Origin of the sequence: Umezakia ovalisporum Ak1311 (genome assembly GCF_029891685.1) — a bacterium.
GTDB lineage: Bacteria > Cyanobacteriota > Cyanobacteriia > Cyanobacteriales > Nostocaceae > Umezakia > Umezakia ovalisporum.
In genome coordinates this window covers 57,672-115,342 of sequence record NZ_JANQDJ010000088.1, presented here as the reverse complement: position 1 = coordinate 115,342, position 57,671 = coordinate 57,672, and the positions used below count along the sequence as shown (strand labels likewise).

47 protein-coding genes and 1 pseudogene (1 of these 48 only partly in view) are annotated in these 57,671 nt (G+C 40.5%); 27 read left to right on the top strand and 21 right to left on the bottom strand.

What is annotated here, in order from left to right; genetic code table 11:
• The first annotated feature begins 481 nt into the window (after positions 1-481).
• Positions 482-1,657 (top strand): RNA polymerase sigma factor RpoD, encoded by a 1,176-nt coding sequence (gene rpoD / locus NWP25_RS18470; RefSeq protein WP_280651872.1) that lies wholly within the window; start codon positions 482-484, stop codon positions 1,655-1,657.
• 133 nt (positions 1,658-1,790) lie between these two features.
• On the opposite strand, the gene NWP25_RS18465 is transcribed toward rpoD, so the two are convergent.
• A complete protein-coding gene (locus tag NWP25_RS18465; protein ID WP_280651871.1) occupies positions 1,791-1,970 on the bottom strand; it encodes a chlorophyll a/b-binding protein in 180 nt (59 codons plus the stop codon).
• A 384-nt stretch (positions 1,971-2,354) separates the two neighbouring features.
• Entirely contained in the window at positions 2,355-4,841 is a 2,487-nt protein-coding gene (gyrA, locus tag NWP25_RS18460) for a DNA gyrase subunit A (RefSeq protein ID WP_280686704.1), read from the bottom strand.
• A gap of 225 nt (positions 4,842-5,066) precedes the next feature.
• Here gyrA and NWP25_RS18455 point away from each other — a divergent pair, with 225 nt between their 5' ends.
• Positions 5,067-5,471, top strand: coding sequence for a response regulator (locus tag NWP25_RS18455; RefSeq protein ID WP_280651869.1), 405 nt, complete (start codon positions 5,067-5,069; stop codon positions 5,469-5,471).
• 318 nt (positions 5,472-5,789) lie between these two features.
• Here NWP25_RS18455 and NWP25_RS18450 read toward each other — a convergent pair whose 3' ends face one another.
• Positions 5,790-6,644 carry a tetratricopeptide repeat protein gene (locus NWP25_RS18450; RefSeq protein ID WP_280656373.1) on the bottom strand — a complete coding sequence of 285 codons (855 nt, stop codon included), beginning with the start codon at positions 6,642-6,644 and terminating at the stop codon, positions 5,790-5,792.
• A 331-nt stretch (positions 6,645-6,975) separates the two neighbouring features.
• Here NWP25_RS18450 and NWP25_RS18445 point away from each other — a divergent pair, with 331 nt between their 5' ends.
• The 3 genes from NWP25_RS18445 to NWP25_RS18435 all read left to right on the top strand — a co-directional run bounded on the left by NWP25_RS18445 (position 6,976) and on the right by NWP25_RS18435 (position 10,691).
• Positions 6,976-8,367 carry an efflux RND transporter periplasmic adaptor subunit gene (locus NWP25_RS18445; protein ID WP_280651867.1) on the top strand — a complete coding sequence of 464 codons (1,392 nt, stop codon included), beginning with the start codon at positions 6,976-6,978 and terminating at the stop codon, positions 8,365-8,367.
• Between the two features lie 37 nt (positions 8,368-8,404).
• Positions 8,405-9,622 carry an ABC transporter permease gene (locus NWP25_RS18440; RefSeq protein WP_280651866.1) on the top strand — a complete coding sequence of 406 codons (1,218 nt, stop codon included), beginning with the start codon at positions 8,405-8,407 and terminating at the stop codon, positions 9,620-9,622.
• Positions 9,623-9,914: 292 nt separating this feature from the next.
• Entirely contained in the window at positions 9,915-10,691 is a 777-nt protein-coding gene (locus NWP25_RS18435; RefSeq protein WP_280651904.1) for an ABC transporter ATP-binding protein, read from the top strand.
• Positions 10,692-10,862: 171 nt separating this feature from the next.
• On the opposite strand, the gene NWP25_RS18430 is transcribed toward NWP25_RS18435, so the two are convergent.
• Both NWP25_RS18430 and queG read right to left on the bottom strand, forming a co-directional pair.
• Positions 10,863-11,498, bottom strand: coding sequence for an HAD-IA family hydrolase (locus tag NWP25_RS18430; protein WP_280699955.1), 636 nt, complete (start codon positions 11,496-11,498; stop codon positions 10,863-10,865).
• A pseudogene (gene queG / locus NWP25_RS18425) lies at positions 11,473-12,445 on the bottom strand (tRNA epoxyqueuosine(34) reductase QueG). The gene NWP25_RS18430 and the pseudogene queG overlap by 26 nt, the downstream one beginning before the upstream one ends.
• A gap of 219 nt (positions 12,446-12,664) precedes the next feature.
• Between queG and NWP25_RS18420 the strand changes: the two are divergent.
• Together NWP25_RS18420 and NWP25_RS18415 are read left to right on the top strand one after the other, a co-directional pair.
• Positions 12,665-13,186 carry an orange carotenoid protein N-terminal domain-containing protein gene (locus tag NWP25_RS18420; protein ID WP_280651864.1) on the top strand — a complete coding sequence of 174 codons (522 nt, stop codon included), beginning with the start codon at positions 12,665-12,667 and terminating at the stop codon, positions 13,184-13,186.
• Positions 13,187-13,372: 186 nt separating this feature from the next.
• Complete coding sequence (locus NWP25_RS18415; protein WP_280651863.1) at positions 13,373-13,822, top strand: ketosteroid isomerase family protein; 450 nt, start codon at positions 13,373-13,375, stop codon at positions 13,820-13,822.
• 24 nt (positions 13,823-13,846) lie between these two features.
• Here NWP25_RS18415 and NWP25_RS18410 read toward each other — a convergent pair whose 3' ends face one another.
• Both NWP25_RS18410 and NWP25_RS18405 read right to left on the bottom strand, forming a co-directional pair.
• Positions 13,847-14,287, bottom strand: coding sequence for a hypothetical protein (locus tag NWP25_RS18410; protein ID WP_280651903.1), 441 nt, complete (start codon positions 14,285-14,287; stop codon positions 13,847-13,849).
• Positions 14,288-14,538: 251 nt separating this feature from the next.
• A complete protein-coding gene (locus NWP25_RS18405) occupies positions 14,539-15,261 on the bottom strand; it encodes a response regulator (RefSeq protein WP_280651862.1) in 723 nt (240 codons plus the stop codon).
• 592 nt (positions 15,262-15,853) lie between these two features.
• Between NWP25_RS18405 and NWP25_RS18400 the strand changes: the two genes are divergently transcribed.
• Complete coding sequence (locus tag NWP25_RS18400; RefSeq protein ID WP_280651861.1) at positions 15,854-16,612, top strand: WecB/TagA/CpsF family glycosyltransferase; 759 nt, start codon at positions 15,854-15,856, stop codon at positions 16,610-16,612.
• Between the two features lie 115 nt (positions 16,613-16,727).
• Here the strand turns inward: NWP25_RS18400 and NWP25_RS18395 are convergent, their stop codons facing one another.
• Positions 16,728-17,498 carry an armadillo-type fold-containing protein gene (locus tag NWP25_RS18395; RefSeq protein WP_280651860.1) on the bottom strand — a complete coding sequence of 257 codons (771 nt, stop codon included), beginning with the start codon at positions 17,496-17,498 and terminating at the stop codon, positions 16,728-16,730.
• Positions 17,499-17,703: 205 nt separating this feature from the next.
• Between NWP25_RS18395 and NWP25_RS18390 the strand changes: the two genes are divergently transcribed.
• Positions 17,704-18,600 (top strand): alpha/beta fold hydrolase, encoded by an 897-nt coding sequence (locus NWP25_RS18390; RefSeq protein WP_280651859.1) that lies wholly within the window; start codon positions 17,704-17,706, stop codon positions 18,598-18,600.
• 156 nt (positions 18,601-18,756) lie between these two features.
• Here the strand turns inward: NWP25_RS18390 and NWP25_RS18385 are convergent, their stop codons facing one another.
• The gene (locus NWP25_RS18385; protein WP_280651858.1) at positions 18,757-19,290 is read right to left on the bottom strand and encodes a DUF4330 domain-containing protein; all 534 of its coding nucleotides are present in this window, start codon (positions 19,288-19,290) and stop codon (positions 18,757-18,759) included.
• Positions 19,291-19,601: 311 nt separating this feature from the next.
• Between NWP25_RS18385 and NWP25_RS18380 the strand changes: the two genes are divergently transcribed.
• Positions 19,602-20,456, top strand: coding sequence for a M48 family metallopeptidase (locus NWP25_RS18380; RefSeq protein ID WP_280651902.1), 855 nt, complete (start codon positions 19,602-19,604; stop codon positions 20,454-20,456).
• Positions 20,457-20,475: 19 nt separating this feature from the next.
• Here NWP25_RS18380 and NWP25_RS18375 read toward each other — a convergent pair whose 3' ends face one another.
• On the bottom strand, positions 20,476-21,234 hold the full coding sequence (locus tag NWP25_RS18375; RefSeq protein ID WP_280651857.1) for a metallophosphoesterase family protein: 759 nt from the start codon (positions 21,232-21,234) through the stop codon (positions 20,476-20,478).
• 281 nt (positions 21,235-21,515) lie between these two features.
• Between NWP25_RS18375 and NWP25_RS18370 the strand changes: the two genes are divergently transcribed.
• The gene (locus NWP25_RS18370; RefSeq protein WP_280651856.1) at positions 21,516-21,800 is read left to right on the top strand and encodes a DUF2470 domain-containing protein; all 285 of its coding nucleotides are present in this window, start codon (positions 21,516-21,518) and stop codon (positions 21,798-21,800) included.
• A gap of 188 nt (positions 21,801-21,988) precedes the next feature.
• Here NWP25_RS18370 and NWP25_RS18365 read toward each other — a convergent pair whose 3' ends face one another.
• Entirely contained in the window at positions 21,989-22,783 is a 795-nt protein-coding gene (locus tag NWP25_RS18365; protein WP_280651855.1) for a Tab2/Atab2 family RNA-binding protein, read from the bottom strand.
• Positions 22,784-22,826: 43 nt separating this feature from the next.
• Between NWP25_RS18365 and NWP25_RS18360 the strand changes: the two genes are divergently transcribed.
• On the top strand, positions 22,827-24,638 hold the full coding sequence (locus NWP25_RS18360; protein ID WP_280651854.1) for an ABC transporter ATP-binding protein: 1,812 nt from the start codon (positions 22,827-22,829) through the stop codon (positions 24,636-24,638).
• Positions 24,639-24,918: 280 nt separating this feature from the next.
• On the opposite strand, the gene NWP25_RS18355 is transcribed toward NWP25_RS18360, so the two are convergent.
• The gene (locus NWP25_RS18355; RefSeq protein ID WP_280651853.1) at positions 24,919-25,683 is read right to left on the bottom strand and encodes a YebC/PmpR family DNA-binding transcriptional regulator; all 765 of its coding nucleotides are present in this window, start codon (positions 25,681-25,683) and stop codon (positions 24,919-24,921) included.
• Positions 25,684-25,868: 185 nt separating this feature from the next.
• On the opposite strand from NWP25_RS18355, the gene NWP25_RS18350 reads away from it, so the two are divergent.
• Positions 25,869-27,158: an ABC transporter substrate-binding protein gene (locus NWP25_RS18350; protein ID WP_280699953.1), complete on the top strand. Its 1,290-nt coding sequence runs from the start codon at positions 25,869-25,871 to the stop codon at positions 27,156-27,158.
• A 156-nt stretch (positions 27,159-27,314) separates the two neighbouring features.
• Here NWP25_RS18350 and NWP25_RS18345 read toward each other — a convergent pair whose 3' ends face one another.
• Both NWP25_RS18345 and NWP25_RS18340 read right to left on the bottom strand, forming a co-directional pair.
• Positions 27,315-29,558, bottom strand: a complete 2,244-nt coding sequence (locus tag NWP25_RS18345) for a heavy metal translocating P-type ATPase (RefSeq protein ID WP_280699951.1) — start codon at positions 29,556-29,558, stop codon at positions 27,315-27,317.
• A 151-nt stretch (positions 29,559-29,709) separates the two neighbouring features.
• Entirely contained in the window at positions 29,710-30,099 is a 390-nt protein-coding gene (locus NWP25_RS18340) for a pentapeptide repeat-containing protein (protein WP_280699949.1), read from the bottom strand.
• Between the two features lie 296 nt (positions 30,100-30,395).
• Between NWP25_RS18340 and metH the strand changes: the two genes are divergently transcribed.
• The 4 genes from metH to dcm all read left to right on the top strand — a co-directional run bounded on the left by metH (position 30,396) and on the right by dcm (position 38,125).
• Entirely contained in the window at positions 30,396-33,932 is a 3,537-nt protein-coding gene (gene metH / locus NWP25_RS18335; protein ID WP_280699947.1) for a methionine synthase, read from the top strand.
• A gap of 128 nt (positions 33,933-34,060) precedes the next feature.
• Positions 34,061-35,440 carry an IS4 family transposase gene (locus tag NWP25_RS18330; protein ID WP_280699946.1) on the top strand — a complete coding sequence of 460 codons (1,380 nt, stop codon included), beginning with the start codon at positions 34,061-34,063 and terminating at the stop codon, positions 35,438-35,440.
• Positions 35,441-35,702: 262 nt separating this feature from the next.
• A complete protein-coding gene (locus NWP25_RS18325; protein ID WP_280699944.1) occupies positions 35,703-36,773 on the top strand; it encodes a restriction endonuclease in 1,071 nt (356 codons plus the stop codon).
• A gap of 50 nt (positions 36,774-36,823) precedes the next feature.
• Positions 36,824-38,125 carry a DNA (cytosine-5-)-methyltransferase gene (gene dcm, locus NWP25_RS18320; protein ID WP_280699942.1) on the top strand — a complete coding sequence of 434 codons (1,302 nt, stop codon included), beginning with the start codon at positions 36,824-36,826 and terminating at the stop codon, positions 38,123-38,125.
• Positions 38,126-38,238: 113 nt separating this feature from the next.
• Here the strand turns inward: dcm and NWP25_RS18315 are convergent, their stop codons facing one another.
• Positions 38,239-38,364, bottom strand: coding sequence for a hypothetical protein (locus NWP25_RS18315; protein WP_280699940.1), 126 nt, complete (start codon positions 38,362-38,364; stop codon positions 38,239-38,241).
• Positions 38,365-39,113: 749 nt separating this feature from the next.
• Between NWP25_RS18315 and NWP25_RS18310 the strand changes: the two genes are divergently transcribed.
• On the top strand, positions 39,114-40,049 hold the full coding sequence (locus tag NWP25_RS18310; RefSeq protein WP_280657589.1) for an alpha/beta fold hydrolase: 936 nt from the start codon (positions 39,114-39,116) through the stop codon (positions 40,047-40,049).
• 33 nt (positions 40,050-40,082) lie between these two features.
• On the opposite strand, the gene NWP25_RS18305 is transcribed toward NWP25_RS18310, so the two are convergent.
• A complete protein-coding gene (locus NWP25_RS18305) occupies positions 40,083-40,436 on the bottom strand; it encodes a BON domain-containing protein (protein ID WP_280652059.1) in 354 nt (117 codons plus the stop codon).
• Between the two features lie 491 nt (positions 40,437-40,927).
• On the opposite strand from NWP25_RS18305, the gene ilvN reads away from it, so the two are divergent.
• From ilvN to NWP25_RS18270, 7 genes are all read left to right on the top strand, one after another.
• Positions 40,928-41,446, top strand: a complete 519-nt coding sequence (gene ilvN / locus NWP25_RS18300; protein WP_280652020.1) for an acetolactate synthase small subunit — start codon at positions 40,928-40,930, stop codon at positions 41,444-41,446.
• Between the two features lie 653 nt (positions 41,447-42,099).
• Positions 42,100-45,201 carry a peptidase domain-containing ABC transporter gene (locus tag NWP25_RS18295; RefSeq protein WP_280652021.1) on the top strand — a complete coding sequence of 1,034 codons (3,102 nt, stop codon included), beginning with the start codon at positions 42,100-42,102 and terminating at the stop codon, positions 45,199-45,201.
• A gap of 33 nt (positions 45,202-45,234) precedes the next feature.
• A complete protein-coding gene (locus NWP25_RS18290) occupies positions 45,235-46,788 on the top strand; it encodes an HlyD family efflux transporter periplasmic adaptor subunit (protein ID WP_280699938.1) in 1,554 nt (517 codons plus the stop codon).
• 60 nt (positions 46,789-46,848) lie between these two features.
• Positions 46,849-47,628: a peptidylprolyl isomerase gene (locus NWP25_RS18285; protein WP_280699936.1), complete on the top strand. Its 780-nt coding sequence runs from the start codon at positions 46,849-46,851 to the stop codon at positions 47,626-47,628.
• 641 nt (positions 47,629-48,269) lie between these two features.
• Positions 48,270-48,539: a hypothetical protein gene (locus NWP25_RS18280; RefSeq protein WP_280699934.1), complete on the top strand. Its 270-nt coding sequence runs from the start codon at positions 48,270-48,272 to the stop codon at positions 48,537-48,539.
• A 574-nt stretch (positions 48,540-49,113) separates the two neighbouring features.
• On the top strand, positions 49,114-49,431 hold the full coding sequence (locus tag NWP25_RS18275) for a hypothetical protein (RefSeq protein WP_280652025.1): 318 nt from the start codon (positions 49,114-49,116) through the stop codon (positions 49,429-49,431).
• Positions 49,432-49,738: 307 nt separating this feature from the next.
• Positions 49,739-50,539, top strand: a complete 801-nt coding sequence (locus tag NWP25_RS18270; RefSeq protein ID WP_280652026.1) for a PEP-CTERM sorting domain-containing protein — start codon at positions 49,739-49,741, stop codon at positions 50,537-50,539.
• 67 nt (positions 50,540-50,606) lie between these two features.
• On the opposite strand, the gene NWP25_RS18265 is transcribed toward NWP25_RS18270, so the two are convergent.
• Positions 50,607-50,987, bottom strand: coding sequence for a VOC family protein (locus NWP25_RS18265; protein WP_280657593.1), 381 nt, complete (start codon positions 50,985-50,987; stop codon positions 50,607-50,609).
• Positions 50,988-51,497: 510 nt separating this feature from the next.
• Here NWP25_RS18265 and NWP25_RS18260 point away from each other — a divergent pair.
• Positions 51,498-51,671, top strand: coding sequence for a hypothetical protein (locus tag NWP25_RS18260; RefSeq protein ID WP_280657594.1), 174 nt, complete (start codon positions 51,498-51,500; stop codon positions 51,669-51,671).
• Positions 51,672-51,682: 11 nt separating this feature from the next.
• On the opposite strand, the gene NWP25_RS18255 is transcribed toward NWP25_RS18260, so the two are convergent.
• From NWP25_RS18255 to NWP25_RS18240, 4 genes are all read right to left on the bottom strand, one after another.
• Positions 51,683-52,690 carry a zinc-dependent alcohol dehydrogenase family protein gene (locus NWP25_RS18255; protein ID WP_280657595.1) on the bottom strand — a complete coding sequence of 336 codons (1,008 nt, stop codon included), beginning with the start codon at positions 52,688-52,690 and terminating at the stop codon, positions 51,683-51,685.
• Positions 52,691-52,853: 163 nt separating this feature from the next.
• The gene (gene ctpC / locus NWP25_RS18250; RefSeq protein ID WP_280652029.1) at positions 52,854-54,140 is read right to left on the bottom strand and encodes a carboxyl-terminal processing protease CtpC; all 1,287 of its coding nucleotides are present in this window, start codon (positions 54,138-54,140) and stop codon (positions 52,854-52,856) included.
• 183 nt (positions 54,141-54,323) lie between these two features.
• On the bottom strand, positions 54,324-55,550 hold the full coding sequence (ispG, locus tag NWP25_RS18245; RefSeq protein WP_280652030.1) for a (E)-4-hydroxy-3-methylbut-2-enyl-diphosphate synthase: 1,227 nt from the start codon (positions 55,548-55,550) through the stop codon (positions 54,324-54,326).
• 696 nt (positions 55,551-56,246) lie between these two features.
• On the bottom strand, positions 56,247-57,125 hold the full coding sequence (locus NWP25_RS18240) for a LysM peptidoglycan-binding domain-containing M23 family metallopeptidase (protein ID WP_280652031.1): 879 nt from the start codon (positions 57,123-57,125) through the stop codon (positions 56,247-56,249).
• Positions 57,126-57,335: 210 nt separating this feature from the next.
• Here NWP25_RS18240 and NWP25_RS18235 point away from each other — a divergent pair, with 210 nt between their 5' ends.
• Positions 57,336-57,671, top strand: partial view of an HhoA/HhoB/HtrA family serine endopeptidase gene (locus NWP25_RS18235; protein ID WP_280657597.1) — the start only. Its footprint extends 876 nt past the window's final position; the window shows 336 of its 1,212 coding nt (coding positions 1-336); the start codon lies at positions 57,336-57,338; its stop codon lies off the right edge, out of view.

The following is a 57,671-nucleotide window of genomic DNA, read 5'->3' as shown; positions in this document are numbered from 1 at the left end:
GCCAAAAGGTTTGAGAAAAAATTTAAGGGTATGACTACCATTTCCAATATTTTTTTGTTATTGGGGCTTTACCTTACTAAATGGCATCATGATTAATACACAAAAAGAGTGCAATTTTTGTGAAACAGGCTACAATCGGAAAAGTCTTTATCAGAAAATATGCCAGCATCCATATCACAGTGATATTTTGCTTATATGGAATGGTAGATTTTTGGTGTCAAGATAACTATTTATTGAGACGAATGAGTTAAAAGTTGTATGTCATAGCAACACATATGATTTCTAACTAAAATGGTCAAGTCAGCAGTTACTGCGACTTTTCACACACAGTCAGATATCCTCTAATAGAGGAACAAAACTTCCGAAAAGATTTCCGGGAAATCAGCCTAAAACCCTATTTTCGGTAGTTAACTAGCTCAATTAAAAGAGCAGTAAACACATCTTGAGTAATTGATTCTGCAAGGAGCATGAGGAACGCGGCATGAACCAGGCTAACAACGTACTCGAAAGCATTTATCAGCCTGACCTAGAAATAATAAATCAGCCTGATATCGAGTTAGAACTCTTAGTCGAAGAAGAAGAAGAAGAAGAGGACTTGCTGATTAACGATGATGGCGAAGATGAGTTTTTAGAGCCTCAGTCTGATGAGGACGACATAAAGTCTGGAAAAGCCGCTAAATCACGTCGTCGGGCACAAAGCAAGAAAAAGCACTACACTGAAGACTCGATTCGCCTTTATTTACAAGAAATTGGTCGTATTCGCCTATTGCGGGCAGATGAAGAAATCGAATTGGCTCGGAAAATCGCTGATTTGCTGGAATTAGAGAGGGTGCGGGATAGGCTGCAAGAACGCTTAGAAAGGGAACCTGAATATAAGGAATGGGCTCAAGAAGTACAATTACCAGAGCGGACATTTCTTTATCGCTTGCATATTGGTCGCAGGGCAAAAGATAAAATGGTGCAATCGAACCTGCGTCTTGTGGTGTCAATTGCGAAGAAATATATGAATCGTGGTTTGTCCTTCCAGGACTTGATTCAGGAAGGTAGTCTCGGTTTGATCCGCGCTGCGGAAAAGTTTGACCATGAAAAAGGTTATAAGTTTTCTACATACGCTACATGGTGGATTCGTCAAGCAATCACTCGTGCGATCGCTGACCAATCTCGTACTATCCGCCTCCCTGTTCACCTCTACGAAACTATTTCGCGGATCAAAAAAACTACCAAGTTGCTATCCCAAGAAATGGGTCGCAAACCCACTGAAGAGGAAATCGCCACTCGCATGGAAATGACCATTGAGAAGTTGCGGTTTATTGCTAAATCTGCCCAATTGCCTATTTCATTAGAAACACCTATCGGTAAAGAAGAAGATTCTCGATTAGGAGATTTTATTGAATCCGATGGTGAAACTCCAGAAGATCAGGTTTCCAAAAATCTGCTGCGTGAAGACCTAGAAAAAGTCCTCGATAGCCTCAGTCCTCGGGAACGTGATGTCCTCAGACTCCGCTATGGTTTGGATGATGGTCGCATGAAGACCCTGGAGGAAATTGGACAGATTTTCAATGTCACCCGTGAACGGATTCGTCAAATTGAAGCGAAAGCACTCCGTAAGTTACGCCACCCCAATCGCAACAGTGTGCTCAAGGAATATATTCGCTAGTCACTAGTCATGGGTCATTCGCTCTAAACAAATGACTCAGGAGAAATAACAAACAAGTAAAAAACCTGGTAGTGAATTGTCATCACCAGGTCTTTCTTTATTTTTTTATTTAGCTAATTCTGTGTAATCAAAGTTACAGAACGCCCCAGAAATGCAAGAAGCCTTGACCAGAAAACAACTCGATTAGCGCAGCTGCTAAAAAGCCAATCATTGCCAAGCGACCGTTCCAGATTTCGGCTTGGGGTGTAAAGCCCCAGCGCCAAGCGTTGCGATCTTCAGTTACAGGAGCATTAACGTTAGTTGCGTTTGTCATGGTTGGCACTCCAAACTATATTTACGAAGTATCATTGCTTTATGTAAACTAATATAACAAATATTTTCGGAAACGCAATGTTTATTTATAGTTTTGTTGCTATGTGTTGACTGAATTAATTCTTATTGGTAGGAAAAAGTATCTATTTTCAGTGGAATAAATTGGCCCAGACGAATATGTCTATTGCTAAATTTTAGCAATTATTTTGACATTTACTCGGATACTTTTGCTTTAAAAGTTGAGATTTTCCCTGTTTTTTATAGATAATCAAAATTTAGCAGTAGTTTTAACTTATAGAAAAGTTTAGCAGTTATCCAACTCAAAACCTCGTACAGATTCTACGTGGGAGGTTTGATAATTTCTAATTTTGTTTGTTTCTGGGGATTACATTTCCACTTCCATCACTGAGACAATTCTTTCATCGCGGTTAAGGTCAAGAATACTTTGACCTTGACTATCTCTACCCAAGATTGGCACTGTCTCCACAGGTATCCGCATAACACGCTCTTTATTGGTCACCAGTGCTACCTCACCAGAGGTGATGGACTGAACCATACCAGCTAAATTATCCGTTTTGCTGGCAAATTTCAGCGCTTGTGTGCCCAAATTACCTCGTTCAGCCGGTTTTAAATGACTCACAGGTAGGCGTTTAGCATATCCTTCTTCAGTAACCAGCAATAAGTTATCGTTCCCAGCCTCAGTTACACAGCCAACCATTTGTTGATGTTTGAGTAGGCGGAATGCTTGTAAACCTAGGGCTGTGCGACCCATAACAGGAAGTTGTTGATCGTCGGCGGCGAACTTTAACAAGCGCCCACCCGAACTGGCTAAAATTAGATTATCTTTGTCAGTAGTTAATTGGGTAAATAACAATTCATCATCTTCTTTAAGCTTCAAAATCGTAATTCCCCTACGAGTCAAATTCGTAAATTCTGCTAAAGACAGGCGCTTAATTCGTCCTGCTTTTGTGAGCAGTACCATTTGCTTGGCTTCCAAATTTTCCGATAGGATCAAGCGACTAACTAAGGATTCTTGAACCCCTTGAGCCGTACTACTGAGCATAGTAATCAGTGGTGTTCCCCGTGGAGAACGTCCAGTAGTAGGGGGAATATCTCCCACAGTCACAGGATAAACTTTGCCCCCACTGGTAATTACCAGCAACTCTTGATCTGTTGTAGTCAAATGTGTTCGGATCATGAAGTCATGATCATACAGAGGGTTTTCAGATTTCGATTTTTTTGCTGATGGCTGAAGACGACGCACATATCCCCGGTAGCTAAACTCTAAAACTACTTCTTCTACTGGTAGAGCAGATGGTAAATTTTGTTGAGCTATTTCCGCTACTTTATTTTTAGCTAAATCTTGATTACTGACAGATAATATCTGAGTTCGTCGGGGGTCGTTATACTTGCGCTTGAGTGAGCGCAAATCTTTTTTCAGTGTCTTCAGTAGTTCTCGGCGATCGCTGAGTAGTATTTGCAGTAAACTAATTTGTCTGCTGAGTTGCTCAAATTCTTGCTGCAAGTTACGCTGTTCTAAACTTGTCAGGCGACGTAATGGCATCGACAAGATAGCATCTGCTTGTTCCTCCGTCAAATCTAGACGGGTACAAAGGCTTATTTTTGCCCTACTACCATCAGCAGCTTGGCGCAAAATTTCAATTACTTGATCCAGTTGAGATAGAGCTTTTAGCAACCCCGACACTATGTGTAGCCGACTTTGTGCCTTACCTAACTCATAACTGTAGCGACGGTTCAGGGTTTGTTCGCGGAATCTCAAAAACTCTTGTAACATCTGCCGCAAACTCAACTGACGGGGTTGTCCATCTACCAATGCTAAGAGGATGGCCCCAAAGTTGGTTTGCAAAGCGGTTTGGTGATACAAGTTCTGTAGCACTTCTTGGGGGTTAGCATCACGTTTAAGTTCAATTACTACCCGCATTCCTTCGCGATCACTTTCGTCCCGCAAATCGGAAATTCCTTGTAGGCGGCCTTGATTGACTAAATCTGCTACTTTCTCAATCCAGCCAGACTTATTCACTTGATAAGGTAGTTCGGTGATAATAATTGCTGTGCGCCGCTTACTACCTTTGCTAGGTACAATTTCCTCCAACTTGGCCACTCCTCGCAGCACAATTCCACCCTTACCACTGGTGTATGCTTCCCGAATCCCAAAGTTACCAACTATTTCTCCACCCGTGGGAAAGTCGGGGCCGGGAATTAACTCCCATAACTTTTCATCTGACAAATCAGGTTGGTCAATTAAGGCAATCAACCCATCAACTAATTCTCCCAAATTGTGGGGAGGAATATTTGTGGCCATACCTACAGCAATACCAGAACAGCCATTCAGCAATAGAAAAGGCAATTCAGCAGGAAGTACCGTGGGTTCTTGTTGGGAATTGTCAAAGTTACCAACAAATTCCACAGTTTCATCACCAATTTCTGCCAACATACCCTCATGGCTGATGGGGGCGAGACGTGTTTCTGTGTAGCGCATCGCTGCTGGGGGGTCATTATCAACGCTACCAAAGTTACCATGTCCTGACAATAGGGGATAGCGGCTGGAAAATTCCTGCACTAACCTCACTAAGGCATCATAAACTGCTTGGTCACCGTGGGGATGGTATTTACCGAGCACATCTCCCACTACACGGGCGCACTTACGATAGGGTCTATCTGGGGTTAGACCTAGTTCATGCATGGCATATAAAATCCGGCGATGCACTGGCTTTAAGCCATCACGCACATCTGGTAATGCCCGCCCGACAATCACACTCATGGCATATTCTAGGTAAGACTGCTGCATCTCCGTGTGCAGGGCTGTTGTGATTACCTGTCCAGTGGAGAGAAGGTTTAACTGTTTTGCCATGAGTTTTTTCCCTGAAATTGAATTACACAAACGTCGCTTGAATTGAACACTGCAGCAAACACAGCATAACGGATGAAATAGGATTTCTCACACAATCTTGATGGTCAAAGGATCAACAGCAGTAGTATTATCCTTGATGACGGCGCTGCAATTTGATAATTAAAAAAAGCTAGACAACTGTTTTTCTCAGATATCATCTTCCTCTCCTTTATAAATTAAATTCTCATGAAAACTGTTTTAATTGTTGAAGACGATTTAATTAATGCTCGTGTTTTTTCTAAAATTTTGACCAAACGGGGTAGCTTACATGTCAAACATACAGAAAATGTGGAAGAAGTCATAAAAATTGCTCACTCAGGAGAAGCTGATCTGATTTTGATGGATGTTTCTCTGTCAAGAAGTGTTTATCAAGGTCGGTCTGTTGATGGTATCAAAATTACACAAATGTTGAAATCAAATCCAAAAACGGCAAACTTACCTGTTATTTTGGTAACAGCACATGCAATGCAAGGCGATCGTGAGAACTTTCTCAAGGAAAGCGGCGCTGATGGCTACATCTCTAAGCCCGTTGTTGATCATCAACAGTTTCTTGAGCAAATCATTGCACTTCTTCCCAAAGATATCCACTAAAAAGCGACTACTACCGTCAGGAATACTCGCCCAGTTATACTTTGGGCGAATAGTTCCTGGCTTAAATAGTATATATGTACTATAAGATGGTTTGTTGGATAACTGCTCAATGGATTTGGGATTTTAGATTTTGCATTTACCCAGACCTCTAGGATAGGAGGCTTGAGGATTTGGGATTGGTTGCATCCAGGAGGTGTAAGGGATTAACCAAAAAAATCTAAAATTGGCACAATCAAATGCAAAAGGCAAAGACTTGTTAATTTTTGCCTCTGGAAACAGCATTTGTAAATAGGCGTTAGGAATTAGCACCAAAGGTGATTAGTTTTCGTCTTGCTCTAGAGCTGCTTGAATGCGTGGCAATCCTAAGAATTTTTTCGCATCCGAAAGTAATCGTTCACCCCAGAGGTTTTCCTTGAGAAAATCTAAACTGGCATAGCGTTGATCGATGCGGATCGCAGTTTCTCCTATGGACAGTGCTTTTTGGCGCTCGCCTTGATTATACAATGCTATTGCTAATGCTAATAAAGGTTCTGCCGCTTGTTTGTCGATGTTAACAGAAGTTCGCCACTGTCTAATTGCACTTTGAACGTCACCTTGTTCGTATTTGATTAAACCAATGTTATTAATCGCTGGCCAGAATGTTTTATCTAAAGAAATAGATTTATTGTATTGAGCGATGGCTTCTGGTAATCGACCTAACATATAGTAAGCATTACCCAAATCAAACCATCCTTCTGGTTTATCAGCTTTTAACTTCAAACCCTCTTGGTAATGGGTCACAGCTGCTTGGTAATTTTGCTGATGAAAATTAGCCGAACCCAAAGCAAACACAACGTCAGCATTTTGGGGATTGAGGGATTGGGCTTTTTTTAACGCCGCCACCGCTGAATCAAAATCTTTGGTTTGCAAATGTAAACCACCCAACAAAAACCAGACCCTATCATTATTAGGAGCGAGTTGACTAGCCAATCTAGCTCGTGGTAGAGCCAAATCAAACTGCTGAAACTGTCCAAGTTGAGCTGCTTCTTGTGCTAAGCTCAACCCTTGTTTTTCTAAGGTTTCTGCATCTAGTTGCAGTGTAGGTGGTATCAGCGCCTGTGGGTGAGCTGGCTTTGGCATCATCCACAAACCACAGACAACCAAAAAAGAAATCAAACTAACATGTTTAGGCACACTACCGCCTCTTAGCCACAAATCAAGGAATCTTCCAGCTAGCTTAAACGATCTCTGATGGAGAAGAAAGGCAAAGTTGACCCTCAAGGGCAATTACCTATACCCTGGCAAAATTAATTTAACAGGTGAAGACGTAAACAAAGACTAAAAGCTAATATAAAGAAAGATTAAGCAACTATTAAGTGTTTAGTTGATGGGCATAGCAAGGTACTGTAGCCCAAAACGGGTTATCAGTCACGGCTATGAGTATTTAGTATTTAGCATTGAGTCCAGACATCTTTTAAATTTCTGCACTTGCTTGACCACAAGTGATATTCATAGGCTACTGTTTATGGTTCCGCAAATAGAATTTCCCTTCATTGGCAAAGTAAAATATCCGCTACGCTGGGCAATGGGCTTAATAGCAGTAGGTGTTTTAGGTGTGGGTACAACTATTACCCATAACCTAGTCAATCAGGGAACTGATGAACAAAATACTACCGAATTAACTGTTCCTGTAGAAGCACAAAATGTAACTTTACGGATTACTGCTAGTGGTAAAGTTGTTCCAGTTCAGAGTGTGAATATTAGTCCGAAAACCCCAGGTGTGCTGGCAAAGTTATATGTAGAACAAGGTGATAGGGTGGACCAAGGAAAAGTTCTCGCACGGATGGATGTGGGGGAGATCCCCGCCCAAATCCAGCAGAACCGCGCCAATTTAGCCCAAGCCCAGGCACAGTTAAATCAAGCTCGCGGGGGGAATCGTACTCAAGAAATTGCTCAAGGTAAAGCACAAGTAGATGCAGCCCAAGCACAGGTAAATTTCACCGAATCCCAGGTAAACCGCTATGGAAAATTAACAGAGCAAGGGGTAACTTCTCAACAGCAATTAGAACAGTATATTAGTGAAAACCAAAGGGCAAAAGCGAGTTTAGTAGAAGCACAAAAACGATTGTCACTATTGGAAAGTGGTAGCCGCAGTGAAGAAATTGCTGTCAGAGAAGCTGCTGTTACTGAAGCGCGAGCTGCATTACTACTGTTACAAAGTGGTAGTCGCCCAGAAGAAATTGCTCGACTTGAAGCAGTAGTAAAAGCTGCTGAAGGTCAATTGCAAGCGGCTGAAGTCAGGTTGCAAGATACTGTGATTCGTGCGCCCTTATCGGGAATTGTCACCCAGAAATATGCTAATGTCGGTGCTTTTGTGACTCCCACAACTTCCGCTTCCACCAGTGCATCAGCAACTTCTAGTTCTATTGTCGCAGTTGCACGAGGTTTGGAAGTACTCGCTCAAGTTCCAGAAGTGGATATTGGCAGAATCGAACCAGGACAGCAAGTAGAAATTGTGGCTGATGCTTATCCTGACCAAGTATTTAAGGGAAATGTGCGCTTGATTGCACCTGAAGCGGTAGTAGAACAAGGCGTTACATCCTTTCAAGTGCGGGTAGCTCTCGATACAGGTATAAATAAACTCCGTTCTGGCTTAAATGTAAATCTGACTTTTCTGGGCGATCGCCTCAGTGATGCTGTGGTATTACCTACAGTAGCAATTGTCACTGAAGAAGGTAGAACTGGTGTACTGGTAGCAGATGAAAAAAATAAACCCCAGTTTCGTGAAGTGACTATTGGGGCGCAAATCGAAAACCAAACTCAAATATTAAAGGGAGTAGAACCAGGTGATCGCGTATTTGTCAATCCACCTAAAAACTACATCATCCAAAAAGCCAAAGAGCAGAACAAGCAATAAAATTTTCAGCCTATTTTTGTGTTAATTACGAATTATCATGAACTTCCTAGAAAGTATGCAAATGGCAGGAAAAACCCTGCTGTCCAATAAGTTGCGTAGCGCCCTGACAATGTTGGGGATTGTTATCGGTAACGCTTCGGTAATTGCCATGATTGGGATTGGTGAAGGTGGACAAAGGTTTGTTGACAAACAACTACAATCTTTAGGCACAAATATGTTGTTTGTGATTCCAGGTAATCGCGCCACTCAGCGTATCTCAAGAGATATACCGAAAACTTTAGTATTTGAAGATGCCAAGGCCATCTCTAATCAAGTACCGACGGTAGCGGGAGTTACACCAGAGTTGAATAGTAGGCAGGTAGTTATCTACCGTAACCAAAACACCAATGTTAATATCATTGGCACAACTCCCTCTTTCCTAAAGGTTCGTGACTTTGAAATTGCCACAGGGCGATTTTTCACTGACATAGACATGAAACGAAATAACCAAGTGGTAGTCTTGGGCGCAGATTTGGCAGAAAGATTTTTTGGTGATAGTAACCCTATCGGTGAGCAGTTGCGGATTAAAAATGCCAGTTTTCAAATCATTGGGGTATTAACAAGCAAGGGCTCAAATTTGGGTGTGAATTATGATGAAGCAGCTTTGATACCTCTAGTGACAATGGCTAACAGAATTGTCGGGCGCACTTCTCCCTACGGATTAGAGTTAACTTATATTGCCGTCTCAGCTAAAAATGCCGAAAGCGTAGATGCAGCAAGGTTTCAAATTACTAATTTACTTCGTTTGCGGCACAAAATTATTGGAGAAGATGATTTCACAATCAATACTCAAAAGGATGCTTTGCAAATCGTCGGTCAAATCACAGGTGCATTAACTATCATGCTAGCTGCCATCGCTGGCATATCATTATTTGTAGGCGGTATTGGCATCATGAATATTATGCTGGTTTCCGTTACTGAACGCACCCAAGAAATTGGATTGCGGAAGGCAATAGGTGCAACAGAACAAGATATTTTGCTGCAATTCATCATTGAAGCTGTAATTGTTTCTGTTATTGGTGGTGTAATTGGGACTACCGTTGGTGTAACTAGTATTGTATTGCTAGCGGCAATATCTCCCTTAGAGGCAGCAATTTCTTTTACTGCCATCGCTACGGCTGTTGGTGTCTCTGGCGGTGTTGGTTTATTTTTTGGTGTCGTTCCCGCCCGGCGTGCGGCTCAACTTGACCCGATTGTAGCCCTGAGAAGTGCTTAGACCCTGAACTACCCCAGGGATAAATGCGGGTGATTGCAACTTACCACGTAGGCTTCCTTTATCCTCACAGAACCTAAACATTTTTGAGGAAAAAACAAGACTCAAACCCTTGGGGGGTAACGTAAATACATCAAGTCACCAAAAACGCCTGGAACCTATATATACCAACAAACTAATCAAAACGATGTCAAAGTCACTTCTGGTATACTTTTGAGACTATTTTGTCAGTGTTTTTGCTTAAGCTACCCTAAGAAATAAATAGACTCCTTCATTACCAATAACTAAAATTATGATGACAAACACTATTACAATTACCGGTGGTCTTGTTCCTGGTCTTGGGACGAAATCAGCAATTATACGCCTAGAGAATATTTTTAAAATCTATGGAAGTGGTGAAACTGAAGTCAAAGCACTCAACGATGTGAATTTAACTATCCATAAGGGTGAATATTGTTCAATTATGGGGCCTTCTGGTTCTGGTAAATCCACAGCCATGAATATTATCGGATGTTTAGATCGCCCCACCAGTGGAAATTATTACTTAGATAACGTTGATGTCGCTCAGATGAGTGATGGCGATTTAGCCAAAATTCGCAATAAAAAATTGGGGTTTGTGTTCCAACAATTTCACTTATTACCCCAACTGACAGCTTTAGAAAATGTCATGCTACCAATGGTATATGCCAGTGTTCACCCCAGGGAAAGACGTGATCGCGCTACGGAAGCATTAATAAAGGTTGGCTTAGAAAACCGCCTCAATAATAAACCCACTCAATTATCTGGTGGACAGCAGCAACGGGTAGCAATCGCTCGTGCTATTGTTAATCGTCCGGTTGTTCTTCTAGCTGATGAACCCACTGGCGCACTGGATTCTCAGACAACCCAGGAAGTGTTGGATATTTTCAGCGAGTTGAATAATAGTGGAATTACGGTTGTTATGGTAACTCATGAATCAGATGTAGCCCGTCAAACTCAACGCATTGTATGGTTTCGTGATGGCGCAGTAGTCCACAGCAACTTGACACCAAATGATTTGACTCAAGTAACTATGTCTTCAGAAATTAAATAATATCAAGTCTTCCTTGTACACAGGCTTACCCGGAGCTACCGCAGGAATGAATCCCGGAAATTCTACTTAAGTAAGAGTTATCTCAACTAATCTATTATCTGGGGAATGGTTTTGGAGTCATGGATATTAGTTAGGTTGTTCGGTAAATTTGAGGATTTAACCAACAACCTTTCAACACTTTTTGATTGCTTCTAGTAATTCCGTCGGTTGGTTAATCAAAAAATCTGGATTTTGTTTAGCTAAGGCTTCTGGAGAATTAAAACCCCAGGTTACTGCAATTACTTTGATATTAGCTTTTTTTGAGGCTTCTATATCCCTGGTTTCGTCACCGACATAAATGACTTCTTGAGTTTTGAGTTGTTTCTGTCTCAGTACGTTATTAATTATGGTTGTTTTGCCAAAAATTGTCACTCCTGAATAAATAAAGTCGAATAACTGATCTAATTCGTTATTTTTGAGGAAATCCGTGACGTTATCTTCAGAATTAGATGTAATGATTCCTAATCTATAACCTTCATTTTGCAGTTCTATTAAAGCTGCGGAAATTCCCGGTATTGGTTTAAACTCTCTAATTTTGTGTTTTAATTCTCCTTTAACTTTTTTGAGTAGAAACGGAATTTTAAATAGAGATATACCTGAGTATTTAATAATTTCTCTAGAGGTAAAGTTTCTCAGTAGTGCAAGTTGATCTGGAGTAATTTGTATATAACCAAATTCTAAAGCTAAACGATTGGCTATACTCACAAGAGCATCTACTGTATCGGCAATTGTGCCATCAAAATCAAAAATAATTACTTTTTGGGTCATTCTTTAAGTTTGGATGCGTCAAGATGAGCACGGGCATTTCGTCTCAACATTTCTGGCTTAATACGCCGCAATGCCGAGGCGGGAAATCGTTTATCCCATTCCTCTGTTGAGATGTTGGCTAATTCTACCAGTTGAGGTGCAATATTGGTAGGATAAGGCTGAAAATCTGCTACATTCGTTGTCTGTGCAAAACGCTGATTCCAAGGACAAACATCTTGGCAAATGTCGCATCCAGCAACCCAACCTTGTAAATTGCCTGATATTTTCTCTGGTAATGTTTCCGAGGGATTTTCAATGGTGTGGTAGGCGATGCAGCGATTTGCATCTACTACAAACGGTTGGGTAATTGCACTTGTGGGACAAGCTTCTAGACAACGAGTGCAGCTACCACAGTGTTCGGTGTGTGGGCGATCGCTTTCTAGTTCCAGATTTGTTAATATCTCTCCTAAAAATACCCAAGAGCCATATTCTCGAGTGATCACATTACCATTTTTGGCAATCCAACCAATTCCGGCTCGTTGCGCCCAGACTTTATCTTGTATTGGGCCGGTATCTGCATAATATCTGGCTTTAATACCTGCTTTGAGTGATTCTAGCCAAGCGGTCAAAGCTTTGAGCTTCTTATGCATCACCTTATGATAGTCTCTACCCCAGCCGTAACGAGCAATTTTGGCGTATTCTTGGCCTTCAGGACGTTGATTTGGTGTGTAGTAGTTGAGGGCGACACATATTAGCGATCGCGTTTCTGGCATGACTAAGCGAACATCTTGACGCTTGGGGTTATTCATCCATTTCATATCGGCGTGATAACCCAGGTTTATCCACGTTTGTAACCTCTGTGCTTCTGTATTATCTCCTCTATCTACAGTAGTAATCCCGACTTTGTGAAATCCTAACTCTTGGGCTTTTTCTTTAACTATACTGCTTGTTACAGAATCCTTATCCATTTTTCTTATGTGAATTTAGCCATGATTACGAGCGGCCCATTTATACATTATCTTGTCTAGACCTGTGTTAAACATTTGCTAACCCACCCATATGTAAAATTTATTTGCTTTTTGTTAAGAAATAATGCAGTATGTGAGTTGAGGGGTAAAAAAACTTTGGGTAATGCACACCTCTCACTGGTGACATAAGTATTTCAATTAATCAACTGTGGCGAAATCATGACTTTCACTTCTGATTCCTCTTCAGCCGACCTATCTGAGAGTTTGAATTATGGTACTCAGCTTCGTGATGCTGTTAACTCTACCACAGGTGTCTTTCAAAGCCTGGGTGCGGATGACCAGCTAGCAGTACTATGGTATGCCTATACAGAAATGGGGTGTGCCATTACGCCGGCAGCCACAGGAGCGGCTCGTTTACAGTTGGCCGAAGGGCTGCTGAATCAAATCAAGCACATGTCTCATGCAGATCAGTTAAATGTGATGCGTGAGTTAGTTTATAGGAAAAATACTCAAATTTGCCGTTCCTATGGTACTCTGAGCTACAGTACAAAGTTGGCTTTTTGGTACGAATTATCAGAATTGATGGTAAAACGCCTGATTGTACCGATGCCAGTGGGGTATCAACTTTCTCGTGATGGTTTAGAGGTACTTGAAGCTATTAAGGCGCTAGATTTTGGTGAACAAATCTCTGTTCTTCGCAAGGTGGTAGCTGATATGGGCGTTGACCCCTTAGTTGACTAAATGAAATGCGAATATACTTGTGTCTCTTACCAGTGGTTTGATGACAGTTTTTATAGTTATTGAGAATGGTGCAACATATTCAGCGTAAAGATTCATTGCTCTTTTAGCAATTTATTTCCATAGTATATTTTTGCTGTTGGCTTTTATTTTTAAATTAAGTTGAGTTAGGGTAATCAAAGTAAATATATGACAGCTGCTAAATGTAGAGAAGCAACTCAGACAAATGTTGCCCTTAGAGCAAAAGAAGAATTTAAAATTGAGGGAATCTTGGAACCGATTATCCTGGGTTATTTTGAAACTCTCAACGCTCGACAATTTCAGGAAACTGCAGCCTTATTTGCTGATGATGGGGTGATGTATCCGCCTTTTGAATCTGCTATTGTGGGACGAGAGGCAATCTTTACCTATTTGCAACAAGAAGCTGAAAATATTCAAGCCTGTCCCCGTGAGGGAATCGTCCAAAATGTAGAAAATGACCAAATTCAATTTCAGGTAACAGGTAAGGTACAAACTTCTTGGTGTAGGGTCAATGTAACCTGGCTGTTTATTGTCAATGTACAACGGCAAATCATTGGTGCTAAAATCAAACTTCTAGCTTCTCCCCAAGAGTTAATTGCTCTACGCCAGCAAGATTAGCCGAAATTTTGATTTTGATGATGCTTATTTTTTGATCACAGATGTTTGCTGCAAGGAGCGCAGTAATAATTTCCGACCCAAATCAATATCTGATGGCGCACATTGCCATTCTGGGTGTGCCGTCATTAATAAACTATCTAAAGTTTCTTGATCAAATAGATGCCAAACTAAAGCATTATTAATCTCAGCTTCCACAGCATAACAATTAGGACTTAGACAGTGAATTGTACAACCACTGGCAATTCTATTCACAGTCATCTGTTCCCCAGGCTGCAAAGAGCGAAATTCGCGGATGGCCTGCTTTAATTCACTCATGGAGGAAACTATTAACCCTGGTATAGCTATTGTTGTATTTTTTTCTCCATTGAGTGCAATCCAGTAGTGACGACTAGGATCGATACCCTCCAGCCAAGGTGATTCATCATCAAGGCGATAACGTGGGGACAAACAAAATAAAGCTTCCATAGATTTAGCCATTAATTTAGTTTAGTTTGGACGGTTTTATACCCCCTTGACAATCCTGGAGGTTGTTAGGACTATACCTTTATTTTTTTCGCTGAGATAAAATCTAGTGGCTGGACTTGCTGTATCTAGTATTTAATAACTACCACTAATAAATCAAATAAAATTAGCAAAAGTTATTAACTAATTTACATTTTTTAACTAAACATGGGGAACCCTGACTCTTCCATAGCATAGGGAGGATGTCAATAAATTCACTCTACCAGTCCAGAACGCAAGGCGCGTACTGCTGCTTGGGTGCGATGATCAGCACATAGCTTATTCAAAATATTTCTGACGTGTGTTTTTACAGTGCCAACAGTGATGTAGAGTCGTTCGGCAATAAGTGCATTATTACAACCTTCAACGATTAACTGTAATACTTCTAACTCTCTTTCTGTAAGAGTGTAAGGGTCAATATTTTCTTGATGTTCAGATTCTGGGCTGGAAATAATAATATTTTTATCATCTTTATTCAGTGCTTTCTCTTGTAATGGGCGATTTTCTTGGGCTTGTTGTAACACAATCCGTGCGATGGCTGGATCAATCCAAGCGTTGCCATTGTAAGTTACGTGTACAGCTTCCAGTAAACTATCAAACTTGATGTCCTTCATACAATAAGAGTCTGCTCCAGCTGCAAAAGCTGCTAGCACGGATTTTTTGTGGTCCTGTAGCGTTAAAATTAGCACTTTTGTTGGTGAATCGTCTTCATTGGTGAGGGCTTTCAATTCCTTTGTCAATTCAATTCCATCCTTGTCTGGTAAACCAATATCGACAATTGCAATGTCTGGTTGTAGTTTTTTCAACATTCTTAAACCTGTGGTTCCATTAGCAGCTTCTCCTACAACTTCAATTTCTTTTTTTTGTAGTAAAGCCGTCCGGATACCTAGACGGGTCAGGTCATGATCTTCAATCAGAGCAATACGAATCTTACTCATAGTCAAATTCCGTACGTTACATTACTTTAACTTGAAAATGAGTTTCCTGGGTGTCTGAGAGGATGTTTTAAAGGTCTGGGTTCATGTATGAAAAATATCAAGCTAGGGAGGAGCTTGATAACTAAGCAGAGAAAATCAAATCAAATTCACCCTTGAAAAGGATTTAGGAGGGTCTCGATAGGAGTTTATTTTGACCAACATTTCTTGGCTATGAAACCCGAAAAACCTGACAAGTTGGATTATGAAATACTTGAATTATGACGCTTCCTGTTTTCTGCTGGCTATTGACTAGCTACATCTTTCATAACATCGCTCTTAGGCAGATTGTGTTGGAATGACCTATCCATATATTTCTCAACATTTACAGAGTAATCACTCAAATTTTTTCTCATTCTGATTACTTGGTAATTAATTCTCAATACCAGCATGTTTTTAGCAATAAGATGAAGGCATGTAGTCTATTAAATCATTTCAAGTCAGTAATTTTTCTATTGGTTTATAGATAATGAAATAATTGTTTTTTATTAAATGAAAAAATTTGATAAACTAGCGGTCAAGATCATCTGGTGAAAGTTAAATTAAAGATTAGGCTATGTTTAAACCGCCTCAAATTTTTTCAGTAATGGGAATACCAGTTCATATAATGAGCAACTATCCAGGCTGGTTGCTGGAATGCCTGGAACAAAGAAGAGGTGCTCATGTAGTTACGCTGAATACAGAAATGACTATGCAAGCCCAACGAAATCCAACCCTTGCTCAGGTAATTCAAAATGCGGAGCTAGTCATTCCAGATGGTTCAGGGGTAGTTCTTTATTTGCGATGGTTGTTCTGGCAAAAAGTGAAGCGTTGTCCGGGAATTGAATTAGCAGAAAGTCTATTACAAGAACTGGGACAACAGCAAACAGATACAAAACTTTTTTTCTATGGAAGCACAAGTAAAGTAATTACAAAAGCCACAGAGTTTTGGCTACAGGAAATTCCCAGCTTAAATATAGTAGGTACTCATTGTGGGTATCATAGCGTCGAAGAAGAAGAGGAATTAAAACAAACACTTATTCAATTACAGCCGGAATTAATCTTAGTTGGTTTGGGAGTACCACGTCAAGAAATATGGATTACCCAAAACCGTCATTTATGCCCCCAAGCAATTTGGATGGGTGTTGGTGGGAGCTTTGATATTTGGTCAGGAATAAAAACTCGCGCTCCTGCTTGGTTGGCAAACAACAACTTGGAATGGCTGTATCGACTTTATCAAGAACCTTGGCGTTGGCGACGGATGTTGACTTTACCGGAATTTGTTATCAAAGCTTTTATGGAAAAATTCCTTAAGAGTAAAACTCAGACACTTTAGTGTACATAGATAATCCACACCCACAGTTTTGACAGCAGTTATGTAATTACTTATCGTTTTAGAATCCCCTGTGATTTTATCCAGGGGAGAAGTCAATGGTTACTTAAATACCCAGTCAAGACGAAGAAATATTAACCTTCAACTTGCTAGATAGAGGAATTAAAGTTTTAACTTGGCTCAATGGTAGAGATCGTAAGCTATCTAAGTTTTGTAAACTATCTAAAAGGACATCTCTGATCACTTTTTCCTGCTCTTGACTAAGTAACAGTCGTAAGGATTGAACAATTTCTTGTTGCACCTTTCCATCAATTCGCTGACTGGTGATAATTTTAGTTAATTTTCTGACGGCAATCAAACGCTTCAAGGGGTCTTGTTCTGTTAAATTGACTAACAACTGATCAAGTTTATTTTGCTCTTGGTTTCCGTAAGATTTGAGGATTTGCCACATTAATAAAATTAAAGTTAATAACGTTCCTAAGCCTTGAACGATGGCACCAGCAGCAATCCAAGAACTTTTAGAATCAACCCAGATGGCAGATGCCATGTATGTACTAACAGTGGCAATGCCCCCACTACTTACCGCTAAGGCAAAACGGGAATTAGTAGTATTTAAGAACCTCCATATCTGGGATAAGTACAGTTGCCAGTTCCATTTTGGCATTGAGTAAACTAATAACATGACCCCAACCCCAACCAGAAGTGCCAATAGCAGTTTCCAGTTCCATAACAGCATCGCCACAATGACAGTTAAAAAGGCTAAAATGCCCCCCGGTCCAGATAAAGGCTTAAAAGTTCGTTGCTTTCGGCTTACTGTCTTGAACTCTAAAAGCCACCAGTGGAGAACCCGGTTGATCAGTTGCTGCCAAGGAAATGAAGCCTGTGACACAGTGTTTACCTACTTAATTACAATGATGTCTAATGATAAGAATAACTGGGCTGGGGGTAGAAAAAGCGATTTTATCCATTAAATCTGACAAAGGCTAGAGGTGCTGAATTATTTCACCGATAATAATTATGGGGAGTATAACTGCTTTTGGGTAAACCAAGGATGTTTCAGATTCAGTAACTATTAAGAAATTTAATAAATACTTATGTTTCAGCCACAAGGATTTGAGCAACGCTCCATAAATACCTCACTAGGTAAGATGGTTTATTATACTGCTACTGGTTCACCTTGGCAGGATAATTTGACGGCAAAAGACCACAGGGAAACTTTGGTATTCCTCCACGGCTTCGGAGGCGGGTCTTCTGCCTATGAGTGGTCGAAAGTTTATCCGGCTTTTGCTGGGGAATATCGCATTTTGGCACCAGATTTAATTGGTTGGGGTAGGTCTGACCATCCGGTTCGGAACTACATGATTGATGATTATTTGACGACGATTCGGGAGTTTTGCCAACAAACTTGTACAACGCCTGTGAAAGTGATTGCTTCTTCCCTGACTGCGGCTTTGACCATTCGAGTTGCCATCGCCCATCCCGAGTTATTTCAGTCTTTGATTCTCGTCACACCATCGGGACTATCTGATTTTGGTCAAGACTACTCTCGCAGCCTTTTTGCTCAGATAGTTAGCGTTCCTATTATTGATCGTGTGCTTTATAGCACTGGAATTGCTACAAGTGGCGGTATTCGCAATTTCTTAGAACAACGGCAATTTGCACAATCTAATCGCATATACGAGGAAATTGTCGAGGCTTATCTGCAATCTGCCCAGCAACCGAATGCTGAATATGCAGCTTTGTCTTTTGTGCGTGGGGACTTATGTTTTGATTTGTCTTTATACATTCAACAGTTGCAAACTCCTACTGGGATGATTTGGGGAGAAAAATCAGAATTTACTGGTCCCGAACTTGGTCGTCGTCTTGCAGGCAAGAATCCTCAAGCTATCCGAGTGTTTCAAGAATTAGAAAATGTGGGATTAACACCTCACTTGGAACTACCTGCTGTTACTGTTGGTTTAATTCGGCAATTTTTACTGATGCTCAATTAGTTATAAGTAATTTACCGAAGATGGTATCACTGAGGTAAAACGCTCTCTACCTTAATAATTGCCGAACAAAATAAACCCATCAACCACAAGGTGATGGGAATAGCTGTCAGCCAAAAATTTAGAAATGTTATGGGAATGTTAAATGAATGTTAAATGTTAGTTTTCCTTTATTCTGATATCGATAACACTAGAATTGAAGTTATAGTTAAAACCTTCCAGTTCAAAGGTTGTACCAATTTTTATTTTGCTATTACCTAGAACTGGCCCACTGTCAGTAACTTGCGCTTTACCTTCTAAAGTTAACAGCATATCTGTACTAAAATTATTTTTTCTGGGATCTAGTAGTTCTTTCACCGAACCATCTGGTTGGGAAACTGTTAGGGTTTTGGGTAATACTTGAATGGATTTAATTCCAATTTGACCGTAGGGTTGATTGCGGATAATCACCTTGGTTTTGCCGCCTTTGGTAAATCCTTTATCAAATAAACGTTCAGGATCACGTATGTTTAAACCACGAACTACTAAGTCTACCTCAATGGGTACGGTCTTGGTTCCGACTTGGGCAACAGAACCAGTAGTGCCAGGAAAAATAAATATACCAAATATTACTAGTAGAATTACTAGTGCCGCACCTAAGTCAAGGAGATTGATTTTGCCGAACAAGCGTCCTTTGGAATCTAAAATAGCCATATAAAATTTTCCTAGGTAAAAGCAGAATGATTGATTTTAGCAAGAGGTTCTCTTAGAGACACCGTAGGTTTTTCCAGTTGATGATTTGATATTTGTATTTATGCGAAAGTGTATCACGCCTTGGCAAGTAGGAAGTAAAAAAGGCATGTGAAAACAAGAATATTCTCTCAATTCTGAATTTTAGATATGGGAACAGGATGTGATGGTAAATCCGGAACAATAATACGGGTATAAAAATTTTTAATGATTCAATAGTGCAACTCAAAAGAATTTAGCTTCGTCACATAATTTATTCCATTAACATCATGACAATGAATTGGAAAAACTTTGTGGCCAGTCATTATACTCGAAGGCGGAGTTGGTTTTATCCGTTGATTTCGCTAGCAGTTGCTGTGTCTCTGTGCTTGAGTACACCAATGCCGGGAGACGCTTTCGATATCCGCTCTCTTTTGTTTCAGGGAATACAGGTAATTCAGATGTCTAATCTATCTGACCGCCAAGAAGTTGAGCTTGGTAGGCAGATGAATCAGGAGTTGCAAAATAGTGATATTCGATTTAGCCGTAATTCTCAAATTAATCGCTATGTAGAACAAATTGGTGAGCGCTTGGTAGCTAAGAGCGATCGCCCTAATCTTCCCTTTACCTTCCAAGTGGTTGAAGATGATGCTATCAATGCCTTTGCTACTTTGGGAGGTTTTGTGTATGTCCACACAGGGTTGCTCAAGGCCGCAAATAATGAAGCGGAACTAGCTAGTGTAATTGCCCATGAAATTGGTCACATTGGCGGTAGACACTTAGTAAAACAAATGCGGCAAAGAGCTATCGCTAATGGTATAGCTTCGGTAGCGCGTTTAGAGCGCAATGCAGCGGTGGGAATAGGTTTAGAACTAGCAGTCAACCGTCCTCGCAGTCGTCAAGATGAATTGGATGCTGATCACAGAGGATTACTAGCTCTGACAAAGGCCGGTTATGCTCCGTCTGCCATGATTTCCTTGATGGAAAAGCTGATGCGAAACGGCGGCTACATGCCGACAATATTGAGTACGCACCCTGGTACAGGCGATCGCATTAATGCGCTGCAAAGTTCTATTAATTCTGAATTTAGCAATCAGGGTGGCGGATTGGATAGTGCTGCTTATCGGGCTTCTATCCGCAGCATACTTTAAATTCAATGTCAATAATAATTCATGCTCGTTGCTTATGGCGGCGAGCAGCTATTTTTGAGGGATCAATCATGACCACCCCTTCTGCTAAGGGCAAGGTTTGGAGACAATCATTAAACATATTGACTTGATAAATCAAGTTATTTGTAATATCCAATGCAGTTAACCAGCCACTGCGCGGATGATAGGCACCAGTATCTATATCTAACCATCCCCGCCCCTGTGCGAGCTGGCCGGGGGAAACCCCAGGGAAGGTAAAGGTGATGGTATGACCAATGATCATCAGCTTATCAATAAAGTATGGTTGCTGAATACTGTGAAATTCATGACGTATCCAGCAAAATTGCTCAGCAGTTTGTTGTGCCAGAGGTAGGTAAGGGTCAACGCCAGCATGAGTCAACCAAACATGGCCCAAATCCAGATAAGTAGGCAAAGTTCTCAGCCAATCCAAATGTTCTTTAGGAACATGAGCATTTTTGTAACTGGCTATAGTGGCTTGTCCCCCACCATACAACCATGCTTGCATTGCTTGTGTGGAAATGTTATCACCGCTCAAAATGCTTAATAACATCTGCTCATGGTTTCCCAGTAGACAGGGATAATTATTGTTCTTGACAAAATCAATCACTTGTGAGCTTTTAGGTCCACGATCAATTAAGTCTCCCAGAAAATAAACTTGATCGTCTGATGCAGGGGCGATCAAGTCCATCAGTCTCATCAAACCTTCGTAGTGTCCATGCACATCGCCAATTATAATTTGACGTTGGCTAGTTTCCCTCATCGGCTTTTAGCTCAAATAGTTTGGTTCAATAGTTTGGCTACAGTTTGATATATTTGCTTTCCGCAAATTTTGATACAAAACTCCAAGTAAGTTATACTTTTATCATAGTTTAGTTATATTTTGTCAAATTAAATTCACTATAAAGGATGTAAGGTGCAATTAGCTAACTAAAGTAATGCAATGATGATCAAGCCCCAGTGTGCTGCTTCCCATGGTGCAAATTTAGAACAAATTAGCTTAAAATTTAGGAAGTCACTATATTACTAAATCCCTAAAACACCATGTCTGAGGAATTTTCTCCTGAAGTTAGCTCTCGCATTTGCCAACACATGAACGAGGATCATGCTAATGCTGTAGTTCTTTATGCCCAGGCTTTTGCAGGTGTGACAGATGCCACAAGGGCAGAAATGCTCTCTATTGATTCTCAAGGAATGAATTTGACTGCATGGGTAAATGAACAAACCGTGCCAGTTCGCATTGAGTTTGATCATGTTTTGGTAGATGCGGAAGATGCTCACCACACTCTGATCGCAATGGTGAAGCAAGGGAGAGTTCAGTTAAAATAGCAAGTTAAAATAAGAGTTGGATTACTTTGGCTCATATTGTAAAGATTAAATTGTTAAGTAAAGAAATGTACTATTTCTGTGATAATACGCAATTAAAAAACTGGTTTTTTACCTAGAAGCTACACCGTATTTACATAGTCTTTTACATGGGTTAACTACAGAAAAGCGAAGGACTGTAACTATAAACGTCAATTTTCTGCTGTTAATAACCAAAAGCCGGTATAAGTCATCCCAGAATCATCGGGTTGAACTAACAAAAAGTGTAATCCTCGGCTTTGCTGTTGGCGGTGTTCATAAACCTTCCCAGCAGCAGCAACATCTGGATCTGTGAATGTCGCCACAATCCACCTATCTACTAAAGCAGCTTCTAAAACCAAACCATTAGGATCCCCTGGTATGTAGTTTAACGCCACTGGATGTGCTGCTGCTAACCACCTTGCCAAGGGCATGGACTGTCTTCCACCATAGATGATTACACCAGGAATGGGAACTGTGGATGCTAAACCCAAATTGATGGGGTGTAAAAATTCTGGTGCGGAAAAAATAGGTATAGGAAGTTCTGCAAACACATCCACTAGTTCTCCAGATGGAAGTGTAGCAAAGCGCCACTGTTCTCCCCACAGGTTTTCTGGTAATGGTGTTGGGGGTGGTTGATCTAGTGCTAGGGGATATTGCTTTTCTGCTAACCACTGTTTCAAAGCTGGGGTGTGGCGGGTGGGTGCGACTTGAATGTTTAAGTTGTTGCCAGCTGCTTGAATTAAACTCAAAGACTGGGGACGAAATACCTGAATGACATCTGGTAATTTGTCACCAGATGCAAGTTTAATTTGACTAGCAAGCCAATGGGAGCTTGCTGCTGACTGGTGACAGGTAGCTGTGTATTCAAAACTACGAGTTGGGTTACAAATCAACAATTCCCATAAAACTTGTCCAGATGTTTCTTGCACCGGACTACGATAAAAGTCAACTTGCCAAATTTTCATATTTTTATATTTTTATAGGAATGCAAGATAAAAATAAGTAAAAATGAAAAAAAGACTAAAAACCTTGCGCCAGTCACTGGCTGTTTTTCGATATGGCGGACGGGCCATTAGCTTAGTGTGGAATACTAGCCATGTTTTGACTATTATCCTTGCTAGTCTAACTTTAGTTGCGGGTCTTTTACCAGCTGCCCTCGCCTTCATTAGTAAGTTAATTGTGGATGCAGTGGTTTCTGCTTCTTCCGTTGGGGAGGGAAGTATTTTCCAACCTTTATTGTATGTAGGGTTGGAAGCGATAATCATTGCTCTTTTCGCAGGTAGTCAACGCGGTATCTCTATTTGTCAGTCATTATTACGGGTGCTACTAGGACAAAAAGTAAATTTACTAATATTAGAAAAAGCGCTGACACTAGATTTACGCCATTTTGAAGATTCAGAATTTTACGATAAACTGACTAACGCCCGGCGAGAAGCTTCAGTCCGTCCCCTTTCTTTAGTGACCCGCACTTTTGGCTTGGTACAAAATGCCCTTTCTTTGGTTACTTACGGCATTTTATTGGTACACCTCTCAGTTTGGGCAGTGGTAATACTAATTTTAGCAGCTATGCCCGCCTTTATTGCGGAAACCAAGTTTGCTGGAGAAGCTTTTCGTTTATTAAGTTGGCGCGCGCCAGAAGCCCGCCAACAGCACTACATAGAAAGTTTATTGGCCAGAGAAGATTATGCGACAGAAGTCAAGCTTTACCAACTAGGGGAAACCCTGCTGGAACGTTACCGCAATTTGTTTAATCAACTCTATGGGGAAGACCGAGACTTAACTTTGCGGCGGGGTTTGTGGGGATATTTCCTGAGTTTAGGGAGTACGGCTGCTTTTTATTTAGCTTACGCTTGGATTGTTATCGAAACAGTCATGGCTAAAATTTCTTTGGGAGACATGACCATGTATCTCACTGTGTTTCGCCAAGGACAGTCTACTTTCTCTAATGCCCTGACTTCAATTGGAGGAATGTATGAAGATAATTTATACTTGTCTAATCTTTACGATTTTTTGGAAGAAGAAGTGCCAAGGTCTTGGGGTCATGGGACTAGAGGCATAAATCCCCAAGATGGTATCCGCTTTGAGAAGGTATCATTTACTTATCCGGGAAGTTGCCAACCTGCATTAACAGATATTTCACTGCATTTAAAACCCGGAGAAAAACTGGCAATTGTGGGTGAAAACGGTTCGGGTAAAACGACGTTAATTAAATTACTCACTCGACTATATACCCCGGAATGCGGGCGTATTTATTTAGATGGCTTAGACTTGGAAGAATGGAATGTAGATGTATTACGTCAACGCATTGGCGTAATTTTTCAAAACTTTGTGCGTTACCAATTCACTGTGGGAGAGAATATCGGTGTAGGTGATGTAGAACATTTAGAAGACAAATATCGCTGGGAAATGGCGGCGGAAAAAGGGATGGCGCAATTGTTTATTGAGAAATTACCCCAAAGGTTCCAAACTCAACTGGGGCGTTGGTTCAATCAGGGACAGGAACTTTCTGGGGGACAGTGGCAAAAAATTGCTTTAGCCCGGGCATTTATGAGAACAAAGGCAGATATTTTAGTGTTGGATGAACCAACATCAGCAATGGATGCCCAAGCGGAGTTTGATATATTTAATCATTTTCGTACCCTGACTCAAAATCAGATGGTGTTTTTAATTTCTCACCGCTTTTCGACGGTGAGAATGGCTGACAAAATCCTAGTTATGGCAGAAGGTAGGGTTGTGGAACAGGGAACCCATGAAGAATTGTTGCAGAGTGGGGGGCGTTACGCTAAATTATTTGATTTGCAAGCTGCGGGATATAGGTAATTTATAGTTTATAATTCGTCACAAGATATCAATATCTTACAGCTGGTGTTTGATTGGTAGTAGCAGTTTGACATACTCACTTGGTGGGGAAGTAGAGACGCTCCGCCGGAACGTCTCTAGTTGGTCTATGTCCGTGTCCGTTTAAAGTCGGGATGGGGCATTGCGACTGCTTTTAAGCAATAGCATATTTAACTTTGTCCTAAAAGGAAGTTGCTCTATATCCCATTATTTTTGGTCAAAAAATTATTTTACATTCTTTCTCGCAGTCTTCTGTGGTTTGTTATTTCTCCAGGATGATTGAATCTAAAAGACTTTCCGGGATTTCAAAATTAGCAGTTACATTCTGCACATCATCTAAGGCTTCTAGGGTATCAATTAACTTGAGGAGGAATCGAGCTTGCTCAGGATCAGTAACCTCTACATGATTGCTGGGTATCCAACGTAATTCAATATCATTCACCTGAAAACCTCTATCCTTAAGGATCTGACTGAGAATTTCTAAATTTGTCACCTCAGTAAACACCTCGGCTTTCTCATCTTCGATCATTTCATAAAATTCAGCCCCACCTTCAAGAGATGCTTCCAAGAGTTGGTCTTCATCCTTCACTCCTTGAACAACAGACACACCTTTTTGGTGAAACATCCAGCTAACGCAACCTGTTTCACCCAGATTCCCACCTCTTTTGCTAAAGGCACCACGCAGGTCAGCCGCCGTGCGATTGCGATTATCTGTCAGGGCTTCAATTAAAATTGCCACACCACCGGGTCCATAACCTTCGTAGCGAATAGCTTCAAAATTAGCAGCATCTCCTGCAAAAGTTCCCGCGCCTTTTGCGATGGCCCGTTCAATATTATCATTGGGTATGTCGGCAGCTTTAGCCTTATCAATGGCTGTACGTAGCTGAAAATTACTATTTGGGTCTGGCACACCGCTTCTTGCTGCAACAATAATTGCCCTAGATAATTGGGCAAAGGTCTTGCCCTTTTTGGCATCTACTACGGCCTTCTGGCGCTTAATATTTGCCCATTTACTGTGTCCTGCCATAATCTAAAAACATTAACGCTTGCTTAAAAGTTTAGGATATACATAGGTTTTGCCAATATGCAAAGGAAAGCCTATTGAATTGTGTAAGTTCATTACTGAAAATTACTTCAATTGTGCGATACCTTATGAGACGTTATGCACGGCTTTTTTTTGTACCCCATAAATCAAGGAGAAAAAGAAAGAATGTGCAGTACTACTTGAAAAATTTACTGCTGTTATTGGTGGTCTGCATACTGGTTTTAGGCGGCTGCCAAGCTATGCGGATAGGAGAAACAGGTGTAATTCATCTGACTTTATGGCAGGGTGTAAATCCACCGACAAATCGGGATGTTTTGCAAAAGCTTGTCGATAAGTTTAATCACACTCATGGGAATATTCATGTTGACTCTCTTTATGTTGGACAACAAGATCAGCAAATGCCAAAAATTTTAGCCGCCGTGGTTGGGAATGCCCCGCCGGATTTACTATGGTACAACCCCACTATTGCTGGTCAGTTAGTTGAACTGCAAGCTTTAATTCCTTTAGATGAAAAACTAAACAATTCTCCGGTGAAAGCTGAAATTGACCCGGCTTTGTTTGAATCTATGGAATATCAAGGCACAATTTGGTCAGTACCATTTGCTACAAATAATGTAGCTGTATATTATCGTCCGAGTTTGTTCAAAGCTGCGGGAATTAGAGAATTACCGCGGACTTGGGAAGAGTTTCGGCAAGTTGCGAGGGAATTAACTCGTGACACCGACGGTGATGGCCGCGTAGATCAATATGGAATGTTTTTGCCTTTAGGAAAGGGAGAATTTACTGTTTTCACCTGGCTACCATTTATGTGGAGTAGCGGCGGTGAATTGGTCAATGGGGGAGCAGAAAATGCTGCCAACGTGGTGTTGCAAGATAATTCAGCAGCCATCGCCGCTTTACAATTTTGGCGTAATCTTGTTAACGATGGTTCGGCTCTTTTATCCAGCCCAGAAAGAGGCTATGAGACAGGTAATTTGATTGCTGGTAAAGTAGCAATGCAGGTGACTGGCCCTTGGAGTTTGGGGGAATTTACTGAAAGTGGAGTAGATTTTGCCGTTTTTCCCATTCCCATTAATAAACAGCCTGCTACGAGTGTCGGCGGTGAGAATTTATTTTTGTTCAAAACTACACCAGAACGTGAAAAAGCAGCTTTCACTTTTGCTGAATATGCTATGAGTGAAGAGTTTCAGACGGAATTAGCTTTAGGAACTGGCTATTTACCTATCAATTTGAAGGCTCGCCAAAATCTACAATATCAGGCATTTGTCAAGCAATTGCCGGCTGTGCAAGTATTTTTAGACCAGGCTAAATACGGGCGATGGCGTCCCATCTTTCCAGGTTATAATCGCGTTTCAGATAGTTTAGGTCGGGCAATTGAATCGGTGTTACTCGGTCAAAACTCTCCAGCAAAGGCATTAGAAAACACCCAAAAGCGATTAGATTTAATTTTTCAGTGATCTGGGGAAAATATCTAATATGTCCGCTATGCCCGCAGGGAGTGGAACGCGGCAATTGCGAGGATTGTGGCATTGCTTTACTTTGTTAGCAATGATAAATATCGATTTTAACAACATGGGTGTAAGTCCCCACTTATTAACTGGGCAATAACCATTCTATGTCCCAAGAATATCAAGCGCCCTTTGGTTGGTGAGTGGGATAGATGATATTCCTTGCGGCCTGGGGGGATCTTGGTGCATGAGGGGACGTAAACCATTTAACCCAGCTGCAATTGCTGAACCGTTATGGATAATTGTCGCGGCCAGGGGATGGAGTCCTGTGGTTGTGGTTAGTCCCAAAGCTGCTAAGTTGGGGATTATGGCTAAACCGATATTTTGTTTAATTATTGCTTCGGTTTGCCGGGCAATGGCTATTGCTTCTAAAAAACTAGTCAGGTTATCATCTATGAGGATAACATCGGCTGTTTCTCTGGCTACTTCAGAACCTCCGCCAAAGGAAATAGCAACGTCGGCATAGGCTAGGGCAATGGAATCATTTAAGCCGTCGCCGGTGAAGGCGACTGTTTTACCTGAGGTGTGTATTTTTTGGATGATTTGTGCTTTTTGTTGTGGAAATGCCTCGGCATGAACTTGACACAGGGGGATATTCAGTTCTTGGGCAACGGCTATGGCCCTGTGCTGATTATCGCCTGTGAGCAGATGTATTTCCATACCGTATTTGGTTTGCAGTTGCTCAACTACGGCTGTACTTTCTGGACGCAGAAGGTCTCTATAATAAATAATTCCTTGCAACTCCTGATTTACGCTTACATACAGCAAAGAATCATGGGCAGAAATGCGACAGTTGACATCATGGGGAGGATGATGAAGACAGTCTAAGGTAATCCCACACTGACGCAAAAAGCGATCGCTGCCTACTATAACTTGCTGACCGTCAATTTCGGCTCGTACGCCCAAACCAATTTCATAGACAAATTCCCGGCGGGGTAAGATTTCAATTCCCTGTTTTTGGGCATGGCGGACTAGGGCTTCGGCTGCTGGGTGAGTCAGGCGTTGTTCCGCGGCGGCGGCTAGTGTTAGCAGTCTTTGAGTAGTGATTCTTTCCCCTATGGTTTGCATTTCCACAATTTCAATATCACCTTTGGTTAAAGTGCCTGTTTTGTCAAACACCAAGGTGTCTACCTGTGCCAATTTTTCTAAGGCGCGACCACTGCGAATGAGAACTCCATGTCTGGAGGCGTGGTGCAAGGCTGCTAAGAAAGTTGTTGGTAGTGAAACGCGAATACCAGTCACAAAATCGAGGGTGAGAATAGATGCTGCTCTGGATGGGTCGCGGGTTGTGGCTAAAACTAATCCAGAAAAAATTAGGGCTGGTAAGATTGTTTTGTCGGCGATGGTTGCGGCATAGTTACCCATGCGTGTGTCATGGACAGGGGCTTGTTTGACTAATTCTATACTTGCTCCTGCGCGAGTGTCTGGGCCTACTCCCTCGGTTTGGATGTAAATTTCTCCTTCTCGCACCAGGGTAGAAGCATAAACCATTTGTCCGGGTTGACGTAAAACTGGTATGGATTCGCCGGTGAGCTTTTGCTGGTCGATTAAGGCTGTTCCTTTGAGGATTTGTCCATCAACAGAAATTTGTTCACCCGGATAGGCAATCACTATGTCTTTTGGTTGGATTTGTGTGGCTCTTATGCGTTTTTTTTGCCCATCTGGTTGTTGTACCCAAGCGTAATGTCCCAAGGAATTCAATAAGTCTGCGGCTTGATTTTCGGTAACTCGTGCAGTGCGATCTCGCATCTGATCACCTATTTTATGCAGTGTGATGATCAAAGCGGGTGTTATAAGATTTCCTTGGGCAGAAGTTAAGGCGATGGCTATAAAATCTAGGCAATCTATATTTAATTTTCTTTGTTGAGTAATGCTGGTATAAGCACCTTGAGCAGTGGGTAAAGCTGCAAGTGCTACTGTTGCGGCAATTATTGCCCTGGGAATGGGAAGTCCCAAGGCAAGTAAAGCTAAGGCGGTGGCGAAAATGGGCAACTTCAGTCCAAAATCCTGGGTTTCTTGTATATTTTGAGTTTTAGTTTCACTTTTCCTGCTCTTTGCCTGGTGTAGCAAATCTACTACATAGGGTGGTATTAAGGGATTTTTGTTGTTAGATAATTGATATTGAATAGCTACAGAACTGCAAGAGGGATTAATACGGATTTCTGAAATGCGACTATCAGATTCTAGTAACTTTTGTAGATTTTGGGCATAATGGGGATGTTGGGCTAACATAGGTACACGAAATCTGACTCTACCGGGAATTGTATGTACTATGTGATAGTCAATTCCAGTAGTTTTTGGTTTTTCACCCACACCTTGACTAGTTTCTAAATTTGTGGCGATTTTCATTATTTCACCCCTAAATTCCTACCTAGCGGTGCTGCACTGTTGCACCAGGATTTAGACAACGGTAGAGGAGTTTCACCGCGAGGCTTTAATATTATCAAATTGTGATGAAATAGATTACCTGCCTAAGTGAGGGGTTTTCTACTCTGTGCTTCTAATTTTCTTTTATCTGTAATCCCACTAGCGCTGGATCAAAACTATCAGGAAAATGAGTACTGCGATCGCAATCTGCTTTTTCTAGTTTTGTTCCCTGGAGGTCGGCTTGACGCAAATCAGTGGAGAACAATAAGGCTCCCCGTAGGTCAGCATTTTGCAAATTAGCTTGACTGAGATTTGCAAAGCTGAGGTCACAGCCCCTCATATTAGCACCGTTGAGATTAGCTTCACTAAAATCAGCGTAGCTAAAGTCAGATCCTTTCAGGTCAACACCTTGCAAGTCAGCATTAACCAAATTAGCTCCACTAAAATTACGTTTCCCCTCTCCATACCTTTGTAAGAGAGTCGCAGCAGTGTTAATTACCTGTGGAGAATTTGTTTGAGACATAGAAGTACCTCACAGCTTGTCTTATCATTACTGTAGTTGAAAGTAATTAAAGATAGTCTGCACCACATTGGTTAACAATTTGAATCAGACAGTGAGCGAGGGTGTCAGGTGTAAACAGAACTACTGTTGATATATTCATCCACAATCATACCACGGAAAAAGTTTGTGAATCATAATACTTTATCCTCTGTCTTTTACATGGATATAACTTTGTCAACTCATCTTCCCATCAAACCCTGATAAAACTCTGACAATTTGGGAAAATAATAAACTATATAGAAAACTACTAGCAAAATATGACTCATTCTTTCCTTGAACATCTGCATAATCCCAATCGCCCAGTAATCGTGTTTGACGGTGCAATGGGAACTAACTTGCAAACTCAAAACCTGACTGCGGAAGATTTCGGAGGGGTGCAGTACGAAGGTTGTAACGAATACCTGGTTCATAGCAAACCCGAGGCTGTCGCTAAGGTTCACCGAGACTTTCTTGCTGCTGGTGCTGATGTAATTGAAACAGACACCTTTGGCGCGACATCCATTGTTTTGGCAGAATATGACTTAGCAGACAAAACTTATGATCTCAACAAAAAAGCAGTAGAAATTGCCAAGCAAGTTGCTGCCGAATTTTCTACTGCTGAAAAACCCCGGTTTGTCGCTGGTTCCATAGGACCTACAACCAAACTCCCCACTTTAGGACATATTGACTTTGACACTTTAAAAGCATCTTTTGCTGAACAAGCGGAAGCGCTGTTTGATGGGGGTGTTGATTTATTCCTAGTAGAAACTTGCCAAGATGTGCTGCAAATTAAAGCGGCGTTGAATGGTATTGAAGAAGTTTTTGCCAGGAAAGGAGAACGCCGCCCGTTAATGGTATCTGTAACTATGGAAAGTATGGGTACAATGCTTGTGGGGTCAGAAATCAGCGCTGTACTGACAATTTTAGCTCCATATTCTATAGATATCTTGGGTTTAAACTGTGCCACAGGGCCAGACTTGATGAAACCACATATCAAGTATTTGTCGGAACATTCACCTTTTGTTGTCTCTTGTATACCTAACGCAGGTTTACCTGAGAACATTGGCGGACAGGCACACTATCGCTTGACTCCTACAGAATTACGTATGGCTTTAATGCACTTTGTTGAAGATTTGGGTGTCCAAGTGATTGGGGGTTGCTGTGGGACACGTCCAGAACACATTCAACAATTGGCAGAAATTGCCCAAAACCTAAAGCCAAAAGTCAGACAGCATAGCTTAGAACCAGCTGCGGCATCAATTTATTCTACTCAGCCTTACGACCAGGATAATTCTTTCTTGATTGTCGGTGAACGTCTCAACGCTAGTGGTTCCAAAAAGTGCCGAGATTTGCTCAATGCGGAAGATTGGGACGGTTTGGTATCCATAGCCAGAGCGCAGGTGAAAGAAGGGGCACATATTCTTGATGTTAACGTCGATTATGTGGGACGTGATGGTGTGGAAGATATGCGTGAAGTTGTTTCGCGCATTGTCAATAATGTCACATTACCTTTAATGCTTGACTCTACAGAATGGGAAAAAATGGAGGCTGGTTTAAAGGTAGCTGGCGGTAAGTGTTTGCTCAATTCTACCAATTACGAAGATGGGGAACCACGTTTTCTGAAGGTCTTAGAGTTGGCGAAGAAATATGGTGCTGGTGTAGTAATTGGTACTATTGATGAAGATGGTATGGCACGGACAGCAAAGAAAAAGTTTCAAATTGCCCAACGGGCTTATCGTCAAGCCTTAGAATATGGTATTCCTGCCTCGGAAATCTTCTTTGATACATTAGCATTACCTATTTCTACGGGCATTGAGGAAGACCGAAACAATGGCCAAGCTACCATTGAATCAATTGGCCGCATTCGTAAAGAATTACCTGGTTGTCATGTCATTTTGGGCATATCTAATATTTCCTTTGGTTTGAATCCTGCGGCTCGAGTTGTACTAAATTCGATGTTTTTGCACGAGGCGATGACAGCGGGAATGGATGCGGCAATTGTCAGTGCTAACAAAATATTACCCTTATCTAAAATTGAAGCCAAGTATCAAGAAGTTTCTCGTGATTTAATTTATGACCGCCGAAGATTTGAGGGTGATGTCTGCGTTTATGATCCTTTAGCAGAACTTACTACTTTGTTTGAAGGGGTAACGACAAAACGGGACAAAGGTGTTGATGAAAGTTTACCTCTGGAAGAACGCCTCAAGCGCCATATTATCGATGGCGAACGCATTGGGTTAGAAAAAATATTGACACAGGCTTTAGAACATTATCCCCCTTTGCATATTATTAATACTTTCCTTTTGGATGGGATGAAGGTTGTTGGGGATTTGTTCGGTTCAGGACAAATGCAACTACCCTTTGTGTTGCAGTCTGCAGAAACGATGAAAGCCGCGGTTGCATATCTAGAACCATTCATGGAAAAGTCGGAAACTGGGAACAGTGCTAAGGGAACCTTTATCATTGCTACGGTTAAAGGTGATGTCCATGATATTGGTAAAAACTTGGTGGATATTATTTTAACTAACAATGGCTACAAGGTAATTAATCTGGGAATTAAGCAGCCTGTGGAAAATATTATCCGAGCCTACGAAGAATACAAAGCTGATTGTATTGCTATGAGTGGGTTGTTGGTGAAATCCACTGCTTTCATGAAGGAAAATTTGGAGGCTTTTAACGAAAAAGGTATTACTGTTCCTGTGATTTTAGGTGGCGCAGCATTAACTGCGAAGTTTGTGTATCAAGATTGCCAAAACACTTATAAGGGTAAGGTGATTTATGGCAAGGATGCTTTTTCTGATTTACACTTTATGGATAAATTAATGCCAGCTAAGGCTGGGAATAATTGGGATGATTGTCAGGGATTTTTGGATGAGGTAGAAGCACAACCACAAACCACTACTTCTTCGGTTACCAATCCCAAGTCCTCCGTTCCCGGCACCAAATCCCCGGTTATCATTGATACCCGACGTTCTGAAGCTGTGGCGGCAGATATTCAACGTCCTACACCGCCTTTCTGGGGAACTCAGTGGTTACAGCCTGATGATATTTCCCTTGAGGAATTGTTTTGGTATTTGGATTTACAGGCTTTAATTGCTGGACAATGGCAGTTCCGCAAGCCAAAGGAACAGTCTAAGGAGGAGTATCAAGTTTTCTTACATGAGAAGGTTTATCCGGTTTTGGAGAATTGGAAGCAAAGGATAATTGCTGAAAATTTGTTACATCCTCAGGTGATTTATGGGTATTTTCCTTGTCAGGCTGAGGGGAATACTTTGTATGTTTATGATCTGAACTACAGAGGCGCAGAGAACCCAGAGGTAAGAGCAAGTTTTGAGTTTCCAAGACAGAAGTCTTTGCGGCGGCTATGTATTGCAGATTTCTTTGCCCCGAAGGAGTCGGGGGTAATTGATGTCTTCTCCATGCAGGCGGTGACTGTGGGAGAGATAGCTACGGAGTTTGCTCAAAAGTTGTTTGCTGATAATCAATACACAGATTATCTGTATTTCCACGGTTTAGCTGTGCAGGTGGCTGAGGCTTTGGCGGAATGGACTCACGCTAGAATTCGCCGTGAGTTGGGTTTTGGTGGTGAGGAACCTGATAATATTCGGGATATTTTGGCACAGCGTTATCAAGGTTCACGGTATAGTTTCGGTTATCCGGCTTGTCCGAATATTCAGGATCAGTATAAGCAGCTCGAGCTGTTGGATACTCACAGAATTAATCTGTATATGGATGAAAGTGAGCAAATTTATCCAGAACAGTCCACCACGGCGATTATTGCTTATCACCCACTAGCTAAGTATTTCAGCGCCTAGTTATACTCCCCCTTCCCAATGGGCTATCCATTACCCACATCTTTCTTAACAATTAGACAAAAGACTTAACATCAGAGTGAAAGCCTTGATGGCTATAGTTTTGAAAGAGGAGAGTGGGTAATGGCATCATGGAAAAGTGGGCAGCGAAAGAATTGGCACAGGTAAACTTAGGGGATGCACGTCGAAACAAGCGGTTAATCAGGATAGTAGAAGATTTAGCAGCACAACCAGATAGTAGTGTACCACTTGCTTGTGGAAATATAGCAGCAACAAAGGCGGCATATAATTTTTGGAAATCACCACATTTTCAAGCAAGTGATATTCGTGCTGCCCACACATCCAGCACCATAGAAAGAATCAAAAAACATGAGATAGTATTGGCAATACAAGATACAACAAACATAGATTTGACATCGCACCCAGCCACAAAAGGAGTAGGTTATCTTGACCACAGAAAATCATCAGGATTAAAAGTACATTCAACACTTGCAGCCACAAGTAATGGAGTACCGTTAGGAATTATTGAGCAGCAAGTATGGGCAAGAGAACAAGAGAATTTAGGTATTGCTAAAAAACGTCGTCAACGAGAGACAAAAGAAAAAGAAAGTCAACGTTGGTTGGATGGGTTGCAGACTACACAAAATTTGATTCCCTCAGAAATTGAAGTAATAACAATAGGTGACTCAGAAGCGGATATATTTGACCTTTTTAGCCAGCAACGTCGAGAAAAATCACACTTACTAATTCGTGGGACTCATAATCGTAAAGTAGACCATTGTGGCAAATATCTACATCTTGCCATTCGTCAAATGGAAGCATCTGGAACAGTGACTGTAGAAGTCAAACGCTCTCCAGAACATAGTTCCAGACAGGCGAGACTGACAATTAGGTTCACGAGTTTTGATATTCAAGTACCATTACACCATATTGGACGTTTACAGCTAAAACCTGTCAGGTTACAAGTAATTTTGGCAGAAGAGGAAAATCCACCTCCAGGCACAAATCCCATTAGTTGGTTATTAATTACTAGCTTAGAAATTAACAGTCTAGAAGATGCTGCATGTTGTGTTCAATGGTACACTTACCGTTGGTTGATAGAACGTTATCATTACACATTAAAAAGTGGCTGTGGCATCGAGAAATTACAACTGGAAACTGCTGACCGAATTCACATGGCACTAGCCACTTATACTATTGTCCCTTGGCGATTGTTATGGCTTACTTATCAAGCACGAGTTCATCCTGATTTACCTTGTGATGTTGTTTTGGAAAACAGTGAATGGCAGTCCTTATGTGCCACTATCAACAAAAATCCTATTCCTCCAGACCAGCCACCTTCTTTGCATGATGCTGTGCGAATGATTGCCACTCTTGGTGGTTTTTTGGGTCGCAAAGGTGATGGTGAACCGGGTGTGAAAACCATTTGGCGTGGGCTACGACGCTTACACCATATTGCTGCTACTTGGCAATTACTTCACTCCGATTCCCCATCTCATCTTGATATTTAGCGATCGCCTATGGCGGAAGGTAGCCCCTCGCCCCTGTATTCAAAAACTCAATCACCTGTTGGGTTTTCTCAATTTACATACTTATTCTTTTTTGTCAATCCTCCCCACTCTGCCCATCTCTACAACCTCTATTGTGTTTGCCTTCCAGCAATGTTAAGAAAGATGTGGGTAATGGATAGCCCAATGGGAGGGGGGTAATTCAGGAATTAGCCTGGAAAATACATTACATTAGTACATGAGTCTATTAGCGAAATCATTAATTATGTGCAATCAAATTTATCAGAGAAATGTTGATGATTTACGTAAGTTAGCCTGTATGTTTTGGCCTTCAGAATTATCAAAACAAGAAGCAGAACTAAGTTTAATTCCCAAACTCATAGAAACGCAAGATCAGTTTATCGCAATTTTGAGTGTTCGTGTATCTCATTTAGATGGGCTATTTCAAATTATTGAATCTTGCAGCCTTCCAGCAAATTTATTTTTAAAACATTTACTTGTTCTAGCTGACTTTGGGGGTGAAATGATTCAGCGGTTAAATACTCAGTTTGACTCAATTTTTCCCGAGAGAAGGTTGGATTATTTATGGAATACAAAAAGTTACTCTTATAGTTTTCAAGTTTTACCTGTACAGGGTCGACTCAGCAACACTAAACTGGGTATAAATGCAAAAAAAATACTAGAGAGTATCAATTATAAAGACAAAAAAGTACTGGAAAAGTCACCTCTATCTCTACTTCACAAAGACATAATAGCTTTGCTTTTATTTGGTGGTAATTCCATAACTGAAAAAGCGGCAGAAATCCTATTCAAATGTGAAATAGGTAACTATATAGGTATAACAGATAAATTACAGCAATTTATTAGACAAAGATATATTTGGGTTAGTCGGATTACTGCTGGTTCTCAATCAAATAACTTAGGACAAATTACCCAAAGTTTTGTAAAAAAATATTTAGAAGATAACCTTGATATTCCAAGTATTAATATCAAAGCAAATGGACAGATACCAGGTGTAAGCCATACTGAGGACAATAAACCGACAGCATTTGATATTATAGTTTATAAAAATAATAGGTATGTAGCTATTGAAGTCAGCTTTCAAGTAACTACAAATAGTGTGATTGAGCGCAAAGCTGGACAAGCAAAATCGAGGTTTGATCAAATTCAAACACTTGGATATAAAATAGCTTACGTCCTAGATGGTGCTGGTAACTTTGAAAGAGAAAATGCTCTCAAGATAATTTGTTCTTATAGTCACTGCACAGTCGCCTTTTCTGGTGAGGAACTTGGTCTACTTTGTAGTTTTTTGCAGAAATACTTTGTAGACATATAAATGGGTCTAAGTTTCAAGTAGTGAATTTTAGTAACACAGGTTTTAAAAGTATGCAAAAAATTAGATTCGTGGATTTATTTTCAGGGATAGGAGGAATTAGATTAGCCTTTGAACAAGCTGCTCATGGATTAAATATAGAAACCGAATGTGTTTTAAGTAGCGAAATCAATACAGATGCTCAACTAGTATATGCAAGAAATTTCAATCACCAGTCTTTAGGTGATATCCGAATTATAGATAAACTACCAGAACATGAAATATTATTAGCCGGGTTTCCCTGTCAATCATTTTCTTATGCTGGCAAAAAAGAAGGGTTTGGCGACACCAGAGGTACACTATTTTTTGAAATTACTAGATTGCTTGATACATATAAACCACAAGCTTTTATTTTTGAAAATGTTAGAGGTATTTATAGTCATGATCAAGGTAAAAGTTTGGCAACGATCAAACACGAAATACGAAAAAGAGGTTACAGCTTTGATGCTTTTTTACTCAACAGCGCAAATTTCGGCTTACCCCAAAATCGACTGCGAATTTATTTAATTGGCATTTTAAATGCTAATCCTGTATTTGATTTGATGTCGGATGTTGGACCAAAAGATTCTCATAGTTATAATGATAATCAGTTATCTTTATTTGATCAAACAAAAAGAAATGTGAGTGTGTCTGATATTTTAGAAGATAATCCTAGCAGTAAATATGACTGTTCTCCAGAGTTTATTAATGCCTTGAAACGGATATTTAACAATGATTTAAATCGACTCCATGGTGTAAGGCTAATTGATTATAGAGGTGGTAAATCTATTCATTCTTGGGAATTAGGTTTGCGTGGTGAATGTACTGTAGAAGAAATTGCATTGATGAACCGTTTTATCTTAAAAAGACGCAACAAAGAATTTGGTGACATACAAGACGGTAAACTACTGACTCAAGAACAAATAGCCAGTTTCTGTGATTATCCTAATTTGGCAGATGTTTTGAATTCACTAGTTGCTAAGAAATATTTGAAACTGATTAATGGTAAATATAAACCTTTATCTGGTAATTTTTCATTTGAAGTTTATAAATTTTTAGATCCTAGGAAAATTTCTGTGACATTGGTTGCTAGTGATGCTAATAGATTAGGCGTTTATCATAATCAGCGAGTCCGACGAATAACTCCCCGTGAAGCAGCACGTTTACAGGGTTTTCCAGATAATTTTTTACTTCATCATAATGATGATAAAGCTTACTATCAATTAGGAAATTCGGTAAGCATTAATGTAGTTAAGGCTGTGGCAGAACAAGTGTTGGTAAAAATGTTTTGTGATTCTCAACTAAAAATAAAAAATACTCAGGAATTAGTTAAATAAATAATTTAAGAAGGATGACTTTCGTCTTGGCGGCTACAGCAACATTTTTATCTGTAAAGATGCCTACAATTCATCTGTTTACTAAAACACTTTCTGATATTAAACTATATTGATCAATTGTCACCAGCGATGGCATCCCAATTATTCTGCCAGTAGTGACCAATGAGAAGCAAAACAACATCCTCATTGAGGAAATTAGTAATAATCCTGTCCAGGAGAAAATAAGTAAAATTCCTCATGTGAGTTGTTGTGACTACTTACGTGTTTTGCTGTGCAACCAGGGGGACAGCTTTTAGGTCAACATTTAGCTGTTGACGAATCTGTTGTAAACTCATCCCTGTTTTTAGTATGTCAACACAGTGATGATAGCAAATATGGCTTTCCATTAATTCCACTTCCCATAAGGGAAGCGACTAAGGATTGCTAACTTGTTACTATCCATCCTATAAGTTGTTTCCATTAATTCCACTTCTCATAAGGGAAGCGACGCAAGTACGAAGATGTAAAAGTGCCGGGAAATTCCCACACCCCAAGTTTACACTTCTAATGATTGCTTCCCTGTACCCTAGGCGATGGCTTCGGCAAATACCCACATAAGGTCGTTTAATTATTTTATTTTTATGTAAAAAATTAACAAGGTCATAAGAATAATATCCTGATTTTTTAATTATCAATAAGGTAATTTATACATTATTACCTAAATTATTCATGAATAACAATATACCTGATTTCTTTCAGCAGTTGGGGCTTTGCACCTTTCCACACACCTCAGCAATGTGTTATTTTGGTAACATGATCAGCAAGATATCAGTCTTCAGTATTAACTTTTATCAACAATATATTTCGCCTTACAAGGGTTATTGTTGGGCTCATCGTATTTTACATGGTGGTGATTCTTGTTCTCAATATGTCAAAAAAACTTTTTTTTACAACAAGATTTGGCTCAAGCTGTTAATAGGTATGACAGTAAAATCAATGGGAGGAAAAAATGACCACTACGCTACACTGGCAACAAAGAGTTGGTAATCAAAGAGATTGGGTGTGGCGAGGTTGGCAAACTCGTTATACTTACATTCGACCCAGCCAAAATCACCCAAACAACGTACCTTTAATTCTGCTACACGGTTTTGGTGCTTCCATTGGTCATTGGCGACACAACATACAAGTCTTAGGACAACACCATACCGTTTATGCTTTAGATATGCTCGGTTTTGGTGCTTCCAAAAAAGCCGCAGCCAATTACAGCATTCAACTATGGGTAGACCAGGTATACGAATTTTGGCAAGCATTTATCTGTGAACCAGTTATATTAATCGGTAATTCCAATGGTTCACTGATTTCTTTAGCAGCTGGGGCTGCCCATCCAGAAATGGTCAAGGGTATAGTAATGATGAGTTTACCGGACCCATCCTTAGAACAAGAGGCTATCCCGCCTTTTCTGCGACCTGTGGTGACAGGAATTAAAAAAATAGTTGCTTCTCCGTTGATACTCAAACCTGTGTTTTACTTCCTGCGGCGACCGAAGGTGCTGCGCCGCTGGGCTGGTCTTGCTTACGTTAATCCTGAAGCCATCAGCGATGAACTCGTAGAAATTCTAGCAGGACCACCCCAAGACAGAGGTTCAGCTCGTGCTTTTACTGCCTTGTTTAGAGCTGCGATCGCTGTTAACTTTAGTCCCAGTGTCAAAGCAATATTAGCCAAAGTAAGGGTACCAATGCTGTTAATCTGGGGACAAAAGGACAAATTCGTACCTAATGGAGTAGCGCAAAAATTTACCCAGTACAACCAAGAGCTAGAACTAGTCAACTTAGAAGATGTAGGTCATTGTCCCCATGATGAAAATCCAGAGACAGTTAATCAGCTGATTCTAGATTGGATCAACAGACACACCAACACCCGTCCACCATTAAGTAATAATACTTAATTAACAAAACCTGTGTGGTTTAATAATTACGGATTACCCCACTGTTACCTCATCGGTTTTCACATCTGTAGCACCACGAACTGAACGCGCCACGCTAACCATCTTATTGAGAATATCTTGGTTGGGAACCCTACCCCTTAGTACCACAGTGCTGCTGGTTTGAGCAACCCAGAGAGTATCAATATCCCCCAGTTGCGAATCTTGATCAAATGCCAAGGCTACCCGCTTGGCTAACCCACTTTGGTCGTATTCTCCGTTTAATCCTAAACGCTCCGCCGGAATTGATTCGGTAGTAGCGGCGGCACTTGGGGCTGCTTGCTGCGGTTGAGGATTCACTTGGGCATTTTGAGGTTTTTCTAATCCAAAAAGTCTTTTTAACCAACTCATAACGGCTTTTCTCCGAATTTTTGCTTGAGTTTTCATCCTACTTCCAGGATAAAACCTTGGCAAATCATTTACATCTGCCGACGAAAAGATGTGCACTACCGAAGGTTGTTACACTCAGTATAATTTGTCCCTAAATTCTGAGGCATTGAGTTTAAAATTCAACCTGACACTAATAAGTTAACGTAACTATGATACGCTTGGAAGGAATGGATTAATCACATTAATACCTAATTGCTTGCTCTGACAACATCTTAACAACTGACAGTGTGCAACTCTACCCGGTCTGGGCTGTGGACGAGTAAGACTCTGATGGTAAAAGGAATTTCACATGTTGTATATGCGACTGTGATGAGGATTTTGTCGCGGAGTACGAAGTGACCTGTGGTTAATACCCGCAAGGATACCGAAAGTCACCGAGCAATCACACTTACAACTTGTTAAAGTGTGGAAATATGTCACTATGATGGTTGCCTGAGCCTGTGTTGGCGAAGATGAAACATACCCTTTCTGTTTTGGTAGAAGATGAGGCGGGTGTTCTGTCCCGTATCTCCAGTTTATTTGCCCGTCGTGGCTTTAATATAGAAAGCCTTGCAGTTGGTCCAGCAGAGCAAGGAGGAGTTTCCCGTATTACGATGATTGTACCTGGAGATGATCGCGTAATTGAGCAACTCACCAAGCAACTATATAAGTTGGTCAACGTGCTCAAAGTACAAGATATCACGGAAACTCCTTGTGTAGAGCGAGAATTGATGCTTTTAAAAGTGAATGCGACTAGCAGCAATCGCTCAGAAGTAGTCGAACTAGCTCAAATTTTTCGGGCGCGAGTGGTAGACGTGGCAGAAGATTCCCTCACTTTAGAGGTTGTGGGGGATCCTGGTAAGATGGTAGCGATCGTTCAAGTCTTACAAAAATTTGGTTTAAGGGAAATCGCCCGTACTGGTAAAATTGCCCTTACCCGTGAATCGGGCGTCAATACTGAGTTGCTGAAGTCTTTAGAAGTAAAGGTTTAGCCGGAACCATGTAAGCTCCACACCGTTATCTATTGATTTAAAAAATTACCAGTCTAAAAATTCCGCTATCTTTTGAGATAGCGGAATTTTTGGTTTTTATGAATGCTGATAGACTGTTACAGTGGAATGATGAAAATACAATTATTGCTCTTTCCATATTATCTGTTGAAATGATTTGGACAAAAATTATCTATATTTACCATCAGCATGGTAAATATTTTGTTTTTATAGAATTTTTTTTTAAATTTTCATTTTTTGCCAGTTTGGCGTGACACGCTTCGTCAAAAACTGTTACTAAGTTGATTGTTATAGGGCTGATATTTTCTGTTTTGCACGGCTAGGAATAAACTAAAACTTACAATAATTATCTTAAATATACCAATAGCCAGTAGTAAGTAAGTTGAAAAACGAAAAAGGCTGAATCAATCCAAACCGGGATTTACTTTTGTCTAATACTTATGTCTATTTGTAGATTTAAATAGATAAATTATGTAGAAACTTAAATTAATTCAACCAATCACTTGGTGAAATTCCCCATAAGCGAATAATTGATAGTTAATTTCTGGCTGGCAAAATTAATTTTTAGGTTAATTGGCAATTGGTGATTGAGCCTGATTCAGACCAATAACTAATTCTCTTTTGGAGGTTAGGTAATGACGACGGTATTTTCCCAGCAATATCTAAGTGAAAAAATCACTCACACCTTGGGAGAGAAACTAACAAAACAAGAACTAAATAGGTGTTTGGCGTCTGTAAAACTTTTGCAACCACCAGTAGCAAAGCAGTTCTGGCAATCAGCAGAAATGATCCCTGGTATCTACATCATTCTTGCAGGCAAAGTCAGATTTTCAGATAGTTCTGATAACTTAATCACTACTCTGTCAGCCTGGTCTTCATTTGGTGAAATGACTTTGTTTCGAGAGCAAAATTTTAGTCATTACACGGCCAGAAGCTCACACAACTTAGAACTTGGCTATCTCGGACAAGAGATATTGCAAGAACTGATGGACAAATATCCTCAGATCCGCGATCGCCTGTTTTTTCGGGCAGAAATGTGGGATTTACTGCTTTCATGTCGCCAAAACTCTCAATTTCCCGGACACCCCAGCGAATTTCAAGCCATGGTGAAAGCCCTACCTTTGTTTGAGCGACACAACCTAGAAATTGGTTCTGTAAATAGACAATTCCCCGATTGCCATTTATGGCTCTTGTACAAAGGTGAATTGCTGAATTCTGAAGGTTATTCTTTGACACCAGGTCAAATCTCTGCTGAACCAAGACACGGAACTTGGCAAGCCATACAACCTACAATTGCTTACATCCTCAAGAGTTCCAACTGGGAAAAAGCACTGGAACACTGTTCGGCCTTGGGTTCCTTTGTCCCTGACCATGAACAACACACCACTTTAATACCTGGAAATCAAACCAAGGGAGAAAAGACCAATAGAAGGACTTCTCCTCCATCCCCAAGACAAGGTGAACACGCAGCCAACGTTATACCTTTTCCCCGGCGAGAACCACAATCAAAAGCCAAGGAAAATCAAACACACCCTTACTTTCCCAGCCCGAAAGTGCAAATAGGGCATTGGTGGACACGCCTGAGCAAACGCTATCCCTTCTATGCCCAACAAAGTGCGGCAGATTGTGGATCTGCTTGCTTAGTCATGATTGGTAAATATTGGGGTAAGCAGTTTAGTGTTAATCGCTTGCGGGATATGACCAACGTTAACCGTAGTGGTGCATCTCTACGAGCCTTAGCAGCAGTAGGAGAAAACCTGGGTTTTGCCACCCGTCCTGTGAAAGCTAGCTTCGATAAACTAGCAGAACAATCTTTACCTGCCATCGCTCACTGGGAAGGCAACCACTTTATTGTAGTTTATGAAATTACCAAAAAGCGCATTATCGTCGGCGATCCTGCCATTGGTCAACGCAGTCTTACCAGAAGCCAATTTAATACAGGTTGGACTGGTTATGCTTTATTACTGCAACCTACAGAGCTACTCAAAACCACCAAAAATGAAAATGCTAATTTCTGGAAGTTTTTTGAGTTAGTCAAACCTCACTATTGGGTACTGCTAGAAGTGTTCATAGCCAGTGTGCTGATGCAAATATTTGGACTGGTAACACCGATATTCACTCAGTTATTACTAGATCGAGTGCTGGTGCAACGCAGTGTTCCCACCTTAAACGCCGTGGGTGTGGGAATGATTATTTTTGGTTTGTTCGGTATTGCTATGAATGCAGTGCGGCAATATCTTCTGGATCACACAGCCAAACGTGTCAGTATTTCCCTACTGGTGGGATTTATTAAACATACTTTTCGCTTACCTTTAGCTTATTTCGAGTCTCGTTATGTTGGAGATATTGTTTCTCGGATTCAAGAAAACCAAAAAATTCAGCGCTTCCTCACGGGGGAGACTCTTTCAATTATTCTGGATATACTGACATTAGCCATCTATCTCAGCATCATGTTTTGGTATAGCTGGCGCATGACTTTATTCGTATTATTAACAGTGCCACCATTTTTTGTTGTGGCCTTGGCTAGCACTAGCATTTTGCGTCGGATTTCCAGAGAAGTTTTTAATGCTGGAGCCAAAGAAAACAGTTATCTGATTGAATCTCTCACAGGAGTTCGCACAGTCCGTTCCTTAGCCATTGAACAAACAGTTCGCTGGCGTTGGGAAGAACTGCTCAATGATTTGGTGAAAAAAAGTTTTAATGCCCAAGTAATTGGTAACCGTCTGCAAATCATTAGTGGGATTATTCAAACCTTTGTCAATGCTTCCTTGATGTGGTTTGGTGCATGGCAAGTTATTCAAGGGGATCTGACTATGGGCCAATTAGTAGCTTTTAATATGTTAGTGGGTAGAGTATTGAGTCCTTTTCAACGGATGTCAATGTTATGGAACGAATTACAGGAAATTATTATTTCTACAGAAAGGATTAATGATGTTTTAGAGGCAGAACCTGAAGAAGACTTGCAAAATAAACCCCGCAAGGCTCTGGGTAGACTGGGGGGCCATATTTGCTTTCAAAATGTCACCTTTCGTTATCACAAAGAAAGTGAGACTAATGTGCTGCAAAATATTAACTTTGAAATTCAGCCGGAGCAAATGGTCGCAGTGGTCGGACGTAGTGGTTCGGGAAAAACAACTTTGAGCAAGTTGATTTTAGGTCTATACCCACCAACAGATGGCAAAATCCTCATTGACGGTTTTGATATTACTACGATTTCTTTGCGATCGCTCCGTTCTCAAATAGGTGTTGTTGATCAAGATACATTTCTCTTTGGTGGCACGATTATAGAAAACATTGGCATCGCTCACCCAGAAGCCACATTAGAAGAAATTACTCAAGCTGCAAGATTAGCAGGAGCAGATGAATTTATTCAGCAATTGCCAATGGGTTACGAATCTCAAATTGGTGAAAGCGGCGGAATGCTTTCTGGTGGACAACGCCAACGCCTAGCTATTGCTAGAGCCTTACTCGGTAATCCTCGATTATTACTCTTTGATGAAGCCACCAGTCACCTAGACTCGGAATCAGAAAGCATTATTCAGAACAACCTCAAAACAATTCTCCAAGGGCGTACCAGCGTAATTATTGCTCATCGGCTCTCTACAGTCCGCAATGCTGATTTGATTTTAGTTTTAGACCGGGGTGTATTAGTAGAAAGCGGTACTCATGACGAATTAATCGCCAAAAAAGGACATTACTACTACCTCAATCAACAACAACTAGCTCAAGTGGTTTGATGCGATTAATAATTATCCATTCTCTATAAAACTATGCCTCATACCTCTATTAATTCCTCATCTGTACTGCTCAAAAAAGAGCAGGATGAGTATAAAGTTTATTTTCAACCCGACCAAGAGACTACTAAATTTGACAAGCCGATTGCAGAAGGTGAAACCCAAGATTTATATTACGGTACGGAAGAACTGCTAGATGCCTTACCAAAGGTCTGGACTCGCGGTGTGTTTTATACACTATTAGGCTTTGCAGCTCTGGCTTTACCTTGGGCAACCTTATCTAAAGTAGATGAAACTGGTAGCGCTAGGGGACGTATAGAACCTAAAGGTGCAACACAAAAATTAGATTCCCAAGCAGGAGGAAGTGTTAAAGCTGTCAAAGTGGCAGAAGGCGATACTGTCACCACCGGACAAGTGCTGGTAGAACTTGATTCTGATATTTTGACAACCGAACTTCAGCAAGCCGAGGCTAAACTTTCTGCTCTGCAAAATCAAGCAGCCCAGTTTGATCTGCTGAAAAACCAACTACAGTTAACACTTAATATTCAGAAACAACAAAATCAGTTTCAAGCTTTAGAAAAAATGTCCCAGGTCAACCAGGCAAAACAAAACCTGGGTTTTAAACAAAGTATGTATGATCTGCAAAAGTTAGAAAGACAGCCATTCATCAAGCAGGTGCAGCAGCAAATTGAAATTGCTCAAAATGATTTGCAAGCGGCAAAAAATCGTTTGAGTATAGATTCCCGACAAGTCAGCCGCTTTGAAAAACTTGTTAGTGATGGTGCAGTTTCGGTAAATCAAGTTGACCAACTCAAAAAAGAAGAACAAGAAAGCAAACGACTCTACGCCAAAGCCCAATCTGATGTTAAACAAGCAGAGTTACGCTTGGAGGAAGAAATGACCCGCTATCAGACAACAATGAATCAGTTAAAATCTGATATCGAACAAGCAAAACATAAACTAGTAGGGGAAGAAAACAGCTATCAAAGCTTACTACAAGCAGGTAAATTAGCTATACTCAAATATCAAGAACAACTTAAAGAATTAGAAACACAAATTGCTAATTTACAGGCAGAAATTGCTCAAACTAACGGCAAAATCGCATCTATAAATCTACAAATCCAGCAACGAGTGGTGCGATCGCCTGTTGATGGCATAATTTTTGAGTTACCAGTCACCAAATCAGGAGAAGTGGTACAAGTCGGCCAGAGAATTGCCGATATTGCACCCCAAAATACGGAAATGGTACTCAAAGCTAATATGCCCATTCAGGATAGCGGCTTCTTAAAAGTGGGAATGCCGGTAAAAATCAAGTTTGATGCTTACTCCTTCCAGGAATATGGCATTGTTCAAGGCAAAGTTGCTCGGATTTCTCCTGATTCTAAGATTACTCAAACACCCCAAGGCAATATAGAAACCTATGAGTTAGAAATTACCTTAGAACAGAAATATATCCAAAGCGGTACAAAACGTATTCCATTAACTCCAGGTCAAACAGCAAATGCTGAAATTATTGTACGTCAACGACGAGTGATTGACTTTGTTTTAGATCCATTTAAAAAATTGCACAAAAACGGTTTAGAGCTTTAGTCATTGGTCATTGGTTGTAAATAAATTACAAAATAGCCAGATTATCAGGGGAATTATTTCATGCCTCAAATATTGACTATTTCTGGTTCAGATATCATTCACAACCTCAAACTATCTTCTCAAGTTCCTGATGTAGTAGAGGCGATCGCATCTCAAAAGATTATTGGAGAAGTAGCCAAAAATTCAGGAATTACAGTCACACCAGAAGAAATACAGCAAGAAGGAGATAACTTACGTTTAGCTAAAAAGCTTGTCAAAGCTCAAGATACATTGTCATGGTTAGAGAAAAACTATCTTTCTGTGCATGAGTTTGAAGAATCACTCCGCAACAAAATTCTGGCTCATAAATTAGCTAATCATTTATTTGCGTCTCAAGTCGAGCGCTTCTTTTATCAACACCAACTAGATTATGTAGCTGGTATTACATATCAAGTGATATTGGAGGACAACGACTTGGCTTTAGAACTGTTTTATGCGGTGGAAGAAGAAGAAATCAGTTTTCCTGAAATTGCTCGTCAATATATTTCTGAACCAGAACTGCGTGCTACTTATGGGTATCAGGGACGACAACACCGCAAAGATTTTCGCCCAGAAATTGCTGCTGCTGTATTTGCAGCAACTCCACCGCAGATTCTCAAACCAATTGCTACTCTGAAAGGAGTGTATTTAATTTGGGTGGAAGAAATTATTCAACCCCAATTAGATGAATCGTTACGGGAAAAAATTGTTACAGAATTATTCACTGCTTGGTTAAAACAAAAAATCGAGTGTACGGAAATAATTACTCAGCTAAATGCGGAAACCGTAGAGCCAGGGAAGGAATTACTTCAAAAGTCATAATTTATAGCTAACACCGAATAGCTAGTAGCGCCGTGAACTCAAAAAGCTTATTCTATAAATTTTTGCTCGACTTCAAAAGGTTGTGCTATTTAGCTCATGCTGTTTTAGTTAAACTGCAAATACAGCCAACTGGATCTAAGTGAGGTACACAAGAGTGGGCATCCTACTGCCCCCAAAAGATTTATAATCTTGAAAGTTGTACTTCATTGAATTGTAAAGTCTTGTATTTTTCTAACTAATAGCAACCCTAGAACAAATCAACTCTTCTATGTTTGTCTAAACCGTCTGTTAACAGCTATCAAGCAGGCGGTTATGAGCTATTGGTAAATATTTGTATTTAATGAATATATGGATGATTATAACTAATGGTCAAAAGTATTGAAACCATTATTTTTTAATCTTATTCTATTGTCTTTAAAATTAGTTGCTTGTTAGAAGTTATTTTTAGTCAATGGAATATTTTTATTATTTTTTGCATAAAAATTTTTAAATTCAAATGTCCAATTGGTATCCAAATTAATATTTTTTCAGAAAAAAGTTGTTGCAAGACACATTGACTTTCTTTCTTAATAGACTATATTAAGAACATAACCGAAGAGAACAACGGTTAAAAGAAAAGTAAATTTTCCAGGAGAAAGTCAATGATTATTTCTGATTTAAACATCTTAGAAACCGTAGAAGCTGCAAATGTTATTGGCGGTTGTTGCTGCTACTACAATGATACATATGAAAAGCATGATAAGAAGGACAAAAAATATTATAGTCCCAAAAATTACAAAAAAGATCATGTCAAGGAAGACGAAAAATTACCTTCTCTCGTAAATGTCATCAATATCGAGATCAAAAATGATAATCTAGCTATTGCTAGTTCTGATTCTAATTCTGAGCCTAGTGGTAAGTATTACTATTAAGTATATTTCAACCAAAATTACATCTTCCCAGCCATATATGCAGATGTTGAATTTGTGTTGGATGTAAAAACGACTACAAACACCTTTAGTTAGTAGTCGTTTGGATTATTAACTTGATCTTTGCATTTTTATTATATAAATGAGACAAAAATCTGTCAAATTTATATTGTATTAAGCCAATGATAATATCGCTGGAATGAATTTAAAATCATTCTAGCGATATATTTTTGTTGGGATTAAAAAAGTTGAATAGTTATCAATGTGATTTTATAAAAGATTTCCGATTTCCTTGAGAAATCGGGTAGCTATATCCTGCTGATTTTATTTTTGACGTTCACATACTTATTTAATTGTAAAGATTGCAGTAAAATAAGCGTAAGTCATTGATATTACTAGATTTTTTATCCGTTGCTGATTGTGATATCTAAATAACATAGATTTTTTTTAGAAAAAACGAATAAAAAGCTAGTTTTTTTTTTTAGAAATTGGTTATTGTAGGGACATAACCAACCAAAAAAAAATTGGTTATGGAAATGGAAAAAGTTCATCAAAAGGACTACAAACTAGGAGAAAAATGATGATTATTTCTGATTTGAACATTTTGGAAGCTGTTGAAGGTTCTTCTATTGTTGGTGGTGGTGGTTTCCAGATCGCAAACGACAAGTTAGAACACATCGAAAGCAAAGTCAATGTTGATATCTTGAAGAAAGTTGATATTGCAGTAAAACTTGTTGGTAACTTTGCTGATGCTCAAGCAGTTGCTCAAGCATACGGTGCAAACACAGATGCTGAAACCATCACCTTTGCAGAGGTATACGAAGGTGTTTCTTCTGATGCTGCATCCCGTTCAACAGCAGCAGCTGTCAAAGACCAGGAGACAAAGTATTACTAATAGTTCAAGATAATTAGTCAGGTAGATAGTGGCTTTGAGTCACTATCTATCTCTTTCATTAAGTCTGAATAGACGAAAAAGTCATGCCTAGGTATCAATTTGCAGTTAAGCGTAGAGTCTCACCAACTGGCCAGATTATTGTTCAATCAACAAGTATAGCCTCATCATCTGGCTATGGTAAAAGTGAGATTCAACAAAGCATTTCCATCACCATGTCTTCTGGCAATTGTTCTAGCAGTTCCTCAAAATCTAGCTCTAGTTTTAATTGCTCGGTGTGAGAAAATAAAAAATAACAGCAGAAGATAAAATGGAACAATATCTGCGATTCTTTAAACCATTATTACTACTAGTTACTCCGGTTTTAGCGAGTTCAGTATTAGTCACTTCACCTAGTCAAGCTGCTACTTTTGCTTTATCTCAAGGAGAACTAGTATTTACAGAGTTTAGTCAAAGTCCTACCAATACTTTCACTGACACTAATAGCAATGCCATTGTTGTTTCTGACAATGGGAATGTATTCACTGAAGCTGATGCGATCGCATCTTTTGGAGGTACACCTACAGAAGCTTTAAACTTCTCTTCTAGCATTGCAGAGGGTGAAAACACAGGTTATTTAGGGCTGGCAGAAAGTGAAACTACAATTAGAGGTATCTTTGATATAGAAACAGATACTCTTTTTTCTTTTGATTTTACAAGTGATTTAAGTCTAGCAACATCAGTAGATAACCCTGGGCTAGAAAGTTCCACCGCTAGTGGGGAGTTATTGTTTGCACTATTTGATGTCAATGAAAATACTGTCTTAGACTCCTTTAAGCTAGCGGGTGATTTGACAACAAACGGCCAGAAGAACTTTATCGGCTATGAACAAGAAGGTAATGTGACATTAACTAATGCAGATACTGACTATGATTTTGTCGGTAATCAAAAGTTTGCCACGGGTTATGCTGATGGTTATGTACAACGTTATTTTAGTCAGCCGACTACTCTGGCTTTAATCCAAATGAAAAGCAATCAAGTTATGGTTTCAACTCCTGAACCTACAACAATAGTTTCTTTACTTATTAGCACTGGTTTAATTGGTGTTGCGTTCCGACGTAAAAAAATATAAATTTACCTGAGGCAGCAAACTCAAAGCGTCAGAGTAAAAACCTTGATTTGTCATTGATTTTAAACTATTAGTAACATACTGCTTCAATGTTGTGGCCATCTGGATCTAAAACCAACGCTCCATAGTATTTAGAGTAATAATAATGTGATCGCCAACTAGGTGCGCCATAATCTTTACCACCTACTTTAATAGCTGCTGCGTAAAAAGCATTGACATGCTCACATGATTCTACCGTGAAAGCAACATGAACTGGCGGCGTATTCACTTCCCCGTCAACAATCCAAAAGTCAGCTTTTCCATCAACGCCAAAACCAGCGGCATATTTAACACCAGTGGCAGTATTGTCATACTCTTTGACTAACTCATATCCCAATGGAGCTAATGCAACGGCATAAAAATTTTTGCTTTGTTCAAAGTTACTAACTTTAATTCCAATATGGTCGATCATAAATGTCTTGTTGGGGTAATTTTCAAATATCTCTGGTTAAGTTTGCACCTATTGCAGCTTGCATCACACTACTCCTAGTAAGAAATTTATCTGTTTGACCAATCACCTTGCTTCATTGGGTTTGTCTCGTCTGAGCACATCTTTTTCCTCATACCTGCTCTAAATTCCTATCTTCACTGATTACCGCAAAGAATACAATTCTTATTGCTTGACCATAGATCAACTGAGTTGCACACTACTTAAGACAAAATGATAACAATAATTACTAAAAAACAACCTAGTGTCAGGCAAGGCTGTTCTGCATTGGGAAATATAGCTAATAAACTTAAAAAGTAGATTTGCACAAACCATTAGGAACTTATTATAAAGACATTTATTACCAAGGATTGTATTCTGATACTTCTCAGCAAATATTGACGAGTCTAGCTGAATCTTTCAAGTCATACATTGGGTTAGTTAAAACTACGCAGCATTTGTCTATCAGTTGGCGGAAAAGGAGTTAGTGGCGGAGTGTATAAAACTTCTGACGGTTTCAAGATTAATGCAGACTGTAATGGCGCTGCTAACATTTTGAGAAAGGTAGCGGTGATGCTAGGAATTGATATTGGCGGAATGGGTAGGGGCTGTTTAAGTCAGCCTAAGAAAGTTCGTTTATGCACTCTTCAGAAATCCCCGGTTTTCTAAATTGAGGAAGCTTAATCATCATTCATCAGCAGAACAATTTTACCCATCATTGAACCAGACTCCAGAACTTGATGGGCCCTAGCAGCTTCCGCCAGAGGAAACCTATGACTAACCTGAAGTTTCAACTTACCTTCATTCATCCAACTGGCACACTGTTCCAAAATTTGTCCATGATGCTTGAGGCTTTCCTCCAAGCCTTGCAACATAGGAGTCAGCATTAACTCGAACCCAATGCGGAGATTACGCAGTCTAGCGGTTTTCCAAACAGTATCAGCCTTTGGTTCAAGAATCGTTACAATATCGCCATACACCCGCACAGCCGGAAAAGTTTTTTCAAAAGTGTCACCGCCAACAGTATCAAAAGCCAAATCTACACCTTCACCATCAGTCCAATTTAACGCCGCCTGAACAAAATCTGTTTCTTGATAAAAAATCACCTCATCAGCACCCAATGCTTTGACAAAATCTGCCTTTTCCTGAGAACTCACAGTAGTAGAGACAAAAGCACCCTTGAGTTTGGCCAATTGTATCGCTACATGACCAACACCACCAGCACCAGCATGAATTAAAACCCTTTCCCCTGGTGCTAATCTTCCTCGTTCATACAAAGCTTCCCAAGCAGTAATTAATACCAAAGGCGCTGCGGCTGCTTCTGCAAAAGAAACTGAAGCAGGTTTATGTGTCACATATGCCTGATCAACAACAGTATATTCTGCATAATTTCCCTGATATCCGCCCAAGCCACCATAGCAAAAATATACCTCATCTGTTAAGCGAAACTCTTTGACACCAGCACCCACCGCCTCAACAACACCAGCGCCATCACAGCCTAAAATTGCAGGCATTTGATCAGGGTAAAAAGTGCCTCGCTGACGGAGTTTTGTATCAATGGGGTTAACGCCAGCCGCTGCTAAACGTATTAAAAGTTGATTATTTCCTAAAAGTCCAGTGGGGTCTGGTACTTCCCGTAACTGCAAAACTTCAGGACTACCAACTGCTGTCATTAAGATTGCTTTCATAAATATTTCTTCCTAGATGCACATTTATTTGCAACTCTAGCGCAATTGGGGGGATACAACAGGAGGGGGGTGTCAACGTCTTCAGTTTTGCAAATATCTGACCTAAAAAGCAACTTCATATCGGGGTGCAAAACCTTGCACCCCTTTAGCATTGGTAACAAATTTACTTTTTATCGGAACTCGTTAGATTTCTAGCAGCAATTTGTTGACCCAAAACTTCCACAGCTTTAGCAAATTGGGGGTCTTCTAGCGTAGCTAGTTTTTCACGCTCCTTCAACCACAATTGCTCGCGCTGCTGATCAGACAAGTCCACGGTCACATCTGGGTCAACGCCGTGTTTATTAATATCTTTACCACTGGGAGTATGATATTTGGCAATTGTTACCGCCAATCCTGAACCGTCATCTAATGGACGCACAGATTGTACTAAACCTTTACCGAAAGTTTGAGAACCCACCAAAATGGCACGTTTATTATCCTGTAAAGCTCCGGAAAGAATTTCACTAGCACTGGCTGATCCCTTATCAACTAGTACCACTAGGGGTTTATTCGTCAAAGCAATACCCCTAGCCACTTCTCGTTCTTGTTCACCCCAGCGATCAATAGTAGAAACAATTGTGCCTGTATCCAGCCACATCCGAGCAATTTCCACACTAGAGTAGAGTAAACCACCAGGGTTACCGCGTAAATCTAGAATATATCCAGATACCCGTTGTTTTTCTAAATCTTTGATGGCGCCTTGCATTTCACGGCTAGCATTGGCGCTGAACTGATTCAGACGAATATAACCAAGTTTACCTGCTGGAGTTTGCTTTTGGGAATACTTAACTGGATGAATTTCAATGCGGGCGCGTATGATGTCAAACTGTTTGAGTGTGCCGTCTCGTTCAATAGTCAGGTTAACTTTTGTTCCTGGCTCACCACGAATCAGGGATACCGCCTGGTTGGTATCCATATCCTGAGTACTTTGACCATTAATTTTGACAATGATATCCTTTGCCAAAATACCCGCCTTAAATGCCGGTGTATCATCAATGGGCGAAATCACTACAATTTTTTTGGTTTTTTCATCTTGACTGATGGTAATGCCGATACCTGTAAGTTCCCCAGAGGTGTCCACCTGCATATTTTTGAACTCTTCTGGATCCATAAACCGGGTGTAGGGGTCGTCCAGCTTCTTGAGCATTTCCCGGATGGATTTATACGCTTCTTCCTGATTACTGTAGGACTTATTCAAGTACTCCTTCCGCACAGCTAGCCAATCTACTTGATTAAAAGTACCGTCTACATATTGGCGTTGAACTATTTGCCAAACCTCGTCTACTAATTCTTTGGGACTTGCTTTAAATAAAGCTTGACCTCGCGAGTGAATGCCAAGACTAGTAACTGCAATCGTGGAAAGCGTCACCGCCGTAGCACCCAAAACAAGTCTACTTTTTGTAATCACCATAATGACAGCTGCGTCAGAGGGAGAATTTATCTTCAGTATGCCCAATCTAACACAGGGTTACATTGTACAGACTAGGCATGTGTTACTAATTTCATTAAAATACTTGACAATCCGGGGGAATGGCTAATGGGGAGTAGAGTTAAGAAGTTTTTTTCTCCTTGCTTCCTAGTCCCCACTTTGCCTTTAAGGTTCTACCCAACGTCCATCTGCCTTAATCAAGTTAATTAATTCCTCAACTCCTTGTGCTTCTGGGACTTTTTTAATTTCTTCTCGACCACGATATAAAGAAATGTAACCAGGTGTTCTACCAACATAACCATAGTCGGCATCTGCCATTTCTCCGGGGCCGTTGACAATGCAACCCATCACGGCTATGTCCAAGCCAGTCAAGTGTTTGGTGGCTTCTCGAACTTTATGTAAGACTTCTTCTAAATTAAATAAAGTACGCCCACAAGAAGGACAAGCGACATATTCAACCATTGTTTTCCGCAATCCTAAAGCTTGCAGAATGCTGTAACACACGGGAATTTCTTTTTCTGGTGGTTCGGTGAGTGACACACGAATTGTATCCCCAATACCGTCAGCCAGTAATGTGGCAATTCCCGCAGTGGATTTAATGCGTCCATATTCGCCATCACCGGCTTCGGTAACCCCCAAGTGTAAAGGGTAATCCATTCCCAATTCATCCATACGCTTGGCCATGAGGCGATAGGCGGCCAGCATCACAGGCACTCGTGAAGCTTTCATAGAAATGACCAAGTTGTGGAAATCTAAGGATTCACAAATGCGAATAAATTCTAACGCAGATTCTACCATGCCTTCCGGGGTGTCACCGTAGGTAAATAGCATTCTTTCAGCGAGAGAACCATGATTTACCCCAATTCGCATGGCTTTCCCTTGATCTCGCAAGGAAACCACTAAAGGTTCTAAAGTTTCGCGGATTTTGTCACCAATTTCATCAAATTCGCTTTTGGTATATTCGGTTCTATTCGGGTTTGGTTTCTCAAACACGTACAACCCCGGATTAATCCGCACTTTTTCAATGTGCTTGGCAACTTCCAGGGCAATTTTCATGCCATTGTGATGCACATCAGCGACAATTGGCACATCTTGGTAAGTCTTAATTAATTTTTGTTTAATCTCCCCGATCACTTTGGCGTGAGCCATACTTGGCACTGTAACGCGAACAATTTCACAGCCAATTTCGTGTAGACGACGAATAGCTGCTACAGAACCATCAACATCAAGGGTATCCTCATTAATCATCGACTGCACCACCACGGGGTAGTTACTCCCAATGGTGACATTCCCCACCTTTACAGGTCGGGTTTTACGCCGCTTAATTTGGGTATCAAAGATAGATTGATTTGCTGTGGTATTAACGGTTGTAGGATTGGGCAAAGTTTGCATAACCTAATTAGGTAAATTTGCTGTGGCTAAAATATTAGATTGAAAGTCTCCGTCTTTCAGATTGCCACACTCAGAGTCTTTTTGGACGAAGAGAAAGCAAAACAGAGGATGAAAAATTAAATTAAGCAAGGTGAACAGGCATCTTAGACAAAGAATGTAGAGAGGTTCTATAAAAAGTCTCTCCTAAGGTTCACTGAGGAGGCGTATTTGATTTGTCCAGATGTCTATCACCTTCCCCAGGATTGTGAGAAGGTTTTGAGCAACGATCGCTAATAGAAGAAGTCATATTTTTCGACAGTATCCCTCGTCAAAATCATGCACAAAAGGTAATCATCCGTTAACCGAAAACTATTGAGTTCTCGGTCTTGAAGTTCTCACGGACTTTGACTAAAATCCTCTTGGGAAAAAAACACACGCCTAGTTCAACAACTTTTAGAATTTGATGCTCCCATCAATGACTGAAGCGTTTACGCCTCAACTGGCTTTTATCCCTTACCTGAAGGACGGCTAAGTTTTTCCGTCCAGCTCCAAAACTTAACCTCGAGGGTTTTCAGCCTATTTGTTGATAAGCATATACAGCATTTAAAAAATTTGCTGCAGCTGGAATGCACATCATCAAATACAGTCAACCAATCCCATCTTTTCCTTAAACTTCCTCAGCGCACCTTTCTTTGCCCTCATTTGCGTTGAAAAATCTCATTGTTGCAAATAACCTTTAGGGTCTTCAGCCGCCCAACCCAAATCCGAGCTAGAACGCATTTCAAAATGGAGGTGTGGCTGAGTTACGGTAGGCTCTCCAGTAGTACCCACAGTTCCCAGCAAGTCACCTTGATTAACTTTTTGACCAACAGAAACATTAATTTCATTTAGATGGGCGTAACGGCTTTGTAGACCGCCACTGTGGTTAATGATGACTAACTGTCCATAAGTACCCTGTGGTTGAGCAAATACCACAGTTCCCGGAGCGATCGCTTGTACAGGACTACCCACAGAGGTTAAAAAATCCACACCACTATGGAAAAACACTTCACCAGTGGTAGGGTGAATTTGCCACCCATAAGGAAGTGCCACAGTTGCCGACCACCGCAAGGGATAGCCAGTAATAGATATAGCTTGGGTATCAGCAGAGATGGGAGACTCCGTTGAGGGGCGGTTTTGTGACCCATTGACCTCTGGAACAAAGACAATTCTGGGGTTTGGTTGACAACCATTGATTTCAAACAGTGCATCAGCACGAACTTGATATTGTTTTGCTACTTCTCGCCAAGTTTGTCCGCTAGGTACTTGTACGACAATGCCATTGTAGGGAGGAATTTGCAGATCACCACCAACAATCACATTTCCGTTTGTCACAGCAGGATTCATGTTAATTAGCGTTGTCGGTGTGAGATTGTAACGCTTTGCAATGCTCTCTAAAGTTTCTCCACGATTAACTTTATGCCGTTGGAAGCGGGATAAAGCTGGAGTGGGACAGTTGGCTGCTGCATGAGCGCTGTTTGAGTTGAGCGGCGTGGATGTTAAACCCACAGCACCAACCAGGCTACACAGCAAAAGTAGACGATAAGTAAAAGTCATAGATCAAAGTCAACAGAGCGCTAACTTTCGATTTTAGTTGGGGAATCATGTTGTGGCGATGTAGATACAGGTTCAGATGATTCCAATTTCCATTGCCGGGTGCAAGATATAAAATTGTCTTTTTATCTATAAATTTATCTGTCCACCTGACTGTTGCTTGATTACACTTAGGAATTAGCAACTGCACTGCTGTGTCTAAACGTAATGACTATGAATTTACCGTTAAAGCAACTGTCTATTTACCTATCTCTACTGGCAATTGGTGGTGGTGCAGGTTTGTTAGGCAGTCGTTACCTTTTGCCGTACAATCCCTCGTTTCAAGAACTAAGAAATGTAACGGTAGCTTTGCCTCCAGTATCTCTGGTTCCTAATTCTGTTAGTGGATCTGTTGGCGCCACTGGGGCTGACCAACTCAATTTTATTGCCTCGGCAGTGCAAAAAGTCGGACCGGCAGTGGTACGGATTAATGCTACCCGTAAAGTTGCCAATCCCATCTCTGATGCCTTGAAAAATCCTATTTTGCGCCGATTTTTTGGGGAGGATGAG

What these genes read in the sequence shown, in the direction of transcription:
- rpoD (WP_280651872.1), top strand. Translation starts at nt 482, where the DNA reads ATGAACCAGGCTAACAACGTACTCGAAAGCATTTATCAGCCTGACCTA.
- NWP25_RS18465 (WP_280651871.1), bottom strand. Translation starts at nt 1,970, where the DNA reads ATGACAAACGCAACTAACGTTAATGCTCCTGTAACTGAAGATCGCAAC.
- gyrA (WP_280686704.1), bottom strand. Translation starts at nt 4,841, where the DNA reads ATGGCAAAACAGTTAAACCTTCTCTCCACTGGACAGGTAATCACAACA.
- NWP25_RS18455 (WP_280651869.1), top strand. Translation starts at nt 5,067, where the DNA reads ATGAAAACTGTTTTAATTGTTGAAGACGATTTAATTAATGCTCGTGTT.
- NWP25_RS18445 (WP_280651867.1), top strand. Translation starts at nt 6,976, where the DNA reads ATGGTTCCGCAAATAGAATTTCCCTTCATTGGCAAAGTAAAATATCCG.
- NWP25_RS18440 (WP_280651866.1), top strand. Translation starts at nt 8,405, where the DNA reads ATGAACTTCCTAGAAAGTATGCAAATGGCAGGAAAAACCCTGCTGTCC.
- NWP25_RS18435 (WP_280651904.1), top strand. Translation starts at nt 9,915, where the DNA reads ATGACAAACACTATTACAATTACCGGTGGTCTTGTTCCTGGTCTTGGG.
- NWP25_RS18430 (WP_280699955.1), bottom strand. Translation starts at nt 11,498, where the DNA reads ATGACCCAAAAAGTAATTATTTTTGATTTTGATGGCACAATTGCCGAT.
- NWP25_RS18420 (WP_280651864.1), top strand. Translation starts at nt 12,665, where the DNA reads ATGACTTTCACTTCTGATTCCTCTTCAGCCGACCTATCTGAGAGTTTG.
- NWP25_RS18415 (WP_280651863.1), top strand. Translation starts at nt 13,373, where the DNA reads ATGACAGCTGCTAAATGTAGAGAAGCAACTCAGACAAATGTTGCCCTT.
- NWP25_RS18410 (WP_280651903.1), bottom strand. Translation starts at nt 14,287, where the DNA reads ATGGAAGCTTTATTTTGTTTGTCCCCACGTTATCGCCTTGATGATGAA.
- NWP25_RS18405 (WP_280651862.1), bottom strand. Translation starts at nt 15,261, where the DNA reads ATGAGTAAGATTCGTATTGCTCTGATTGAAGATCATGACCTGACCCGT.
- NWP25_RS18400 (WP_280651861.1), top strand. Translation starts at nt 15,854, where the DNA reads ATGTTTAAACCGCCTCAAATTTTTTCAGTAATGGGAATACCAGTTCAT.
- NWP25_RS18390 (WP_280651859.1), top strand. Translation starts at nt 17,704, where the DNA reads ATGTTTCAGCCACAAGGATTTGAGCAACGCTCCATAAATACCTCACTA.
- NWP25_RS18385 (WP_280651858.1), bottom strand. Translation starts at nt 19,290, where the DNA reads ATGGCTATTTTAGATTCCAAAGGACGCTTGTTCGGCAAAATCAATCTC.
- NWP25_RS18380 (WP_280651902.1), top strand. Translation starts at nt 19,602, where the DNA reads ATGAATTGGAAAAACTTTGTGGCCAGTCATTATACTCGAAGGCGGAGT.
- NWP25_RS18375 (WP_280651857.1), bottom strand. Translation starts at nt 21,234, where the DNA reads ATGAGGGAAACTAGCCAACGTCAAATTATAATTGGCGATGTGCATGGA.
- NWP25_RS18370 (WP_280651856.1), top strand. Translation starts at nt 21,516, where the DNA reads ATGTCTGAGGAATTTTCTCCTGAAGTTAGCTCTCGCATTTGCCAACAC.
- NWP25_RS18365 (WP_280651855.1), bottom strand. Translation starts at nt 22,783, where the DNA reads ATGAAAATTTGGCAAGTTGACTTTTATCGTAGTCCGGTGCAAGAAACA.
- NWP25_RS18360 (WP_280651854.1), top strand. Translation starts at nt 22,827, where the DNA reads ATGAAAAAAAGACTAAAAACCTTGCGCCAGTCACTGGCTGTTTTTCGA.
- NWP25_RS18355 (WP_280651853.1), bottom strand. Translation starts at nt 25,683, where the DNA reads ATGGCAGGACACAGTAAATGGGCAAATATTAAGCGCCAGAAGGCCGTA.
- NWP25_RS18345 (WP_280699951.1), bottom strand. Translation starts at nt 29,558, where the DNA reads ATGAAAATCGCCACAAATTTAGAAACTAGTCAAGGTGTGGGTGAAAAA.
- NWP25_RS18340 (WP_280699949.1), bottom strand. Translation starts at nt 30,099, where the DNA reads ATGTCTCAAACAAATTCTCCACAGGTAATTAACACTGCTGCGACTCTC.
- metH (WP_280699947.1), top strand. Translation starts at nt 30,396, where the DNA reads ATGACTCATTCTTTCCTTGAACATCTGCATAATCCCAATCGCCCAGTA.
- NWP25_RS18330 (WP_280699946.1), top strand. Translation starts at nt 34,061, where the DNA reads ATGGAAAAGTGGGCAGCGAAAGAATTGGCACAGGTAAACTTAGGGGAT.
- NWP25_RS18325 (WP_280699944.1), top strand. Translation starts at nt 35,703, where the DNA reads ATGTGCAATCAAATTTATCAGAGAAATGTTGATGATTTACGTAAGTTA.
- dcm (WP_280699942.1), top strand. Translation starts at nt 36,824, where the DNA reads ATGCAAAAAATTAGATTCGTGGATTTATTTTCAGGGATAGGAGGAATT.
- NWP25_RS18315 (WP_280699940.1), bottom strand. Translation starts at nt 38,364, where the DNA reads ATGAGGAATTTTACTTATTTTCTCCTGGACAGGATTATTACTAATTTC.
- NWP25_RS18310 (WP_280657589.1), top strand. Translation starts at nt 39,114, where the DNA reads ATGACCACTACGCTACACTGGCAACAAAGAGTTGGTAATCAAAGAGAT.
- NWP25_RS18305 (WP_280652059.1), bottom strand. Translation starts at nt 40,436, where the DNA reads ATGAGTTGGTTAAAAAGACTTTTTGGATTAGAAAAACCTCAAAATGCC.
- ilvN (WP_280652020.1), top strand. Translation starts at nt 40,928, where the DNA reads ATGAAACATACCCTTTCTGTTTTGGTAGAAGATGAGGCGGGTGTTCTG.
- NWP25_RS18295 (WP_280652021.1), top strand. Translation starts at nt 42,100, where the DNA reads ATGACGACGGTATTTTCCCAGCAATATCTAAGTGAAAAAATCACTCAC.
- NWP25_RS18290 (WP_280699938.1), top strand. Translation starts at nt 45,235, where the DNA reads ATGCCTCATACCTCTATTAATTCCTCATCTGTACTGCTCAAAAAAGAG.
- NWP25_RS18285 (WP_280699936.1), top strand. Translation starts at nt 46,849, where the DNA reads ATGCCTCAAATATTGACTATTTCTGGTTCAGATATCATTCACAACCTC.
- NWP25_RS18280 (WP_280699934.1), top strand. Translation starts at nt 48,270, where the DNA reads ATGATTATTTCTGATTTAAACATCTTAGAAACCGTAGAAGCTGCAAAT.
- NWP25_RS18275 (WP_280652025.1), top strand. Translation starts at nt 49,114, where the DNA reads ATGATGATTATTTCTGATTTGAACATTTTGGAAGCTGTTGAAGGTTCT.
- NWP25_RS18270 (WP_280652026.1), top strand. Translation starts at nt 49,739, where the DNA reads ATGGAACAATATCTGCGATTCTTTAAACCATTATTACTACTAGTTACT.
- NWP25_RS18265 (WP_280657593.1), bottom strand. Translation starts at nt 50,987, where the DNA reads ATGATCGACCATATTGGAATTAAAGTTAGTAACTTTGAACAAAGCAAA.
- NWP25_RS18255 (WP_280657595.1), bottom strand. Translation starts at nt 52,690, where the DNA reads ATGAAAGCAATCTTAATGACAGCAGTTGGTAGTCCTGAAGTTTTGCAG.
- ctpC (WP_280652029.1), bottom strand. Translation starts at nt 54,140, where the DNA reads ATGGTGATTACAAAAAGTAGACTTGTTTTGGGTGCTACGGCGGTGACG.
- ispG (WP_280652030.1), bottom strand. Translation starts at nt 55,550, where the DNA reads ATGCAAACTTTGCCCAATCCTACAACCGTTAATACCACAGCAAATCAA.
- NWP25_RS18240 (WP_280652031.1), bottom strand. Translation starts at nt 57,125, where the DNA reads ATGACTTTTACTTATCGTCTACTTTTGCTGTGTAGCCTGGTTGGTGCT.